The sequence below is a fragment of the Paucidesulfovibrio gracilis DSM 16080 genome, from assembly GCF_900167125.1.
GTDB lineage: Bacteria > Desulfobacterota > Desulfovibrionia > Desulfovibrionales > Desulfovibrionaceae > Paucidesulfovibrio > Paucidesulfovibrio gracilis.
In genome coordinates this window covers 1-48,517 of the sequence record NZ_FUYC01000015.1, presented here as the reverse complement: position 1 = coordinate 48,517, position 48,517 = coordinate 1, and the positions used below count along the sequence as shown (strand labels likewise).

The 48,517-nt window shown below is 58.5% G+C and carries 43 protein-coding genes; 29 read left to right on the top strand and 14 right to left on the bottom strand.

Annotation, left to right across the window (positions count from 1 at the left end; translation table 11 throughout):
- Nucleotides 1–108: 108 nt before the first annotated feature.
- Nucleotides 109–525 carry a secondary thiamine-phosphate synthase enzyme YjbQ gene (locus B5D49_RS12000; RefSeq protein WP_078717952.1) on the bottom strand — a complete coding sequence of 139 codons (417 nt, stop codon included), beginning with the start codon at nucleotides 523–525 and terminating at the stop codon, nucleotides 109–111.
- Nucleotides 526–666: 141 nt separating this feature from the next.
- Here B5D49_RS12000 and B5D49_RS11995 point away from each other — a divergent pair, with 141 nt between their 5' ends.
- Nucleotides 667–933, top strand: coding sequence for a hypothetical protein (locus tag B5D49_RS11995; protein ID WP_078717951.1), 267 nt, complete (start codon nucleotides 667–669; stop codon nucleotides 931–933).
- 94 nt (nucleotides 934–1,027) lie between these two features.
- Here B5D49_RS11995 and B5D49_RS11990 read toward each other — a convergent pair whose 3' ends face one another.
- Nucleotides 1,028–2,644, bottom strand: coding sequence for a PAS domain-containing sensor histidine kinase (locus B5D49_RS11990; protein ID WP_078717950.1), 1,617 nt, complete (start codon nucleotides 2,642–2,644; stop codon nucleotides 1,028–1,030).
- 140 nt (nucleotides 2,645–2,784) lie between these two features.
- Here B5D49_RS11990 and B5D49_RS11985 point away from each other — a divergent pair, with 140 nt between their 5' ends.
- Nucleotides 2,785–4,143, top strand: a complete 1,359-nt coding sequence (locus B5D49_RS11985) for an L-serine ammonia-lyase (RefSeq protein ID WP_078717949.1) — start codon at nucleotides 2,785–2,787, stop codon at nucleotides 4,141–4,143.
- Nucleotides 4,144–4,147: 4 nt separating this feature from the next.
- Here the strand turns inward: B5D49_RS11985 and B5D49_RS11980 are convergent, their stop codons facing one another.
- Together B5D49_RS11980 and B5D49_RS11975 are read right to left on the bottom strand one after the other, a co-directional pair.
- Entirely contained in the window at nucleotides 4,148–5,941 is a 1,794-nt protein-coding gene (locus B5D49_RS11980) for a sensor histidine kinase (RefSeq protein WP_159447221.1), read from the bottom strand.
- 315 nt (nucleotides 5,942–6,256) lie between these two features.
- Nucleotides 6,257–6,646 (bottom strand): winged helix-turn-helix transcriptional regulator, encoded by a 390-nt coding sequence (locus B5D49_RS11975; protein WP_078717947.1) that lies wholly within the window; start codon nucleotides 6,644–6,646, stop codon nucleotides 6,257–6,259.
- A 146-nt stretch (nucleotides 6,647–6,792) separates the two neighbouring features.
- Here B5D49_RS11975 and B5D49_RS11970 point away from each other — a divergent pair, with 146 nt between their 5' ends.
- On the top strand, nucleotides 6,793–7,317 hold the full coding sequence (locus tag B5D49_RS11970; RefSeq protein WP_078717946.1) for a nitroreductase family protein: 525 nt from the start codon (nucleotides 6,793–6,795) through the stop codon (nucleotides 7,315–7,317).
- 53 nt (nucleotides 7,318–7,370) lie between these two features.
- Here the strand turns inward: B5D49_RS11970 and B5D49_RS11965 are convergent, their stop codons facing one another.
- On the bottom strand, nucleotides 7,371–7,958 hold the full coding sequence (locus B5D49_RS11965) for a pentapeptide repeat-containing protein (protein WP_159447220.1): 588 nt from the start codon (nucleotides 7,956–7,958) through the stop codon (nucleotides 7,371–7,373).
- A gap of 320 nt (nucleotides 7,959–8,278) precedes the next feature.
- On the opposite strand from B5D49_RS11965, the gene B5D49_RS11960 reads away from it, so the two are divergent.
- The 6 genes from B5D49_RS11960 (at nucleotide 8,279) to B5D49_RS11935 (ending at nucleotide 11,862) form a co-directional block, all read left to right on the top strand.
- The gene (locus tag B5D49_RS11960) at nucleotides 8,279–8,605 is read left to right on the top strand and encodes a putative quinol monooxygenase (protein ID WP_078717944.1); all 327 of its coding nucleotides are present in this window, start codon (nucleotides 8,279–8,281) and stop codon (nucleotides 8,603–8,605) included.
- Nucleotides 8,602–9,171, top strand: coding sequence for a flavin reductase family protein (locus B5D49_RS11955; protein ID WP_078717943.1), 570 nt, complete (start codon nucleotides 8,602–8,604; stop codon nucleotides 9,169–9,171). Before B5D49_RS11960 ends, B5D49_RS11955 begins: the two co-directional genes overlap by 4 nt.
- 424 nt (nucleotides 9,172–9,595) lie before the next feature.
- Nucleotides 9,596–10,039: a hypothetical protein gene (locus B5D49_RS11950; protein WP_078717942.1), complete on the top strand. Its 444-nt coding sequence runs from the start codon at nucleotides 9,596–9,598 to the stop codon at nucleotides 10,037–10,039.
- 8 nt (nucleotides 10,040–10,047) lie between these two features.
- Nucleotides 10,048–10,926, top strand: a complete 879-nt coding sequence (locus B5D49_RS11945) for a hypothetical protein (RefSeq protein WP_144019472.1) — start codon at nucleotides 10,048–10,050, stop codon at nucleotides 10,924–10,926.
- Between the two features lie 178 nt (nucleotides 10,927–11,104).
- Nucleotides 11,105–11,437, top strand: coding sequence for a hypothetical protein (locus tag B5D49_RS11940; RefSeq protein ID WP_078717940.1), 333 nt, complete (start codon nucleotides 11,105–11,107; stop codon nucleotides 11,435–11,437).
- Entirely contained in the window at nucleotides 11,434–11,862 is a 429-nt protein-coding gene (locus B5D49_RS11935) for a hypothetical protein (protein WP_078717939.1), read from the top strand. Before B5D49_RS11940 ends, B5D49_RS11935 begins: the two co-directional genes overlap by 4 nt.
- A gap of 214 nt (nucleotides 11,863–12,076) precedes the next feature.
- On the opposite strand, the gene uvrA is transcribed toward B5D49_RS11935, so the two are convergent.
- A complete protein-coding gene (uvrA, locus tag B5D49_RS11930; RefSeq protein WP_078717938.1) occupies nucleotides 12,077–14,884 on the bottom strand; it encodes an excinuclease ABC subunit UvrA in 2,808 nt (935 codons plus the stop codon).
- A 341-nt stretch (nucleotides 14,885–15,225) separates the two neighbouring features.
- Between uvrA and B5D49_RS11925 the strand changes: the two genes are divergently transcribed.
- The 14 genes from B5D49_RS11925 to B5D49_RS11860 all read left to right on the top strand — a co-directional run bounded on the left by B5D49_RS11925 (nucleotide 15,226) and on the right by B5D49_RS11860 (nucleotide 28,563).
- Nucleotides 15,226–16,116 (top strand): hypothetical protein, encoded by an 891-nt coding sequence (locus B5D49_RS11925; protein WP_144019470.1) that lies wholly within the window; start codon nucleotides 15,226–15,228, stop codon nucleotides 16,114–16,116.
- A 161-nt stretch (nucleotides 16,117–16,277) separates the two neighbouring features.
- A complete protein-coding gene (locus tag B5D49_RS11920) occupies nucleotides 16,278–17,486 on the top strand; it encodes a pyridoxal phosphate-dependent aminotransferase (RefSeq protein WP_078717936.1) in 1,209 nt (402 codons plus the stop codon).
- Nucleotides 17,487–17,802: 316 nt separating this feature from the next.
- Nucleotides 17,803–18,783, top strand: a complete 981-nt coding sequence (gene pseB, locus B5D49_RS11915) for a UDP-N-acetylglucosamine 4,6-dehydratase (inverting) (protein ID WP_078717935.1) — start codon at nucleotides 17,803–17,805, stop codon at nucleotides 18,781–18,783.
- Nucleotides 18,780–19,898, top strand: coding sequence for a UDP-4-amino-4,6-dideoxy-N-acetyl-beta-L-altrosamine transaminase (gene pseC, locus B5D49_RS11910; protein WP_078717934.1), 1,119 nt, complete (start codon nucleotides 18,780–18,782; stop codon nucleotides 19,896–19,898). The genes pseB and pseC overlap by 4 nt, the downstream gene beginning before the upstream one ends.
- Before the next feature lie 81 nt (nucleotides 19,899–19,979).
- A complete protein-coding gene (locus B5D49_RS11905) occupies nucleotides 19,980–20,999 on the top strand; it encodes an N-acetylneuraminate synthase family protein (protein ID WP_159447219.1) in 1,020 nt (339 codons plus the stop codon).
- A gap of 53 nt (nucleotides 21,000–21,052) precedes the next feature.
- The gene (locus B5D49_RS11900) at nucleotides 21,053–21,868 is read left to right on the top strand and encodes a cytidylyltransferase domain-containing protein (protein WP_078717932.1); all 816 of its coding nucleotides are present in this window, start codon (nucleotides 21,053–21,055) and stop codon (nucleotides 21,866–21,868) included.
- A gap of 4 nt (nucleotides 21,869–21,872) precedes the next feature.
- A complete protein-coding gene (locus B5D49_RS11895; RefSeq protein ID WP_078717931.1) occupies nucleotides 21,873–22,646 on the top strand; it encodes a TIM barrel protein in 774 nt (257 codons plus the stop codon).
- A gap of 9 nt (nucleotides 22,647–22,655) precedes the next feature.
- Nucleotides 22,656–23,585 carry an LbetaH domain-containing protein gene (locus tag B5D49_RS11890; protein WP_078717930.1) on the top strand — a complete coding sequence of 310 codons (930 nt, stop codon included), beginning with the start codon at nucleotides 22,656–22,658 and terminating at the stop codon, nucleotides 23,583–23,585.
- Entirely contained in the window at nucleotides 23,582–24,139 is a 558-nt protein-coding gene (locus tag B5D49_RS11885) for a hypothetical protein (RefSeq protein WP_078717929.1), read from the top strand. Before B5D49_RS11890 ends, B5D49_RS11885 begins: the two co-directional genes overlap by 4 nt.
- Nucleotides 24,140–24,183: 44 nt before the next feature.
- Nucleotides 24,184–24,429 (top strand): acyl carrier protein, encoded by a 246-nt coding sequence (locus B5D49_RS11880; protein WP_078717928.1) that lies wholly within the window; start codon nucleotides 24,184–24,186, stop codon nucleotides 24,427–24,429.
- Nucleotides 24,430–24,459: 30 nt separating this feature from the next.
- Nucleotides 24,460–25,518 (top strand): hypothetical protein, encoded by a 1,059-nt coding sequence (locus tag B5D49_RS11875; protein ID WP_078717927.1) that lies wholly within the window; start codon nucleotides 24,460–24,462, stop codon nucleotides 25,516–25,518.
- 69 nt (nucleotides 25,519–25,587) lie between these two features.
- Entirely contained in the window at nucleotides 25,588–26,319 is a 732-nt protein-coding gene (locus B5D49_RS11870) for a class I SAM-dependent methyltransferase (RefSeq protein ID WP_078717926.1), read from the top strand.
- A gap of 28 nt (nucleotides 26,320–26,347) precedes the next feature.
- Nucleotides 26,348–27,244 carry an aldo/keto reductase gene (locus tag B5D49_RS11865; RefSeq protein ID WP_144019468.1) on the top strand — a complete coding sequence of 299 codons (897 nt, stop codon included), beginning with the start codon at nucleotides 26,348–26,350 and terminating at the stop codon, nucleotides 27,242–27,244.
- A complete protein-coding gene (locus tag B5D49_RS11860) occupies nucleotides 27,244–28,563 on the top strand; it encodes an aminotransferase class III-fold pyridoxal phosphate-dependent enzyme (protein ID WP_200806801.1) in 1,320 nt (439 codons plus the stop codon). Before B5D49_RS11865 ends, B5D49_RS11860 begins: the two co-directional genes overlap by 1 nt.
- A gap of 101 nt (nucleotides 28,564–28,664) precedes the next feature.
- Here the strand turns inward: B5D49_RS11860 and B5D49_RS11855 are convergent, their stop codons facing one another.
- The 3 genes from B5D49_RS11855 to B5D49_RS11845 form a co-directional block, all read right to left on the bottom strand.
- Entirely contained in the window at nucleotides 28,665–29,963 is a 1,299-nt protein-coding gene (locus B5D49_RS11855) for a mechanosensitive ion channel family protein (protein WP_078717923.1), read from the bottom strand.
- Between the two features lie 151 nt (nucleotides 29,964–30,114).
- The gene (locus B5D49_RS11850) at nucleotides 30,115–30,972 is read right to left on the bottom strand and encodes a UbiA-like polyprenyltransferase (RefSeq protein WP_078717922.1); all 858 of its coding nucleotides are present in this window, start codon (nucleotides 30,970–30,972) and stop codon (nucleotides 30,115–30,117) included.
- A 291-nt stretch (nucleotides 30,973–31,263) separates the two neighbouring features.
- Complete coding sequence (locus B5D49_RS11845; protein WP_234990730.1) at nucleotides 31,264–31,728, bottom strand: DMT family transporter; 465 nt, start codon at nucleotides 31,726–31,728, stop codon at nucleotides 31,264–31,266.
- 141 nt (nucleotides 31,729–31,869) lie between these two features.
- Here B5D49_RS11845 and B5D49_RS11840 point away from each other — a divergent pair, with 141 nt between their 5' ends.
- Both B5D49_RS11840 and B5D49_RS11835 read left to right on the top strand, forming a co-directional pair.
- A complete protein-coding gene (locus B5D49_RS11840; RefSeq protein WP_078717921.1) occupies nucleotides 31,870–32,217 on the top strand; it encodes a TraR/DksA family transcriptional regulator in 348 nt (115 codons plus the stop codon).
- A gap of 33 nt (nucleotides 32,218–32,250) precedes the next feature.
- Complete coding sequence (locus tag B5D49_RS11835) at nucleotides 32,251–34,695, top strand: glycosyltransferase (protein ID WP_078717920.1); 2,445 nt, start codon at nucleotides 32,251–32,253, stop codon at nucleotides 34,693–34,695.
- Between the two features lie 208 nt (nucleotides 34,696–34,903).
- On the opposite strand, the gene B5D49_RS11830 is transcribed toward B5D49_RS11835, so the two are convergent.
- From B5D49_RS11830 to B5D49_RS11820, 3 genes are read right to left on the bottom strand one after another with little or no spacing between them, the layout of a single operon-like run.
- On the bottom strand, nucleotides 34,904–37,096 hold the full coding sequence (locus B5D49_RS11830; RefSeq protein ID WP_078717919.1) for a tetrathionate reductase family octaheme c-type cytochrome: 2,193 nt from the start codon (nucleotides 37,094–37,096) through the stop codon (nucleotides 34,904–34,906).
- Entirely contained in the window at nucleotides 37,093–38,259 is a 1,167-nt protein-coding gene (nrfD, locus tag B5D49_RS11825; protein WP_078717918.1) for an NrfD/PsrC family molybdoenzyme membrane anchor subunit, read from the bottom strand. Before nrfD ends, B5D49_RS11830 begins: the two co-directional genes overlap by 4 nt.
- Nucleotides 38,260–38,269: 10 nt before the next feature.
- The gene (locus B5D49_RS11820; protein WP_078717917.1) at nucleotides 38,270–39,169 is read right to left on the bottom strand and encodes a 4Fe-4S dicluster domain-containing protein; all 900 of its coding nucleotides are present in this window, start codon (nucleotides 39,167–39,169) and stop codon (nucleotides 38,270–38,272) included.
- Between the two features lie 216 nt (nucleotides 39,170–39,385).
- On the opposite strand from B5D49_RS11820, the gene B5D49_RS11815 reads away from it, so the two are divergent.
- Together B5D49_RS11815 and B5D49_RS11810 are read left to right on the top strand one after the other, a co-directional pair.
- Nucleotides 39,386–40,069, top strand: a complete 684-nt coding sequence (locus tag B5D49_RS11815) for a Crp/Fnr family transcriptional regulator (RefSeq protein ID WP_078717916.1) — start codon at nucleotides 39,386–39,388, stop codon at nucleotides 40,067–40,069.
- A gap of 412 nt (nucleotides 40,070–40,481) precedes the next feature.
- Nucleotides 40,482–41,945 (top strand): catalase, encoded by a 1,464-nt coding sequence (locus B5D49_RS11810; protein WP_078717915.1) that lies wholly within the window; start codon nucleotides 40,482–40,484, stop codon nucleotides 41,943–41,945.
- Between the two features lie 222 nt (nucleotides 41,946–42,167).
- On the opposite strand, the gene B5D49_RS11805 is transcribed toward B5D49_RS11810, so the two are convergent.
- On the bottom strand, nucleotides 42,168–44,807 hold the full coding sequence (locus B5D49_RS11805) for a cytochrome ubiquinol oxidase subunit I (RefSeq protein WP_078717914.1): 2,640 nt from the start codon (nucleotides 44,805–44,807) through the stop codon (nucleotides 42,168–42,170).
- Nucleotides 44,807–45,856 (bottom strand): hypothetical protein, encoded by a 1,050-nt coding sequence (locus tag B5D49_RS11800; protein ID WP_078717913.1) that lies wholly within the window; start codon nucleotides 45,854–45,856, stop codon nucleotides 44,807–44,809. The genes B5D49_RS11805 and B5D49_RS11800 overlap by 1 nt, the downstream gene beginning before the upstream one ends.
- Nucleotides 45,857–46,172: 316 nt before the next feature.
- Here B5D49_RS11800 and B5D49_RS11795 point away from each other — a divergent pair, with 316 nt between their 5' ends.
- Nucleotides 46,173–46,964 (top strand): type III pantothenate kinase, encoded by a 792-nt coding sequence (locus B5D49_RS11795; protein WP_234990728.1) that lies wholly within the window; start codon nucleotides 46,173–46,175, stop codon nucleotides 46,962–46,964.
- A 115-nt stretch (nucleotides 46,965–47,079) separates the two neighbouring features.
- Entirely contained in the window at nucleotides 47,080–48,291 is a 1,212-nt protein-coding gene (locus B5D49_RS11790) for a mechanosensitive ion channel family protein (RefSeq protein ID WP_078717912.1), read from the top strand.
- Nucleotides 48,292–48,517 lie beyond the last annotated feature (226 nt).

Here is a 48,517-nt window from a genome sequence, read left to right as displayed (position 1 = left end):
CATTTGGGACCAGCTTGGGTGCATCCAAACGGCAATCTGCTTCGTTGCCGCAAAAAGCTCCACTCCCCCTCGCGTCGTCGGTATACGCGTTGGCCGCGACGAACGGTCTCACTCCCCGATGATCTTCACCAGCACACGTTTTGGGCGTCGCCCGTCGAATTCGCCGTAAAAAATTTGTTCCCAGGTGCCGAAATCCAGTTTTCCTTCTGTGATGGCCACCACCACTTCCCGGCCCATGACCTGGCGTTTCATGTGCGCGTCCGCGTTGTCTTCGCCCACGTTGTGCCGATAGCCCGACACAGGCTCGTGCGGGGCGAGCCGCTCCAGCCATTGTTCATAGTCGTGGTGCAGCCCGGATTCGTCGTCGTTGATGAGTACGGACGCGGTGATGTGCATGGCATTCACCAGCATGAGTCCCTCGCGGATGCCGGATTCGGCCAGGGCGTCCCGGCATTGCGGGGTGATGTTGATGAAGGCGCGGCGTGTGGGTACTTGGAATGTCAATTCCGTCCGATGGGATTTCATGCGTCGGCTCCTTGCAATTTGATTTTTGCGGGTAGGTGCGTACCGTGACCATACGGGCCGTGTGGTCCGCCATCAAGTTTGGAGTTATCGTGAATACCCTGCTTTTTGCCGCCTCCAGGTTCACTTGGGCGGTTCTTTTCGTTGTCTGAATCCCTGCCATGTGTCGGTTGCGGTTGGTGCTGCCTGCATGACCAGTGCGATCTTTCGCATCGGCTGCACGGGTATTGCCGCCGTTGTCCGGAGGTGTATTGGAGTGAGGAGCTGGGGCGCTACCTTTGCGCCCTGGTGGGCCATGTTGAGCGGGATCGGGAGGCACGCCGCGCCCTGTTTGTGGGCATGGGGTGCTGCTATCCCGCCAGCCCCTGGCGCGAGGATGTGCGCAACAGGGATGAGGAATTTCCGCCCTGATGCATTGAGCGGTTGCAGGCGGGGGGATCCTGGAATTGGGTTCGGGGAGGACTCGGGGAAACCTTCTGGGGTGTTGTCCAGCGGCGGCCGCCTGTCAGCGGGCGTGTTCGGGCGGACGGGGCAGGGTGATGGTCAGGGTGGTCCCGTCCTTTTCCGAGGTCTGCATGTTCAGTATGCCGTTTTGCACGCGGGTGAGCAGGCGGGCGGAATAGGTGCCCAGGCCCGTTCCGCTTGCCTTGCCGGAGCTGACGTATTTTTCGAAGAACCGATGACGCACCTCTCTGGGAACGGGCAGGGGATTGTGGATGGTCACCTGTGCCGGTTCTCCGGGGAAGAGCGTCACCCGGGTCACTTCCCCCTTGGGGGTTGCGGCCAGGGCGTTGCGCAACAGATTGGAGAGCGTGGAGTGGCAAAGCAGCTCTTCGCCATAAATAAGGTAGGGGCTGGTGCGTTCCGTTTCCAGCTGTTCAGGCTCGAGGTCCGGCCGTTCCACCAGCACCTTTCGCCCCGGGAAACTGCGGGCAATGCCGGTGATGACCCGTTCCAGAACGTCGCGCAGGTTCACCTTGCGCGGGCGCAGGCGGTATGCGCCGGTCTCGATTTTATAGATGTCCAGGGAGAGGTTGATCAGCCGCAGCATGTGGTATCCAGCGTCCTCCATGGCCTGGATCAGTCCGCGTTGATCTTCGGTAAGATTTTTTTGTTCCAGCAGCAGCTGGGGAACGGAGATAATGCCCAGGAGCGGCGCCTTGAGGTCGTGCCGGGTGATGCGGTCCACGTCCTCCCGAAGCTGGCGGAGCTGGTGGTCCCGGGTCATGTCGTGTCCGATGGAGGTGGTGGCCCGCAGGGAACCGTCCGGTCCGAAACGGAAGGAAATGGTCCAGTGGATGTACCGGGTTTCGCCCGAGGCATCCAACACGCGGTTTTCAAATTGTATCCGGCGGGGTTGGTCCGTGATCCACCGGCTATAGGACTCCATGGTGCGGGCGCGGTCGTCAGGGTGTACGTTTTCAAAGGCCAGGGAGCCGACTCGGGCGGTCTCCCCGAACAGGCGCTTGGCCGCACGGCTTAGGAACGTGTAATTGCCGGCGGCGTCCACGCGGGTCACGATGTTGTCTGTGTCTTCCACCATCTGGCGGTAGCGCTCCTCGCTTTCGCGCAGGCGCAGCTGTGCCTGACGGCGGGCCGTGATGTCTTCCTTGAGCGCCAGAAAATGGGTGATCTTGCCGGTGGCGTCCTTGACCGGCGAAATGGTGGCCTTTTCCCAGTACTCCTCACCGTTTTTTTTCAGATTGCAGAATTCCCCGTTCCAGTCGCGGCCCGAAGTGATGGTCTGCCAGAGGATACGGTAAAACGCGGCGGGCTGTTTGTCGGATTTGAGGATGCGCGGATTCTGACCGATGGCTTCTTCGGCGGTGTAGCCGGTGACCTTGGTGAACTGGGGGTTCACGTATTCGATGCAGCCCTGCGTGTCCGTGATGACGACGGAAACCGGGCTTTGTTCCACGGCCCGGGAGAGAATGCGCCGCTCAATGTCTTGCTCCTCGTCGGCAGGGGCATCTGCTGGCGGCGTTTGCTGCGGTTCTTGGGCCGAGGCCTGCTGAAGTTGCCGTTGTAAAAGCCGATCCCGTCCTGAAAACAGGGAACGTCTTGGGAAGCGTTTGTCGTTTCGGGAACGCTTTCGGCTTGTTGCGTGGATAAAGCGACGCATAGAAAGAAAATACCATGGCTTTGTGTTTGAGGAAAGAATAATTTCCAGTCACCACGGCAATGACTGGAAAAGAAGGAGATTCCCAGTTGTGCGGTGGGGCCGGAGCGGGTATCCTGCTCTTGAGGGAGGAGAACCGACATATGCGCCATGTGACCACGTCGCTGTTCGAATTATTTAAGATTGGTCCCGGACCGTCCAGTTCCCATACCATCGCGCCCATGCGGGCGGGGCGGGATTTTTTGCGGCGCTGCCGTGCCTTGCCCCGGGAGGCGCTGCATTTGGCCGAACGGTTTGAGGTGCGTCTTTTGGGATCGCTCTCGGCAACGGGCCAGGGGCATGGAACGGATCGCGCTGTGATCGGTGGGCTGTTGGACTACTGTCCGGAACACTGCCCCGCGGATCTGCTCTCCCGCCTGACCCGGCCCGAGGAGCCGCACCGCGTGGACCTGGGCGGACGGGAAATCCCTCTGCAACCCGGGGATATCGTCTTCGGCGCCATTCACCACGACCATCCGTATGCCAACACCATGATATTTCGTCTCATGGGCGGCGAAAAGATCCTGCTGGAGCAGGAATATTACTCCGTGGGCGGCGGGTTTTTACAATGGAAGGGCTGGGTCGCGCCGGAAACCGGCAACCCTGAACATCCGTATTCCACCATGCTGGATTTACGCCGGGCCTTGCATCGTACCGGACTGCCCCTGCATGAGCTGATTTTGCAAAATGAACAGGCCGTTACCGGCAGCTCCATGCCAGAGGTGGTGGAGGGGTTGGACCGGCTGGTGGACGTCATGCTCGCGGCCGTGGACAACGGCCTGAACACCGAAGGTGTTTTGCCCGGAAGCATCGGCCTGAACCGCAAGGGGCCGACCTTGCTGTTGCGCGCCTGCGAAAAGGGCATCCGCGATCGTTTTCTGCTGGAACTCAACGCCTACGCCGTGGCCGCCGCTGAGGAAAACGCCACCGGGCATTGCGTGGTGACCGCGCCCACGGCCGGAGCTTCCGGCGTGCTGCCCTCCGTGATCAAGGTCATGCTGGATGGCTTCAAACTGCCGCGCATGGCCGTGCGCCGGGGGTTGATGGCCGCCGCTGCCGTGGGATTCCTCTGCAAGCACAACGCCAGCATCGCCGGAGCCGAGGTGGGGTGCCAGGGGGAAGTGGGCGTGGCCTCGAGCATGGCTGCGGCTATGTTGGCCTACGGATTCGGGCATGATTTCCGTGTGGCGGAAAATGCGGCGGAAATCGCCCTGGAGCATCATCTGGGTCTGACCTGCGATCCCGTGGAAGGGCTGGTGCAGATTCCCTGCATTGAGCGCAACGCCATGGGCGCGGTCAAGGCGTACAACGCGTATCTTATTGCGGCCGCGGAACTGCCCGCCCATCATGTGGTGGATTTGGACCGCGCCATTCACGCCATGGCCGAAACGGGCCGGGACATGAACACCAAATACAAGGAAACGTCGCGGGGCGGACTGGCCGTGAGTATGGTCAACTGCTGACTCGTCACGCCTCGCCGAACACAGGGAGCCGAACGGTCACGATGGTGCCGTGCTCTTGGCCCGTGCGCATGGATATCTTGCCTCCGTGGGCTTCGGCAATGAGCTTGGCCGAGTAGGTACCCAGCCCGGTGCCGTCCGTTTTTCCATGGGTGGCGTATTTATCAAAGAACCGATGGCGTACGGCCTTGGGTACGGTTCCCTGGTTGTGGATGGTGATGTTCACGCCGTGACTGTTCCCTACGTGCACTGTTACCGTGCTTTCCCGGGGGGCGGCTTCCACGGCGTTGCGGATCAGGTTGTCCAGCATGGATTGCAGGAGCGGAGCGTCGCCTCGGGTGTCGGGCCGCTTTCTTTTTTCTCCATCCGGATGCATGTGGATGGACAATGACACGGAACGCAGCGTTCGAAGCCGTTTCGTCTGGGTCCGCACCTGTCCTAGCAGCCTCATGACGTTGACCCGCTCCCGCGCCGGGGTGAACTGTCCTTCCTCAATGCGGCGTAAAGCCACGGAGCGTTGCACCAGCTGAAGGACGTCCCGCGCCGATTGTCCCATGGTTTCCAGCATGCTGCGGTGCTTTGCCGGTATTTCCGGTTCCTGGGCGAGCATTTTTAGCGCACTGACCAGGGAGGCGATGGGGGATTTGATGTCATGATGCAGGATGCGCTCCACGTCCTCTCGCATGGCTTCCAGATTTCGTCGCCCGGTCACGTCCCGCATCATACCGAGGAGGCGTTCGGGTCTGCCGTCAGCACGCCGGGTGGCCCGGCAGGTGATTTCCAGATGGCGAACCTCGGCTTCCCCGGGCAGACGCAGGGTGACCTCGAATTCGCACTGGTCGTCCCGCCGCAGGCATTGCAGCAGGTGGCGTTTGTACGTCTCCCAGGCCTTGACGCCGAACAGGCGGCGCAGGTTTTCCGGGTCGGGGTGGAACGTGTCCGGATCTTTGTTCAGCAGGTGATACATTTGCTCGGACCAGAGCGTTTCCCCCGTGTCCGCGGTCCATTCCCAGCTCCCGGCCCCGGCCACGCGTTGGGCCTCGGCCAGACGGTCGCGGCTCCGGGCTAGACGTTCGCGGTGGTTTTCCAATTCGCGGAAGAGCACGCGGTGCGGTTCGGCCACGCCCATACGCACAATGCCGTAATACAGCAGCCAAAACACGGTCACCTTGGTGAGGTGCCCCAGGAGATTGGAAAGGCCGTACACGCTGACGTAAAACGTGAAGAGCATTTCCTGCGCAATGGAGAGGACCAGAGCCGCCATGATGACCTGAAAGAGTACGGGGTCCAGGTGACGACGGCCGCGCAGGAACAACCACCCGCTGATCAGGAAGAGTACGCAGACCAGATATTCGCTGAATATTTTGAATTGGGTGAGAGCGCTGCCCCGGATGAAGCAATCCGGGAACCAGCCCAGGAAGATCGAGCCGAGCAGTCCCGCGGTGACCAGCAGAAATCCAGTCAACAGGGGGAACGGGGCAATGCGGCGGTTCAGGAACAGCCCGGCCAGAACAAAGGCCGCACCTTTGAGATAGCGCCCCGCGATCCAAAGCTGGGTGGGCAGGTTGGGATCGTCCTTTGGAAAGACGCCCATGCCTTTGTACGAGACGGTGTGGACCATGTCGATGGCGCCCACGCAGAGCAGGGCCACGCCCAGGATGAGCAGGTATCCGCTTTGCAACCGCTCGCGGGAGTTCCAGCACATGCCGAACGCGGCCCAGCCGATGGCGATGCTGAATAGTTCGGAGAGGCTATGAAATAAAAGAAAATTGTATTGACTCAAGAGCGTGAGGCCAGCCACGACACCCGCCACCACCAGAACGCGTAACAACAGATTGGCTGTTGGTGTCGAAGTGGATAGATTTGCGGCGGGGTGGACATTCATTCCCGGTCTATACCGTGCGACGGCAATACACACAAGAGCCTTGGTTTTATTTCCGATCCATTTTCGGCAAAAGGTCGTGAAACGCTGACACCGTTCGGCACCCACCTTAGCCCTGAGCCGTTTGCCGAAGTGCGGGGGAATTGAGCAAACAGCAAAGCTGAATGCATATCATTTCCCCGATGCCGTCGGGAACCAGCCACAAGGCCACGGTCATTTCGTTACGCTGCCTGATCAGGACGCCTGGAGGTGGGCCTGCTCTTGTTGGGCGGCCAGGCGTTCGTATTCGCTGCCCCATGCGCACAATTGCCGGAGCACGGGCATGATGGTGCGGCCCATGGGCGTGAGGGAGTATTCCACCTTGGGCGGCACCTGGGGGTAGACCTCGCGGTGAACCATGCCGTCGGCTTCCAACTCGCGTAGTTGCTGGGTGAGCATTTTTTGCGTGATGCCGTTCAGGGCGCGGCGCAGCTCGCTGAATCGGTGCACCCCGTCGCAACCCAGGTGATACAGGATCATGGGCTTCCACTTTCCCCCGATGATTTGCAGGGTCAGTTCAAAGGTGCAGTGGTAACTGCGGTCCCCCAGTTTTTTGAGCGGGCATTGCCCGGTGGGAACGCTCATGGTGGCTCCTGTATGGTTTGGCGTGCGTGTGGCGGTTTCTTTTTTGGTACTATGCTACAATATAGTGCGTACTTGATTCTTTGGATGCAATGGATGAAAAGGTTTCTACTTCGCAATGAAGGGAAACGCAAACAAGGAGAATGAACATGGATGTTTTTGAAGCCATGCATACCCGGCGCAGCATTCGGAAGTATACGGACGAGCCCGTGAGCGACGAGACCGTGCGGGAGCTTTTGGGGGCCGCGATGATGGCTCCGTCGGCAGGCAATGCCCAGGCCTGGCAGTTCGTGGTGATTCGTGATCGCGCCCTGCTGGAGCGAGTCAAGGAATTCAGCCCCTATGCGGGCATGGCCGCGGGTGCTCCCCTGGGCATCCTCGTGTGCGGCGACACATCCCTGGAAAAATATCCGGGCTATTGGGTGCAGGATTGTTCCGCAGCCATGCAGAACCTGCTCTTGGCGGTTCATGCCAAGGGATTGGGGGCGGTCTGGACAGGGGTACACCCCATCGCCGACCGCGAAGCCGGGTTTCGGGCCATGTGCGGCCTGCCGGATAATGTGAAGCCTCTCGGGTTTGCCGTAATCGGCCACCCGGCCCAGGAGCGCCGGAGCGAGGACCGCTTCAATCCCGAGCGCGTGCATTGGGACGGGTACGGCAAGGTCCGGGGTTGAGGCGGCCGGGACCGGTTCCGCCCCGGCTTTGGTGGCTTATGGCGCGATGCCGGTCAGGCCCACTCCTCATCCAGGACAATGTCCAGGTTGGAGAGCAGGGAAACCGCCTCGGGCATGGAAAATATCGTTTTGTGCAGCGTGTTGGTTTCAGCGTTGATGTGATAGTTGCGGGCGGTTTTGAAGTCCGCAAAGCTCAGGTCCGCGTCCGTGAACCGGCAGCCCGCCAGGTCGCAGTCCTCGAACACGGCCCGGGTGAGCCGCGTGTTGAAGAAGGAGGCGTTCAGGAGCGAGCACGACGTAAAGCTGAATTCCGCAAGCCCCAAATCCGCAAAGACGTTGTTCTCCATAGCGCAGCCCTTGTATCGGGCCGTGAAGAATCCGCCTACCGGGGACCAGTTGATCCCCAGAAGCTTGCAGTCCTGAAATTCCGCATTGGCGAAGGTCGTCCCGTCGATTACGGCCAGTGCAAGATTGCATTGCGCAAAGGTGCAATCCTCAAACCGGCAGTTCACCAGACGGCAGGATTGAAAAGAACAGTTCTGAAAGGTGCAGCCGTAAAAGGATGTGTCCTGAAGCGGACCCGTGCAGGTTACCTGGGTAACGGTTTGATCCTCGTATAGATCATGCTTGGAAAAAGGCATGGAAACTCCGCGGTTGGCCGTGGGCGGGGACACTGCGCAGATGCTCTGCTTCGTTGGTTTCAGCGTACCGGAATAAAAGGCTTTGCTCAAGCTGGGAACCATTTGCGGTACCCCGTGTAAACGGGAAAAGCCCGGGCGGGGTCTATGCGGCGGCGCCCTTTCCTATTGCGCTATGGATCCGGTCCGCATGTGCCGCCATGGGAAAGACACCGGATCAGCGTATAGAAAAAAGTATTGTATAATTGTTGTCCTTTTGTGGCTGTCCGTAGTAGTGTCCCTGGACGGCCAACCGTATAACCTCTCGGATTGGGAGACAAAAAATGACATCGTCCCCTGGCGAAATCGTGTTGACCGTGATTTTTTCCCCCCGGCCCGGAGCCGGGGAGTCCCTGATGCGTGCCCTGGAGCGGTTGGGGCGGGCCAGTCGGCGTGACACCGGCTGCCTGGCCTATGATTTTCATGGCGGAAAAGACGGCCGCATCCTGCTTTTAGAGCGCTGGGCCACCAGGGAATTGCTGGAGCTGCACCAGAATCAGCCATTTTTGCAACAGTTTCAGGAAACGGCCGGGCCATTGTTGGCCTCGCCGCCGGAACTGCTGGAATGGAAACCGTTGGACTTGAAAAATGCACCTACGGAGGCACCATGAAAGTTTCACTTGGAGCGGAAGTATTGGCCATGCCCACACCGGTATGGATCGTGGGCAGTTATGGCGAGGACGACAAACCCAATGCCATGACCATTGCCTGGGGCGGGGTCTGCTGCTCCAAACCGCCGTGTGTGGCGGTTTCCCTGCGTAAAGCCACGCATACGTACGGCAATGTCATGCGCCGCAAGGCCTTTACCGTGAGCGTGCCGTCCGAGCAATACGCCAAGGAAGCGGACTATTTCGGCATGGCCTCAGGCAGAGACGTGGACAAGTTCCAGGTCACGGGCCTGACCCCTGAACCGAGCCAGGTTGTGGACGCCCCGTATGTCAAGGAGTTCCCCTTGGTTCTGGAGTGCCGTCTGCTGCACACGCTGGAAATCGGTCTGCACACCCAGTTCGTGGGGGAAATCGTGGACGTGAAGGCGGATCAGGACGTCCTGGTGGACGGTCGCCCCGCACTGGATAAGGTCATGCCCCTGCTCTACGGCACGGGAGGCAAAATGTATTACAAATCCGGGCCGTTTTTGGGCAAGGGCTTCAGCATCGGCCGGGGATACATGGCCTAACAGCCTAAAGTAGTTTTGTACGCTCGGCTAACGCGTTCGCTGTTGGCCGTAGCGTGTTTGAAAAGACAAACGTTTCTTTTTCGTGCGTCGTGTGCGTGCGAAAAAGGAACGTTTTCTTTTGAATTTGGGGGAAACTCCCGGGAGAAGGCTGTTGGAGTGATGGTGTTATCCTTTGCAAGCATTTTTTTGAACCGCCGAACCGTCCTTTTATCCATTTTTTATTAGTGTGTTGTGGAAGAAGAGACCCTTTGCCATGGTCTTTGGTTGTGTCGTTTTTTGGAGCACGTCGGATGGAAACAGCATAGGTAATTTCTATGGGTGGAAATAGAAACTGTTTTGACGGGGTGTACTGCCGATGCTAGAGTAGCGTACTAAGTAAACCGTAGTGTTTGTTATGTAACCAAAGGTTCTTGGAGGGAATGTAATGACTGGAAATGGCTGGAAATGGAAAAAAATGGTGGTGGCCGTCATGACGGCGGCGCTGCTTGCGCTTTGCGCTTCGTCCGCCTTTGCCTATGGCGGTGGGGGCGGCAGCGGGGGGTTGTTCAACATCAACCCCGGTGGTGACGTGGTGGATCCCATGACTAATTTGCTCACCCCGCCGGAATTTGATGATGAATTCAAGCCGTTTGAGTTCACGTATGATCCGATTCAAACAGAAAGCGTTGGTCCCACGGATCCGACCATTCCTGATCTGACCCGCGATGAATTGCTGCGCATTGTGATTATTTCCGGGTATGCGGGCAAGGTGGCATTGCGTCTGGTCACGGGCGAAGGCGTCTTCAACGTGGTCATGCTGGCCAGCGACGTTCGGAATCTGATGAAACATACCGGAGCGTTGCTTTCCGGCGAAGGTCTCGGGGACTAGGGGGCATCATGCGTACAACAATGATTCGTTTTCTGTTGCTGTTGGCCCTGCTGTCCGTTCTGACCACGCTGGGGTGCCAGACCACGGGATCCACCGTGGTGGAAGCAACTCCGGCGCAGATGCGCTCCGCGGGAACCCCCCTGGGGCTGGAAGCCGCGGGCACGGTCTATCGCGTGGCCCTGGCCTCGCAGATCAATGACCTGCGGCACAACGAGCCGGTTCCCCAGGTGAAGTTTGCCGACACCGCGAGCCGGTCCGGACGCGAGAGCAACTTCCGCTACGAAGGCTTCAAGGTGGGAGAAGTGGATTTCTTCACCGCCGAGGAAGTCAACGGCAAGGCCCGGGTCCACAGTGTGGTCAAGCTGCTCGACGAACGGGAGCGCGGCTGCGCCATCCAAAGTCTGCTGGAATATCATGAGGACGGCGACACCGTGGTGCTGGACGAAAGCTTTGCCCGGCCCGTGTTTACCCTCACTCCGCGCGTGGAATTTTACGTTGTCCGCTACGAGCTGTGGGAAAAGCAGGTGGGAACGCGCAGTGCCTCCTGGACGGCGCTGTACGACTTTGCCAAAGCCAATTGTGAGAAAGTGGACGGCACAAGCCTTGTGGAACGGGAATACGTGATCCTGGCTTTTGCCATGGACCGGCTTGCCCCGGATACCGTCATGACCATGGTGGCTTCGCGCTCCCGGGGCGGAACCGACCCGGATCAGTCCCTGATGTCGGCGTCCTATGCCGATTATCTGGGCTGGCGGGTGGCCATCATGGGCGGGACATTCGCCTTTGACCGGGCCAAGAAATTCTACGTCAACGTGATGGTCACGCCCGGAACCGAGGACGGGTCCGAGGCCGAAACCCTGCGGGTGGCCCAGTTCAGCAACAGCTGATTCCGGTTTTCCCATACCATTCCGGACGGAAAGGTACGCCCTTTCCGTCCTTTTTTTTGCCCGTTTGCGGCCGGAGCGTTGATTTGCCGCGTTCCACAGTATGTGAACAGTTTGCGCCATTCGGCAACCAAGACGGTAGCAGCGTTTTCTTTTCCGCTGTTTTCAGCTATGTGGCGGCATGGCCGTTCTTCTTTTTCTCTCCATGCTGGGGGCGCTCTGCCTGTGGCGCATCTCCTGGCCGCAGCCCGGATCGGAATCCACCCATCCCCGACGGCTCCGGCTCTGGGCGGGGGTGGGGGCGCTGTTGCAGCTTCCCATTCTGATCCTGCTTCCCCTGGGCATGGTCCGGGGATTTTTCCCGGGGGGCGCGGCCAAGGTTATGACCCTGGCCATGCTCCTGTTGCCCATGTTTCTCTTCGGCTGGGGGATGCGCCTGTTGCTGCGACGCGATGTAAGCGGCAAAAGCGACTCCGCCTCCGAACCCCCTCAGAAAAGAGGAAACCATTCGTGAGCCGCCGAAAACGGCCTGGTCAACGGTTGGCCTTGCGGCTCTCCACGGCTGTTACCGGAGGCGTGCTGGGTGGGGTGATCGGCGCTGTCCTGGCTTATTATCTTTGCGGCGTGCTCTGGGAACGGAATATGGGCGTGGACGCGGCTTCCTGGCCGGGTTTTCCCTGGTTGAGCCGGTCGGCCATGGCCGGAGCACTGTGCGCCCTGGCCTGCGTTCCCCGTTGGTCCCTGCAAAGCGCTACACTCAAAGGATTGCTCGTTGCCTTGCTCCCGGCCGTAACCATGCTGACGGGCGTGTTGCCGCCGCTGGCCGCAGAGCCTTCACCCATGCCGGACTCCGGATTGCAGTTGGTCGTGACCCTTGCCTGGAGCGTCTGCTGGGGGCTTGCTACTTGCTGGTGGATGAAATGGTGCGGATCAACCTAGCCGGAAGGAACGGAAGAAAAAGAGACGGCCTTCGGCGACCAGGGGGAAAACCTTTCTGAAGAAAGGTTTTTCCCCCTGGACCCCCTTTCCAAAGACTTTTCCTAGCTCCACGCCCCCGGCCGCGCGGAGCGCGAGACCGGTAAATGGGGGTCCAGGGGGCCGCGGGCCTCCTGGTCGCCGAAGGCCTGCCTTTCAGCCGCAGGGCCGCCGAGGGCTACAAAAACTTGCCTGTCACGGAATGCGGATCAGCCTGGATCTGTTCGGGCGAACCCGCGGCCACGATACGTCCACCGCTTTCTCCACCGCCTGGTCCCAGGTCCACCACATGGTCGGCAGCGCGGATCACATCGATATTGTGTTCGATAACGATGACCGTGGCGCCTTTGTCCACAAGCTTGCGCAGTACCTTGATGAGCTTGCCCACTTCGTGCATGTGCAGGCCGGTGGTGGGTTCGTCCAGAATGTACAGCGCCCCGGGCAGGCTTCGTTTGCCCAGTTCCCGGCTGATCTTGATGCGCTGTGCTTCGCCGCCGGAAAGGGTGGTGGCGGGTTGACCGAGCTTGAGGTACTCCAGGCCCACTTCCTCCAGCACGGTGAGCTTGCGCAGCAGCACGGGATGATTTTCGAAGAATGCCTTGGCCTGGCGCACGGTCATGTTCAGCACGTCCGCGATGTTTTTGTCGCGGTATTCCACTTCCAGGGTTTGGGCGTTGTATCGTTTGCCTTTGCAGACGTTGCAGGTCACGTACACATCGGGGAGAAAGTGCATTTCCACCCGGATCTGGCCGTCGCCCCGGCAGTTTTCGCAGCGTCCGCCTTTGACGTTGAAGCTGAACCGGCCCGGCTGATATCCGCGGGTCTTGGAATCCTTGGTGCCGGCAAAGATTTTTCGGATTTCATCAAACACCTTGGTGTAGGTGGCCGGATTGGAGCGCGGGGTTCGGCCGATGGGGGTCTGGTCGATGGACACGATTTTTTCGATTTGTTCCAGCCCGTCGATGCCGGTGATGCGTCCCGGGTTGTCCACCTTGATGCCTTGGGCCAGGGCGATGTGCTTATAGAGGGAATCCATGACCAGGGAGCTTTTGCCAGAGCCGGACACCCCGGTGACGCATACGAGCTGTCCCAGGGGGATTTCCAGGTCCAGATTTTTCAGGTTGTTGGTCTCGGCTCCGCGCAGGGTGAGGCAGCCGGTGGGTTCCACCTTTTTTTCGGGCTGTTCGATACGCATGTCCCCGCGCAGGTATTTACCGGTCAGGGTCTGGCCTTGCAGCAGGGATGGTACATCCCCCTCATGCACCAGTTCCCCGCCGAGCATGCCCGATCCCGGGCCAAGTTCCAGGACATGGTCGGCGTTGCGGATGGTTTCCTCGTCATGTTCCACCACCAGCACGGTATTGCCGCGTCCTTGCAGACTGCGCAACGTGGCCAATAGCCGTTCATTGTCACGGGGGTGCAGGCCAATGGACGGCTCATCCAGCACGTAGGTCACGCCCACCAGCCCGGACCCGAGCTGGGAGGCCAGCCGGATGCGCTGGGCTTCGCCGCCTGAAAGCGTGGACATGTTCCGGCCCAGGGAGATGTAATCCAGGCCGACATTGACCATGAATCCGAGCCGGTGGATCAATTCTTTGAGCAGGGGGTCGGCAATGAGGTTTTCGTGTCCCTCGAAGGTCAGCCCTTTGAGCCATTCCAAGGCGCGGGCAATGGACATGGAAACGAACTCAAAGATGTTTGGCCCGGGTTCGTTCCCGGTTCCGTCGCCGCTGCGGACACGAACGGCCAGGGATTCCGGCCGCAAGCGTGCTCCATTGCAGGCCGGGCAGGGGCGGGATTGCCGGAAACGGGCCAGCTCGTCCCGCCAGATCGGTCCCATTTGCTGGCCCAGTTCCAACTTGGGGATGACCCCTTCCCAATCTGCGGCCTTGTCGCCATAGAACATGGCCTGCCATGCCTCGGGCGTGAATTGGCCCACGGGCGTGTCCAGGGTAAAGCCGTGCTTCTTGCCCACGGCTTTGAGCGCGTCCGCGTGCTTGGCGAAGAGCCGGGCGTTTTTCCAGGGGATGACGGCTCCCTTGTTCAGGGAAAGCCCTTTGTTGGGCGCGAGCAGGTCCGGCTCGAAATAATCCACCGCTCCAATGCCGGAACAGGCTGGGCAAGCGCCTTGGGGGCTGTTGAAGGAAAAGAGTTGCGGGGTGAGCCTGGGCAGGGAAATTTTGCAGTCCGGGCAGGTGGAGAGCGTGGACACGAGCCGGTCGCCGGTGGGGGCATGGCTGCCGCCAACCACGGAAACCGTGAGGGATTCCTCCCCTTTGGTCAGCGCCAGTTCCACGGAATCGGCCAGGCGGGTGCGCATGCCGGGTCGGACCACCAACCGGTCCACCACCAGGTCGATGCTGTGTTTTTTGTTTTTTTCCAGGTCCGGTGCATCGTCCAGTGCAACGACCTCGCCGTTCACGCGCACGCGAACGAAACCTTCTTTTTTCAACTTGGCGAACAAGTCCTTGTGCGTGCCTTTTTGGTGGTCCACCAGCGGCGCCAGGAGCAGAAACTTGGTGCCTTCGGGCAGCGCGAGGATGTTCTCCACGATTTCATCCTGGGTCTGCGCCTGGATGGGCTTGCCGCATTGGGGGCAGTGGAAGCGGCCCAAACGGGCGAAGAACACGCGCAAAAAGTCGTACACCTCGGTGACCGTGCCCACGGTGGAGCGCGGGTTGCGTGTGGACGTCTGTTGCTCCAGGCTGATGGCCGGGGAAAGTCCCTCCACTTTGTCCACCTGGGGTTTGTCCATCTGCGGGAGGAACTGGCGGGCATACGCGGACAAGGATTCCACGTAGCGTCTCTGGCCCTCGGCGTAGACGATGTCAAAGGCCAGGGTGGATTTGCCTGAACCGGACGGTCCGCAGACCACCACAAGCTTGTCGCGGGGGATGTCCAGCGTCAGATCCTTGAGGTTGTGGTGCCTGGCTCCTTCGATATGGATGCAACGCTTGTCAGCGGAATGGGATTCAGTGTTCTTCATCACGCGATGATAATCATTCCCGGAAAGATGGCAAGCGAGGTTCCGTTTTTTTGAAGGGAACTGTTTCTTTTACATTGGGTTGCGTTTTGGTGCGTCACTTTTTCGGCCGGTGGTAAAAGAATACCGCCATTGATCTTGCGCCACACTATGTTTCCGGGTATATTCAGAATAACCCGCTTCTTTTGATTGAATTGGACTCGTTTTGTTTTTCTTTTTATCTCAAGCTATTGGGATGTCCAATACCAAAGGGATGTCCTCCTCTCTTGTCCGGATCCTGCAACTGCCCCCGAGTACCTGCGGTTTTTCTTCACATTCCCCCACTCAGCGCGGGTGAATCGGCAATGGATGCACAATCGACCGGCAATGAGGGGATGAATATGGGCAACTGGTCGAAAACCGCCTATCCGTATGTGGCGTGCTGCGCCGTGGCCGGTGGCACCGGACCGGCCAAGGATGCATGCTTTGCGGTGTATTATCGCCGCAACGGGGTCAAGATCTGCGAAATGGTGGGCCGCGCCTCCCAGGGCTGGACCGCACGCAAGGCCGCGCAATATCTACGGGACATGGTTCGGGAACACAGCGGCCAATGGGTGCGGTCACCGTTTCCGCACGTGGCCTACCGCGTGGTGCGCCGCCATCCCTTTGCCCCGGAACCGGATCGGCAGGTGGCGGTGTATTATCAGGCCGACGGGATCAATATTTGTCGAAAGATGGGCTGGGAGTCCGAAGGGTGGACCGAGCAGCGCGCCTATGAAACCCTTATGGAGCGGGTGCGGATGTTGCGGCTGGCAGGTGCCGGGGATCCGGACGATGCCGCGGACCAGCCGAATGCGGAGCATCCGCACAATGCCGCCCTGGTGCGGCGGCTTCACGGCGTGCTTCAATTGCGACAGGCCAAGGACACGGCCTGGGCGTTTTTCCTGGCTTTGAGCGGAGGCGGGGCATTGGGACCGGCTCTTTTGGAACTGTTGCAAGGGCACGAACCGGGCGGACTGGCACGCTCCGTGTCCTCGGCCATGTTCGGCATGGCCTGGGCCAATTTCTTTTTCGCCTGCTCGCTAACGGGCATGTATTACGCCAACTACGACAGAGAGGAGCGGCAGGCCGCCCGCGAATTGCCGCACCACGACGAACGGTATCGGGAATACGCTCCGGCTCTGCGACGCAGTTTCGCGGGGATGACCGCATCGGAGGCTGTTTTGCTCGTGGGCCTGACCTTGGTGTTGGATTGACCGGACTCACAAAGAAACGCCCCCATCGTCACAAACCAACATCCCCGAGGTTTTGTTCCTTCACCATCGGGCCGGGACCGAAGAATCCAGCTCTTCCGTCCCGGCCAGATTTTGCGTATCCTGCCGCTTCACCCATAAAATTCACAGGAGCGGAAGCGTCAATGCGTATTTTGTCCCAACAAATCAGCACGTACCTGGAACGGGCCTCGTGGATTCGAAAAATGTTCGAGACCGGAGCCAAACTGAAACAGCAATTCGGCGAGGACGCGGTATGCGACTTCAGCCTGGGCAATCCCGACCTGCCCCCGCCGCCCGCCATGGCACAGGCCGTTCGCGAGCTGGCCGATCAAGCCGATCAACCCATGATCTTCGGATACATGCCCAACGCGGGCTACCCCTTTGCGCGGGAGGCTCTGGCAGAGCATCTCGGGCGTGAACAAAACGTGGACCTGCAGGCCGATGATCTGATCATCACCTGCGGTGCGGCCGGAGGACTCAACGCCCTGTACCGGGCCATTCTGGAGCCGGGCGACGAAGTGGTCTGCATTGCCCCTTATTTTGTGGAATACGGTTTTTATGCCGAAAATTCCGGCGCAACGCTCAAGCCCGTGCCTGCCCGCAAAGAGGATTTTGCTCCAGACCTGGACGCGCTGGAAGCCGCCATCTCGGACAAGACACGCGTGCTGCTGGTGAACTCGCCCAACAACCCCACGGGCGCGGTCTACACTGAAGAACAGATGCGCGCCCTGGGCGAACTGCTGGCCCGCAAGTCCGAGGGCCGGGAACGTCCCATCTTCCTGCTGCTGGACGAGCCGTATCGGTTCCTGACGTATGACGGTGTGCAGGCGCCCGCGGCCCTGGGCATGTATCCCTACACCGTGCTGTGCAGCTCTTTTTCCAAGAATTTGGCCCTTGCCGGTGAGCGCGTGGGCTACGTGGCCCTGAATCCGGCCATGCCGGAGAAAGCCGAACTCATGGCCGGGCTGGTGCTCACCAATCGGATTTTGGGATTTGTGAACGCCCCCGCCATCGGGCAACGGTTGATGGTCAAGTCTCTGGGTTCCCAGGTGGATACTTCGGTGTACGCCGAGCGCCGTGCGGCCATGGCCGCTGTGCTGGATCAGGCCGGCATGACCTACGCCATGCCCAAGGGAGCGTTTTACTTCTTCCCGCAGGTGCCGGGCAGCGACGACGACGTGGCCTTTTGCGCGGCATTGCAGGAGGAGCGCATCCTGGCCGTTCCCGGACGGGGATTCGGCATGCCCGGGTTCGTGCGCTTGTCCTTCTGCTGCGACAAGGCCATCATCGACCGAAGCGCTGAAGGCTTCGCCCGTGCGGTACAAAACTTCCGAGCCTCGGCAGGAGCGTAAACCTACGCTCGTCGGAACGGAATCAACCCGGCCTGGCCATGCGGCGACAGAGGGATCCTATTCCCGTCCTGTCGCCGCTGCCCGGGTTGGCCATCCATGCACCCGTGGGCCGGATGATTTGCACTTTACCTCACTTCGTGGAAGGACTATGGATACCTCTCATCCAGGGGATGAGGTCCGACCCGGCGTGTAGCGCTCGTGAACGGCCGTAGCGCCTTGCTGCGGTGGGTCGAAGGGTTGACCGACGACGTATTGTCTCCATTGCCTGGAAGTGCTTCGGCACCTCTGGGCCTAATCATCCAAGGAATACGCCTTCATGTTCGACAACAAGCAAATTTTGATCACGGGCGGCACGGGTTCTTTTGGCAAGGCCATGGTACGCACCATTCTTGAACGCTATAAGCCACGGCGCCTGGTGGTGTTCAGCCGCGACGAACTGAAACAGTTTGAGATGGCCCAGACGTTTTCTCCGGAGCAGCATTCCTGTTTGCGGTATTTCATCGGGGACGTTCGGGACGAGGAACGTCTGCACCGCGCTTTCCATAATATCGACTATGTGATTCACGCCGCAGCCATGAAGCAGGTTCCGGCCGCGGAATACAATCCCTTTGAGTGCATCAAGACCAACATCATCGGCGCCCAGAACATCATCAATGCGGCGCTGGATAACAATGTACAGAAGGTCATCGCCCTTTCCACGGACAAAGCGGCCAATCCGGTCAACCTCTATGGGGCCACCAAGCTCTGCTCCGATAAGCTCTTTATCGCGGCCAACGCCTATCAGGGAACACGTGAAACCACGTTTTCCGTGGTGCGCTACGGCAACGTGGTAGGTAGCCGGGGAAGCGTGGTGCCGTTTTTCGTCAAGAAGCGGGCCGAGGGTGTTCTGCCCATCACGGACCCGCGCATGACCCGGTTTTGGATCACCCTGGATCAGGGCATCGACTTTGTGATCTCCTGCCTGGAAAAGATGGTGGGCGGCGAAACCTTCATCCCCAAGATCCCGTCCATGAAGATCGTGGATTTGGCCAAAGCCATCGCCCCGGAGTGCCGCACAGAAGTCATCGGCATCCGACCTGGGGAAAAGCTGCATGAGGTCATGGTGCCTGAAGACGAGGCCCGCAACACCATTGACATCGGCGATCGCTTCATCATCAAGCCGACCTTCAACAATCTGGCGCCGCGCTACGAAAAATACGAAGGCAAACCGGTTCCCGATGGGTTTGAATACAATTCCCGGGACAACAAGCAGTGGCTTTCGCATGAAGAACTGTGCAAGTTGGCGGGGCTGGAATGATTCCCTACGGGCACCAGAGCGTTGACGAAGAAGATATTCGCGCCGTCACCGAGGTGCTCCGTTCTGACTGGCTGACCTGCGGTGCGCGGGTGGGCGAGTTTGAGTCCAGTGTGGCCGATTTTTGCGGGGCAAAGCATGCCGTGGCCGTTTCCAGCGGCACGGCGGCCCTGCACGCGGCCATGGCCGCTTTGGGTATCGGGCCTGGCGACGAGGTCATCGTCCCGGCCATGACCTTTGCGGCAACGGCCAATGCCGTGCTGTATTGCGGGGCGCAGCCCGTGTTTGCGGACGTGGACCCGGACCGGCTCCTCATTGATCCCGATCAGGCAGCCGAGCTGGTCACTCCGGCCACCAAAGCCATCGTCGGCGTGGATTACGCCGGCCACCCCTGCGACTGGATAGCTTTGCGTCGTTTGGCTGACCGGCATGGACTGCAACTCATTGCAGACAGTTGCCACGCCATCGGCGCGCGCACTGTGGACGGGGTCGCTGCAGGCACCTTCGGAGACATGAACATCTTTTCCTTCCACCCGGTCAAGCATGTGGCTACGGGCGAGGGAGGCATGGTCCTGACGCAGGATGCAACGCTGGCTGAGAACGCCCGGCGTTTTCGGAATCATGGCATCACCACCACGGCACGCCAGCGGGAAAAGGCGCACGCTTGGCAATATGACATGGTGGAATTGGGCTACAACTACCGCATCACTGACATTCAGTGCGCGCTGGGCATTACCCAGATGCACAAACTGCCGGCGTCCCTTGACCGGCGTCGGGAGATTGCGGAACGGTACAACGCACGCTTTCAGGGTACTCCGGTGCGCCCCCTGGGGGCCGAGTCCGGCGTGGAGCACGCGTATCATTTATATGTGGTGCGCGTCGCCGAACGCGACCGGGTCTTCGCGGACTTGCGGCAACAGGGCATCGGTGTGCAGGTCCACTACCGTCCCGTACACCTGCACCCTTACTACCGGGAACGCCTCGGAACAGCGCCCGGTCAATGCCCCGTAGCCGAAGCCGCCGTGAATGAAATCCTTTCCCTGCCCATGTTTCCTGGGCTGGGGGAAGAGGATTTTGCATTCGTGGTCCGGACTCTGCTTGAAACCTGCCCGGCGTGAGATCGTCGAACCCTATCCGGCCTTGGTGGGAGTTACCTCCGAAATTTTCTTGAAACTATCCGACAACGAATGAGAGCGACCATGCTGAAGCAAACGGTATCCATCGCGGGGAAAGAAGTCGGCGCTTCGAATCCGCCCTACGTCATCGCAGAAATCGGCTCAAACCACGACCAGTCCAAGGACAAGGCTTTCCGCATGATCGACCTGGCTGCGGAAGCCGGGGCGCATGCCGCCAAGTTTCAGCTGTTCCAGGCGGACAAGATGTATCCTGCCGAAACGAAGATGCACGACATTTTTCGCTCCATTCAGCTGGACAGCGGCTGGCTTACGGATCTTGCGGCCCGGTGCGATGAGGCTGGTATCCATTTTATGGCCTCTCCCTTTGATGAGCAGTCCGCGGATAAGCTCGAAGCCGCAGGCGTTCCTGCCTACAAGGTTGCCTCTTCGGAAACAGCCAAGCCCGGCTTGCTTTCGCACATTGCCTCATTCGGCAAACCCGTAATCATCTCTACGGGTATGTGCGACCTGGTGGACATTCACGATGCCGTGCAGATTTGTCGCCGGGCCGGGAATGAGAATGTTATTTTGTTGCAGTGCGGCGCCATGTACCCCATTCCGCCGGAACATGTGCATCTGCGTGTCATGGACACGTTTGCTTCACTGTACGGCTGCCCCGTCGGGTTTTCTGATCATACTACCGGCATGGCCGCGGCCGTGGCCGCTGTCGGCCGGGGAGCATCGGTCATTGAAAAGCATATTACGCTGGACAGGAATTCCGACGGACCGGACCATTTCTTCGCCATGCAGCCGGAAGAGCTGGTTACGTATGTTGCCATGATCAACGAGGCCCACACTTGCCTGGGCAGCGCGGAAAAATGCATGCTCCCGTGGGAGCGTGCAAAAAGTCGGCGTGAGGGGCTTTACGCCGCCCGGGACATTCGGAAGGGTGAAGTTTTGCAGCCTGCAGACATTTTGATACAGCGACCGGCCGGGGATATCCGTAAGCGGCATTTCCTTACCCTTGTGGGGTCGTCGGTCCGTAAGGACATCGCCCAAGGGGAGGGGTTCTCTTGGGAAGGATTAAACATAACCGATTCATAGCTTCTACAGCTCCATAGCGACTGATGGAAGCTGGAGAATACGGATAAGAACGCATGTCGGAACGAACGGCGAAAGGGAAAAAAAGTCAGGTGCTCCCGGGAGGGGTTGTTGCGGTGATCCAGGCCCGGATGGGGTCCACGCGGCTCCCCGGAAAGGTGCTCAAGTCCGTGGCTGATCGACCGTTGCTGGGATATTTATTGGAGCGAGTTCGTTTGTCGCGGGTTGATGACCTCATCGTCGCCACCACGGAAAACGCAGAGGATGACGCCGTGGCCGCATTTTGCGCCCAGGAAGGCGTGACTGTTTATCGTGGGTCTGAGCAAGATGTGCTTGACCGGTTTTATCAGGCGGTCAGGCCAACCACTTGTCAATATGTGATGCGTCTTACCGGAGATAACCCGTTGCTGGATCCCGGGGTATGTGATCGGGTGCTTTCGGAAATGGCTGCTTCTTCATGCGATTTTGTCGGGCTGGGTCCAAGTTTTGCCGAGGGGTTGGATTGCTGTGTGTTTCGGCGAACTGTTTTGGAAGAAGCCTGGAAGGAGGCGAGTCTCCCCTCGGAGCGCGAACACGTCACACTTTTTATCCACAACCATCCCGAGCGGTATGATATTCGGCGATTGAAAAATGATTCCGATGACAGCGCCATCCGCATCACCGTGGATGAATCGCGTGATTTTGAAGTTGTCCAAAAGATCATCACGGAACTGTATTCCGATGGCTCGATCCCCACTTTTCAAGAAATCAAGGCGTTTCTTTCGGAAACCGGCCTTCATGCGTTGAATGGCGAGATACCCCGGAACGAAGGACTCACTAAGTCATTACGCGCAGAAGCAGACACAGCCGGTTCGGGTAAGGATTCCAGGTAGGGAAATGCATTTGCGTCCCGGATTGAAACTGTATTCAACAAACACGGACTTGCTTCCAGACGTTCGTCATGCCGCGGATGTTGGTCTTTTTTCTTATGTGGAGCTATATGCCGTTCCAGGATCATATGAAAACTGCGCCGCACACTTTCAGAATTTTCCGCTTCCGGTCACTATTCATGGCCCGCATTTTGGGCATGGCGTTAATATTTCCCATCCTGACTTTTTTTCAAAAAACGTGGAACTGATTCGGGATGCACGTCTTTTTGCCGATTTGTTCGATTCGCCGTGGATTATTTTGCACGGGGGGTTCGGCGGCACAGTGGCAGAAGTTGTTCGGCAGGGGGCATTGTTTGAGGAACCCCGGCTTGTGATTGAAAATGTGCCAAAGGTGGGGCTGGATGACCAGTCCTGTGTTGGGTACACGCCGGAACAAGTGGCCATCATCGCTGAATCGCAGGGGTTTTCCGGGTTTGTCTTGGACGTTGGACATGCGATATATGCGGCAAATGCTCTCAAGACGGACTGGAAACTTTTTTTGCAGCGTTTTTTTCAAATGAATCCAGTTGGATTCCATCTATCCGATGGGGATCTTTCCAGTGTTCAAGACCGGCATGAAGGATTTGGCAATGGCGATTTCCCCCTCGGCGAGATTCTTCAGGCATTGCCGGATAATGCCTGGGTCACGATTGAAACGCCGAAGGATCTTAGTTTCGGCCTCCGCGATTTTCAGCGGGACATGGAGAAGCTCAGGTCAATAGCCGATGGGTCGAGTCTCTAAGGAAAAAGCATGATAGCCGAAATGTTATCCAGACTGTCGGGATACTCCGGCACTTACCAGCTGTATGGTGAATCAGCCTTTGCCGACACTGTTCGCACCGGGTTGCCCTGGAGCGACATGCCGAATGCCGCCTGCTTTGCAGGAAACCGGAAGTATCTGTATCGCGCCCTGGAAAACGATAATATCAGAACCATCTTCCTCTCTTCCCAGGTGGTTGTCGCGGACAAGGCTTTGAAGGAGATTTCGGCATCCCGAGGGGTTGTGCTCTCCTCCAAGGCTGAAGAGTTGTTTTATCTCGTGCACAATGCTCCATTGCACAGGGTCTCAGGTGCCGCGGATGTTTTTGTGGAGCCGTTTGTCCATCCCACTGCCGAGATACACGAAACAGCTGTTTTGGCCAAAAACGTGCACATTGCAGAGCACGTCACTGTCGGTCCGTATGCCGTGCTTCACGACAATACCGTGGTTGGCGCCGGAACCCGCATAGGATCGCATGTCGTCGTGGGGGAGGATGGGCTGTTTCCCCGGATAATTCAGGGCAAAAAAACGCATATCGTCCATTTTGGGGGGGTTCGCATCGGGAAGGATGTGCGAATCCAGGCCCAAAGCACCGTAGCATCTGCCGTTTATCATGGCGGCTTCACTGTTGTTGGCGATGAATGTCATCTTGGATTTGGTGTGTCCATTGGACATGATGCCTGTGTGGGGGATCGATGCACGCTCTCCAGCAAGGCCTTGATCGCCGGAAGAACCCAGGTGAGCAGCGACTGCTGGATTGGAGCCGGGGCGTTGGTCAGTAATTCGCTACATCTCGGAGAAGCGGCATCTGTAAAAATCGGTGCGGTTGTTGTGTCTGATGTTGCGGATGGAAAAGACGTGTCCGGCAATTTCGCCGTTGACCACAAACTCAACATCGCCCGGATGGTCAAGAAAAAATGACAACACAGCAGTTAATTCGAGGGGATCGGGACTATGTGCTCGGCGCAGATATACTGGATGCGATTCTTGCTGAATTTAGCGTCGGTCAGGACTGGAATTTTGATTTTGTTGTTCAGCGGAAATGTAAAAAGCAATTTCGTATTGTCGGTGAACTGACCGATATTCCCGCGGAGTCAGTCGTGGGCCGATACCAGGATTCCTCACACCGTTTGTGGGTGATTGAGGGGCAGGATATGCTTACGGAAAGTGTGGAGGATGACGAAGCAACCTTGCAGAGCTATTTGACATGGAAAGATCAGATGGTTTTTGCTGAAACCTTGCCTGCGTCGTTTTCACTTACACGATATTGTGTGGTTGGATTTAAAACGTTGCTGAATACCCAGGTTTTGAAAGATTCCAAGAATAAATTTTTGTTTACAAGGTTGAAGGTACATAAACAACCAGATTTCCCCTGTGGCATTGAATACAAGCGCTGTATCAACAAACGGTTTTATGAAGGCCGGATTGTTGGTGACGGTGAACAGGTTGGAGAAATTTATTTTTATGCCGAATAGGCTCGGTTCCATTTTTGACATCATTTTTTTTCAGGAGGAGTTCCATGATCTCCAAGGATGATTTTCGCACTGCATTTCATACGGCCGTTGCCGGGGTTCTTTCCACTCCGCAACCTCCTATCAGAGACGACGAAACATTTGCCGAGTACGGATTGGATTCGCTCGACATCATGAACATCCTGCTTTCCACCGAAGAAACTCTCGGCATCGACATCGGCGAGATGGAGGTAACGGACCAGGATTGTTTCGACACCCTGTATGAGCAGTATGCAAAAACAGTTGCAAACTAAATATGAACAGGATGACCACAGAGTGACCGTATGGAATTAGTTCGTGCTGGGGACCAAAATTTTGAGAGTTTTTGGAAGCAGTTTGTTGCTGAATTTGGTTGCCCCTGGCGGTATACGTATGGGTATCTGCAGTATCAGCGGGCCTATTGTGGGAAGCATCTTCTTGATGATTGCTCTTTCATAGTGGTCCGCGACGGAGTGCCACTGGCGTTGGTCCCGTTATTTCTCGTCGACTTCCCTCCTTGCCGTCAGCTCGGTTTCGGGGCGGGATTCGCCCCGTCCCCGTTTGTGCATCCCGAAACCGGGAAAACGCATCAACGCAAAATTCTTTCTCGTTGTTACGAAGAGTTGGAGACGATTGGTCTATCAACGGGCGCGGCCAAAATGCGGATGCTGATCGATCCAGCTACCAATCCGGACAGCAATTACCTCCAACAGCAGGGCTTTCTGGACGTGTCTTTGGCCAGCGCTTTACTGGATCTTCGGCAGGATCCAGACACGTTGCATGCCGGAATTCGGCGTCGATACAAACCCATGATCAACAAAGCGAAACAAAATTTCGTTTATGTTGTGTCGGATTTTTCTTCACCGGACAGAGAGCTTTTTGATGAATATTGTGAAATGCACCACAAAACTGCAGGGCGTATCACTCGCCCTTTACAAAGTTTTGAGGAGCAATATTCGGCATTGTTAAACGATGAAGGGATGTTGCTTGGGATAAAGGATGGAGATTCCTTTGTTGCCATTTCTTATTTCTTTCATAGTGCCTTGAGTTGCTACTACGGCTCCGCTGCGGATGATCCCGATTATGAGGGGGGTATACCGCTGGAGCACTCCATTATTTGGGCTGCAGCAGAGTATTACAAACAACGGGGAATCCCGTTTTTCGAGCTTGGGCTACAGCAGTTTGGGCAACAGTTATACGATTTCCCTTCAAAAAAGGATCTGGGAATTTCTTTTTTCAAACGGGGTTTTGGCGGCAGGATTGTTCCGATGTTTCGGGGAGTCCGCTATTTTGATGTCCGAATTGCTGCTCATGAGATCCGGGAAAATGCAGAAAAGTACATCAATTCTTTGCAATTTGAGTGATCACACCACCAAGTTTGGCGGGAAATCCTGGACGATATTTTTTTGACGGATACGATAAAGGGGAGCTACATGGGCGAAGTTACATTTGAAAATTACGGCAAGTATGCGAAGTGCGTTGAAAACACTACCGCAATCTCCGGTCGTTATTGTATCCAAGCCGATGCGGAACGCCGTATTGTCAATGACCTGATTTCCAAACTCAGTATACAGTCATCAGATTCCCTTCTGGACATCGGTTGCAATATTGGAACAGTTTTTATTCCTCTTTCTTTTCTCGTAGCCCAAGCCACGGCTGTGGATCACCCGGATTGTCTGGCACGGCTCCAAGAACGCTTTAAGGGGGAAAACGTCCGGTATATGGCAGGAAATTTTTTGACTCTCCCTTTCAATGATGAGCGATATGATAAAATTTTGAGCTATAGTGTACTGCATTGCCTGCGTAAGGATGACTTGGTTCCTTTTGTGGAAAAGGCCATTTCCCTCCTGGCCCCCGGAGGGAGGCTGCTCCTGGGCGACATACCCAACACCAGCTTGAAACAACGGTTTTTAGATTCTGACGAAGGGATCCGTTTCCAGGAGGAATGGAATCGCCTTTGTTCCCAAAATGATTCGACGAAGGAATGCAAAGAAGTCGTGGACTGCAAACCGGACCCCGACAATGCACAGTTCGACGACGAAAGTGTCTTGGCGTTGACCGCTTATATTCGAAAGCTTGGTTGCAGTGCCTACATTCTTCCTCAGAATCCCGAACTTCCCTTTGGGCATACTCGCGAAGATATTTTAGTGATCCGGCCTAGATAGTTTTGCCAAGCAGAATCGGTTGTATTTTATGACTACTTTTTCCCGTCTCGTCCTCGGTACCGTTCAACTGGGCTTGCCCTATGGCATTGCCAACACCTCAGGGCGGCCCGACCATGAACAAGCTCTGGCCATAGTGCGTGCCGCCGTGGAAAATGGCGTATTGGAGTTCGACACGGCACAAGGCTACGGAGACAGCGAACGCGTCCTGGGCCGTTGCTTTCAGCAATTAAACTGCGCCGCACGCGTCCGGGTCGTAAGCAAGCCTGATACGAAACTTGATTTGCGCTCGCCCATTGCCGTCCGATCCGCAGTAAACCGTTCGCTGGATGGGCTTCAGATTTCCGCTCTGGAAGGCATGTTGCTCCATCGCGAGGAGTTTCTTGATGATTGGAAGCAGGGGGTGGGGCAAATATTTGCAGACCTCGTAAAAGACGGATTGCTGCGACGCGTGGGCGTTTCGGTGTATTCACCGCAGGCTGCGTTGCGTGCATTACAAACCGAGGGAATCGACATGGTACAGATTCCCGGGAATATTTTTGATCGACGTTTTGAGCGGGCCGGTGTTTACACCCTGGCCGAGCGTCTAGGAAAAACCCTGTATGTTCGGAGCGTATTCCTTCAAGGACTTGTCTTTCATACTCCCACGACTCTGCCGGAACATATGGCCTTTGCAGGCGACAGCGTGCGGCGATTCAATGCGCTGGTCGCCAAGTGGGACTTGACCCCCCAACAATTATCCCTGGGGTATATCCGCGCTGCGGCGCCGAATGCCAAGGTCTTGTTCGGAGCGGAAACAGACGCACAAGTGCTGGACAATCTGGCCTCCTGGTCCACCACGCTTTCGGACGAATGTTTTCAGGACATTCAAGCAACCTTTGATAACGTGCAGGAACGTGTGCTGAATCCCGCACTTTGGAGCGAATGATGAAATTGCAGCAATCCCTTGCCATGCAGGAACGAGCCAAGAAACGCATCCCCGGAATGTGTCAGCTGTTGTCCAAGCGACCGGATATGTTCAGTCTCGGAATTTGGCCCGGCTACTATTCCAGAGCCAAAGGCGTCACGGTATGGGATTTGGATGGCAATGAATATATGGATATGAGCATAGCAGGCATTGGAGCCTGTGTCCTGGGATATGCTGACGACGAAGTCGATGAAGCCGTACGGCGGGCCGTTTCCGGCGGCGTTGCCAGTTCGTTGAATTGCCCTGAGGAGGTCGAACTCGCGGAATTGTTGTGCGAGCTGCATCCCTGGGCGGACATGGTCCGCTATGCCAGAGCAGGAGGCGAGACCATGGGGGTTGCCGTTCGTATCGCCCGGGCGCATACCCGTCGTAACATTGTTGCGTTTTGCGGTTACCATGGCTGGCAGGATTGGTATTTGGCTGCGAATCTCGGCACCGGCAATGAGCTGAACGATCATTTGCTGACGGGGTTGGATCCTGCCGGGGTGCCGGACCATCTGGGCGGCACGGCCCTCCCGTTCCGCTACAACCGTTTGGACGAACTGGAAGCAATCGTCGCTGCTCATGGAGATGATCTGGCGGCAATCGTTATGGAGCCGTTGCGGAATCTGGAAGCGGCCCCCGGGTTCATCGAAGGAGTACGTACCCTCGCCGACAAGGCAGGGGCCGTCTTCATCATGGATGAAATTTCTTCCGGGTTCCGGCTCAATACAGGTGGAGCACATCTGGTCAAGCATTCCGTGGAACCGGACATGGCGGTTTTTGCCAAGGCCATGGGCAACGGATACGCCATTGGAGCGGTTATCGGCCGTGAATCCGTAATGCAGGCCGCGCAAGGCAGTTTTATCAGTTCGACGCATTGGACTGAGCGAATCGGTTTTGCCGCAGCTTTGGCGACCATTGGCAAGCATAGACGCGAGAATGTGCCGGAGCATCTGATTCGCATCGGCGGTCGTGTCATGAAGGGGTGGGAAGCGCTGGGCGAGAAGCACGGTCTGAAGGTGCATGCTGGCGGACTGGAACCCATGGGCCATTTTTCCATTGAACATGAAGCGTTCCCAAAGGTGAAGGCCTATTATGTGCAACTCATGCTGGAGCAGGGCATCCTTGCCTCAAATTTGTTTTATGTGAGTTACGCACATACGGATGAGCATGTGGACCGATATCTTGCGGCGGCGGACAATGCCTTTGCAGCCATTGCCGAGGCAGTGGACAAGAATGATTTGGATGCACGGTTGAAAGGAAAACCATCGCAGACCATGTTCAAGCGGTTGAACTGAGTTCTCCATCGTCATGATGGGACGATGATTTCCTTTTCCAACGAGAATAAGCCCCTTTTTAGCATGAAAAGGGGTTTATTGTTGAACTGTGCAAATGTTGTCTACTTTCCTTCCTCGACTTTCGGCGGCAGGGTACGGACGTGGATGTCGCGTTGCGGGAAGGGGATTTCGATGTTGTGTTCCTTAAACGCATCCCAGATGTTCAGGAGCACTTCGCTCTGCACATTGACCACGCCTTGATCCGCATCACGAATCCAGATGCGGACCTCCAGGTCTACGGAGTTATCGCCGAATCCGGTGAGCCGGCCAGCGGGAGCCGGGTCGGGCAGCACGCGGCGGACCTTGCGGGCGGACTCCTCCATGAGTTGCAAAGCCAGACGCGGATCCGCGTCGTAGGAAATACCCACTGGGATTTTAAGGCGCACATTGGGATCGGTGTGGGTCCAGATGACCACGTCGTTGGTGATCAAATTTTCGTTGGGGATCAGGTATTCCTTGCCGTCACGGGTTTGTACCGAGGTGAAACGGGCGTTCAATGACGTGACCACGCCATAGACCCCGCTCATTTCCAGCGTGTCGCCGGGTTTGATGGATTTTTCAAAGAGCAGGATCACCCCGGAAACCAGGTTGGCGAAAATCTTCTGGAGTCCAAAGCCCACCCCCACGCCGATGGCGCCGGAGAGCACGGCCAGGCTGGTCAGATTGACTCCGGCGCTGGAAAGCGCCAGCACGAACGCCAGGGCAAACAGCGAAAATTTGACGCCCTTGCCGAACAGCACCTGGGCCGATGGCGTCAACTGGGCGTTGCGCCGGAGTTGCTCATCGGAAAAGCGGCTTAGGTTCGCGGCCAGCTGATACAACAGCACGAACAGCAGGACAGCCTTGATGGCCTGGAGCAGGGTGACGCGTGCGTCGCCAAAATTCATGCCCAGTCCGTCCATAAAGGCCAGAAGCGGATCCAAAAGCCCCACCACGTCCAGGGCCACGAGCACCCAGACCGACACCGAGGCCGCGTGTCCCCAGAAGCGGTTCAGGATCAGGCCCGAGGCCAGTCGGATGGCGATCCAGGCCAGGGTCAGGGTGGTGGCTACGTCCAGCAGCCGCGCCGGTTCATCCAGACTGCGGAAGGCCACTCCCGCCACCGTGAGCAGCGCCCCGGCCACGCTGAGCCAGACCACACGCTCCACGGCCCGGAACACCTTGCCGAAAAACGCCTCGGCCCGGAGCTGCTGTTCAAACCGTCGGCGGTAGGCCCGGCGCGCCAATTGTCCCAGAGCCAGGCCAAGGGCCGCGCAGAGCAGCACGGCGCCCAATTGAAAAGCCATATTCCAGGTCAGGACCGTGGTCCGAAACCAGCTTTCCAACAGGCTCCACCATTCGCCCCATTGTTGTGCTTCCATGCGTCTCCCTTTCCCAACGCCGTGGGAACGTGCCGTACCGTATCAAGCTGTTGCGCGAATGCAGTATTGATCGTTGGTATTCGCTGCCAATGTCTCCTTTTTTCGTCCGGCCGGTGCAAACGGCACGCAGCAGTGTTTTCCGGCCGGGAAATCAGAGGTACAGATCCAGCAGCACGCCCGCGAACAGCCCCACGGCAATGACACCGTTGAGCGTGAAAAAGGCCGTGTTCACCCGGCTCATGTCCTCGGCGCTGAGCAACCGATGCTCCCAAAGCAGTACCACGGAAACCGCACCCGCTACCAGAAAATATATGCCGCCCAGTCCGGCTGCCCAGCCGCCTAGCAAAAAGCACAACGCCGCCATGACGTGCGAAAGGGAAGACACCAGCAGCGCAGCATTCAGCCCGAACCGGGCCGGAATGGAGCGCAGTCCCTGTTCCCGGTCGAACGTCTCATCCTGGGCCGCATAGAGCAGATCGAACCCGGCCACCCAGAAGGTAACGCCGCAGAAGAACAGGCTCGCGGGCAGGGTCAGGGTGGGATCATGCGCCAGCCAGCCCGCCACCGGAGCCAGGCCCAGCACCGAACCCAGTGCAAAATGGCACCAATGGGTGAAGCGCTTGGTCAGGCTGTAGAATGCGGACCAGAGCAGCGCGGGAACCGAGAGCATCAGGCAGAGCCAGTTCAGCATGGCGCAGGCCAGCACGAAGACCACAGCGCAACCTGCCGCGAATTTCCAGGCAAAGGCCCGGCTCAGTTCTCCCGTAATCAGAGGGCGGCCGCTGGTACGCGGATTTTTGGCGTCAATATCCATGTCCAGCAAGCGGTTCATGGTCATGGCAAAGGACCGCACCGCAACCATGGCCACGGTCAGGGCCAGGAATTCCCCCACCCCGGGTCGTCCGGCAGAGGCCAGAAACAGGCCCATATAGGCGAAGGGCAGAGCAAACACGGAATGTTCGATCTTGATCATCCGGCAGGTAGCCTTGAAATCATTCCAAAAAGCCATACGTCGTCAACCTTTGTGTTTTTGATTGGATATTGGGAAGAGCGAAACGAGCTGCTTTCCGCGCAAAAATGGCGCGAAGCGTGGAAAATGCGTTTTCGCAACGCCCCGGGGAAAAAGGCGTACGTGTCTGTGTCGGGAGATTGTACTGGGCAGCAAGCAACGCATATGTCGGATTTGCTGAAAAAAAGCGGTGCTGTGCCGGATAAAATGCACGGTGCAAAGTGGATTCCCCAAATGCGAAGGCCCGTGTACTGGGCGGCCGTGACACAGCATTTCGCTAGGGGCCGCCTGTTAAAAGCGTTGTACGATCACCGCGCCGAGCACCAGAAGGCCGACCCCGAACACGCGGATGGGGCTGATTTCACGCACGGCAAAACCGAACGCCCCGAAATGGTCCAGGATCAATCCGCCCATGAGCTGGCTGGCGATGATCCAGGCGAGCATGGCCCCGGCCCCGACCTTTTCGGCCAGCAAAATGGTGGCGGCCACGAAAAACGCGCCGAAAAGTCCGCCGGTCCACATCCACCACGGTCCGCGGGCCGCGAGTACGTCCCGCACTATGGGCCGCGTGAATACGCACCACAACGCCAGCACTACCGTACCCACAGCAAAGGAGACCAGGGCGGACGCGGCGGCGTCGCCAACGGCCTGTTTCAGGCGAACATTGATGCCTGCCTGCATGGGCACCAAAAAGCCCGCCACCATGGCGATGAGAATGTACATGCTTTTCATGCGGCAGTGATACGCCGCTTTCACGCCAAGGTCCATGGCTCTATTTTCGTTCTTTTGTCGGGCAACCGTCGACAAATCGTGACCATTCCGCCACACGCCACCAAAAAAACAGGTGTATAGCTCTTGCAATTTCAATCCCTCAGCCATGCGTGGAGGAATGCAGCCATGACGACGAAGTACAAACAGGAAATTCGACGCCACTTGGAACAGCAATTGAAATTGTTGCAGCAGGAGTCCAACCAGGCAGTCGCTCTGGAGAACTGCGCCGACAGTACGGACTATGCCACCCTCCTGACCCAGCACACCATGGAAATGGCTCTCAGCGCCCGCCGGACCCGCCAGGCAGAGGCCTTGGAGCGGGCGCTCAAGCGGCTGGATCTGGACGACGATTTCGGCATCTGTCTGGAATGCGGCCAGGACATCGGCCTGCCCCGCATCAAGGCCAATCCCGCCACGGAACTGTGCGTCCATTGTCAGGCCGAGGCCGAACGAAGCCTGCCGGCCTGCGCCTGATCCGGCGCACAACATCTCACAAGGGGCTTACCCATGTCCGGCGAATCATCCTTTCGCATTGATCTGCACGTCCACTCCAGGCACTCCACCCGGCCCTCGCAATGGCTCCTGCAAAAAATCGGTTGCCCCGAGAGCTTCACGGAGCCGCGTCTCATCTATGAAGTCTGCAAGGGCATGGGCATGGGGCTGGTCACGATAACGGACCACAACACCCTGGCCGGGAGTCTGGAAATCGCGCATTTGCCGGATGCCTTTGTTTCCGAGGAGATCACCACGTATTTCCCGGAAGATAAATGCAAGTTGCATGTGCTGGCCTACGACATCACCGAGGAGCAACATCAGGACATCACCCGGTTGCGGCCCGATGTGTTCGAGCTGGTGCCCTGGCTGCGGGAACATAACATTCCGCACGTCCTGGCTCATCCGCTCTTTGCCGTGAACGACCGGCTCACCCCGGAACATTTTGAACAATGTCTGTTGCTGTTCAACAATTTTGAGCTGAACGGCACCCGGGACGTCATGCAAAATCAGGTGCTGCGCGACATCGTCGGCTCTCTGAGCCGATACGACCTGGAACGCCTGGCCGATAAACACGGCTTGGAGCCGTACGGCGAAGCACCATGGAAAAAAGGACTCACGGGCGGATCCGATGACCACTCCTCCCTGAACATCGGGCGGTTCCACACCGCGTTCGACGGTCCCGCCACGCTGGAGAACCTCAAGCAACGCATCCGGCTGCGTTCCGGGCGTCCCGAGGGAACTCCGGCCACCCCGCAAACCATGGCCCACAATCTCTACGGCATTGCCTATCAATTCTACAAGCAGCGCATCGGCTCCCACTCTTCGGAAACCCGGCATGTCTGCTTTCGTTTTGCGGACAACGCCCTGGATCCGCGCCACAGCGCCGAGCCGGGCATGTTCGCAGGACTGCGGCGGCTGGTCAGTCGAGGCAAGACCGCCTACTGGAGCCGTTTTGCCCGGGGGCGCAATGCCAAGGACATGATGCTTGCCGAGGCCACGGATTTGATCCTGCACGACAAACGCTTTTCCGATCTCGCCGATGGACAGGTCAAGGACGTGCCGGAGCTGGAAGCCGAATGGTCCCGGTTCGTGAATCGGGCTGCCGGGCGGATTCTGCATCAATTTGCCGAGCGCACCATGCAGACCGTGACCAACGGACAGTTTTTCGATATTTTTCACACCCTTGGTTCCGCAGGATCGTTCTACGCCCTGCTTGCGCCCTATTTCGTGAGCTATGACCTCTTTTCCCGGGAGCGCCGTTTTTGCGACGAGGTGCTCAAGACATTTGACCGCCGTCCAAAACGGCCACGCGCTCAGGGGCTTAAGGTCGCGCATTTCACCGACACGTTCGACGAGGTCAACGGCGTGGCGCGCACCATCCGGCAGCAACTCTCCCTGGTCGGCCGCCACAACAAACAAATGCACGTGGTTACCTGCGGTCAGGGACGCGACGAATGCGGCGTGCGGAGTTTTGAGCCGGTGGGGAGCATGAGCATCCCGGAATACCCGGAAATCAAGCTCTACTATCCGCCCCTGCTGGACATGCTGACCTATTGTTTTGAACAGGACTTCGACTTCATCCTTGCGGCCACGCCCGGCCCGGTGGGTATGGCGGCCCTGGCCGTGTCCAAAATTCTCAAACTGCCCTTCCACGGCACCTACCACACTGCATTTCCGCAATACGTCGGTTCGCTTACGGATGACCAGGTGTTGGAAGATGCGGCCTGGCGGTTCATGGTCTGGTTTTATAACCAGATGAGCGTTGTCTACGCGCCGTCGCACGCCGTGCGGGAGGAACTGGCCGAAAAAGGGATCGATCCGGAAAAAATCATCGTCTACCCCAGAGGCGTGGACACCAAACGATTCCATCCCTCCAAGCGGAACGGATTTTTCTCCAAGCGGGACATGGGGTCCGGCATCAAGTTTCTCTATGTGGGCCGTGTTTCGCGGGAAAAAGATCTGCACGTGCTTTGCCGGGCCTTTCGTACCGTACATGCCCAGCGCCCAGGAACCGAACTCGTCATCGTGGGCGACGGACCGTACCTGGAAGAAATGCGTCGGGAATTGCGCGGCCTTCCGGCCCATTTTACCGGAGTGCTGGAAGGGGAAGAACTGGCCCAGGCTTATGCCAGTGCGGATATTTTCGTGTTTCCCTCGGCCACGGACACCTTCGGCAACGTGGTGCTGGAAGCCCAGGCCTCGGGACTGCCCGCCATTGTATCCGACCTGGGAGGACCGCAGGAAAACATCCGCCCGGACCAAACCGGTATGATCTGCAAAGCCGGCAATCCGGATGCCTTTGCCAGATCCATGCTCGGACTCATCGATTATCCGGAACGTCGGACCTACATGGCGAAAAATGCGCGCCAATCCATGGAACAACGGACGTTTGACGCCACTTTTCTGAAAACATGGGAAATCTTTGGCGAATCCGTGCGCTCCGGGCGGTACTCGTAACCTGTGCGCGGCCCTGCGGAGCTGAGAAGCAATGCTCCGGCGGCCAAAGGGTCCGCGACCCTTTGGGATCCCATTTACTGCCCGCGCCTTGCGCGGTCGGGGGCGTGGGGTTGGAAGGAGTCCATAGATTGGACAGGCGAAGCGCACAAAAAAGCCCGCCGACCCGATAGGCACCGGGTCGGCGGGGGATTGAGGAGAGGCCGGACCGTTATGGGGTGGTGCGGCCAAGAGGGAGCTTGGTAAAGCGTCCGCCGTGCAGGATGGGATCGCCCTTGTAGCCCAGCGCCTTGAAGTCGATGTAGTCGGTGCTGTCTACGAGGTCGGCCACGTCCCGCCCCTGGGAGAGCATGAAGCTGAAGTCGGTTCCCCGGTGGGCCAGCTTCTTGAAGTCCACGTCGCGGTGATCCTGATGGCAGCGGTCGCAGGTCTGTTCACCCTTCAGGCTTTCGTGGCACTGTACGCAGGAGAGCGCCATTTCCTTGGGGGTCACCTCGTGGTGAATGCCCCAATACATATTGGTGCGCACCCACATGTATTCCCCGCTGTAGGGCAGGCCGGCGGCCTTCATGCCTTCGGTGAACGCCTTCTGCCAATCCCGGTTCTTCCAATACGCGGTCGGATCGTCCGGCGTAACAGGGAAGAGGTGCGGCACCAGCAGGTAGCGGTGCTTGGCATCGGCGGGCTGGATGCCGTCCATGACCTTGAAGGGGTAGATCTTGGACGAGGGATCCTTGATGGAGCCGACCGGAGCCGTGATGTCCGTGACGACCATTTGCTTTTTCGCGGCCTTGTCCGGCATGGGATCGCCCGGCCGGATGCCCACGGCGTCCGGATTGATGGCGTCGCCGAGCAGCAGCCGTTCCATGTAGCCGTTGTACCAGGCGTACACGGGCTTTTTGGATTCCTTCCACTCGAATTCGCCCTTTTTCCAGAAGTAGTCGGGCATGCCGTACTTATCCTTCACGGGCGTTCTGTCTTTGTCTCCGGCCAGGGACCAGTCCCACCAGGTCTTGGTGGCGGTGCACTTGGAGTAGGCCGGCGAGTGGCAGGTATTGCAGGCCACGGTGTCGCAATGCTTGTTCAGGTGGTAGTCGAGCATGTCGTCGCCGTAGTGCGGCTTGTCGCTGTGGCAGTCCTCGCAGGTGCGCGAGCCTTCGGCCACGGGCAGGGAGGTGCTGCGTCCCTTGATTTTATGGTTTACGGCTTCGTGGCATTGGGTGCAGGTGAAGTCGTACCCGCCCATGTGGACGTCGCAGTTACGGCTGGGGTAACGCAGCACCGCGCACATGTCCGCGTGCTTCACGGCGTCGCCGCCGCCGCCCTGGAAGTGGCAGTTGCCGCAGGTGTTGCGGTTGGTTTGCCCCACCCGCTGGGCCACGTATTTGAGGTCCACTTCGGGCGCGGGCATCCCGGCCTTGGGCGGCGCTTTGACGTAGCTGTCCGTGGTGTCGTGGCAGACCAGGCAATCCACCCGGGTCATGTCCGTGAAGTCAAAGGTCTCATCCTCCCACCCGTACCCGGCGTGGCAGGAGGTGCAGCGCGGCCAGTTGGAGGGCAGGGCCACGCAGAAGTTGTTCACCGTGTCAGTGGCCTTGCCGCTCATGACCTTTTTTTGCCGGTCCACGGTATAGGGGGACGGACCCTTCCAGAGCCAGTGGGCGCTTTGGATCATGTCCTCTCCGGCCTTTTCGTGGCAGCGCAGGCATTCCGCGGTGACCTGCAGGGCCGTGGGATTGTCGGGCAATTCCACCAGCTCCTTGTGGTCTGGCACGTTGTTGCGATGGCAGCCCACACATTTTTCCGGTCCCTGATTCATGCGTTCGTGGCAGTCCATGCATTGCTGGTGATATGCGGCCTTCAGGCCGAGCCGTTCGGGGTGATCGGGGTCAAAGGACTCCCGGTGGCAGGCGCGGCAGGCCACGGTTTCGGAAAGTCGGTCCTGGCTTGCGTCCGCTCCCTCGGGGCTGACGTGGTGGCACAGGGCGCAATTGCCGTCCAGGCTGGCCGCGTGTTTGGAATGCATGAACCGCACCGGGCCGTACATGTCCTCAAAGGTGTTCACCAACGGGCTGTGCAGCAGGATGTACGGGAATTTGATGTCTTTGACGCCCAGTTCCAGATCCTTGAACCGCAGTTGGCGCAGCTTGGGATCTTCGGTGCGTACGTTGGCCACGAATTCCCGAGGTTCCGCGGCCCGTTGCATGGCTTTGGCCTGGTCGGGTGCCTGCCAGCCCTCGGGTGCCGGATGCCTTGGGGCACGCTGCTTTTCCGTGGGCGCGGCGTCCGGAGTGGGATCGGGGGCCGCAAACCCGTTGACCGCGGGCAGCCCCGCGAGCACGCCGAATGCAGCCACGGCCAGCAGGATTCCCGTAAGGGCAAGAATACGCGTTGCGGGTCTCATGAGGCCACCTCCTCCTGCTTGGGCGCGGAGAGCACCGGGGTCCAGGTCACAAAGACGCGGTAGAGGAACATGATGGTGGCCACGGCACCGGCGGTCACCAGAATTTCAGCCATGGCCGGGAAGTAGGGCGAGGTAGCGGTGTGTGGGGTATAGGCCACGATGAAGACGTTCACCCTGTTGAGCACCACGCCGCCTACGATGAGCAGGGCCGAGAAGAACAGGCCGCGCCGCGATCCGCGTACCGTGGGGAACAGCAGCAAAATCCAGGGCAGGATCACGCCCAGCCCCACTTCGGCCAAAAAGCTGTTGGCCGCTGCAGAGCCGTCAAAGGCCGCGCCCAGCGCGCCCCGGTAGAGCACATCCCAAAGCCGGACCAGCAGGTACGCGCCCAGGGTCACGATGGTGAACCGGGAGAGCGGTCCCAGCACATCCATTTCATTATCCAGACGCAGGGACGTGGTGGCTAGGTTGGTTTCCACGATGACCATGGGATAGCCCACGGCAAAAGCGGAGAGCAGGAACAAGAGCGGCAGGAACGGCGTGTTCCACAGCACGTGCATCTTGGTCTGGGCGATGACCATGAGCGTCCCCAGGCTGGACTGGTGCATGCAGGAGAGCACCACGCCTAGAATGATGAATACCCACATGAAGGCGGAGAGCCGCTTATCCAGCCAGGCCAAAAGCGGCACGCGCTGGCCGAAGCGTTCCGCCAGGATGGGTACCATTTCGATCCAAAGCACCGTGAGGTAGGTCATGACGCACATGGCCACCTCGAACAGCGCGGAATTATAGTTGTGGAAGATCATGGGTTTCCAGATGGCCCAGGAACGGCCGATATCCACCAGGATGGCAAAGGCCACGAAGCTGTAGCCCAGGGCCGCGGTGAGCAGCGCAGGGCGGGTCACGGCTTCGTAGGCGCGCCGTCCAAAGATGTGCGCCAGGGCCGCGGTGGTGAACCCTCCGGCCGCGAGCGCCACACCGGAGCCGACATCCAGGCCGATCCAGATGCCCCAGGGCGTGGCGTTGCTCAGGTTCGTGGCATAGCCCAGGCCGCCGATGAAACGGGCCAGGAGCGCCACAGCTCCAGCGATCATAAAGCCGAGCAGGACCAGAACGCCGGGGGTCCAGAAAGGCCGGTCAATGGGTCGCGGTTGATGCTGCATGACTGCCTCCCTATTCCGCGTCCGCATCGTCATGATTGCGGTGCAACAGCTTCATGGTTACGGCCAGAGTGCCGAACAGCAGGGCCGGGGACCAAAGGTAACTGAACAAGGCGTGTTGGATGCTTTCGGTGCGTTTGGGCATGGGGGCGTCCGGGACTTCCCAAAATCCGAGCCGCTCAAAAGGCTGGCCCGCCAAGTACAACCAGCTTGTGCCGCCCGCCTCATGCTCGCCGTAGACGTGGTCCACGTATCGGGCCGGATCATTGGCGATGCGCTGATGCGCCAGATCAAGCAGGGTGGAGCGTTTGCCGAAGGTGATGGCCTCCGTAGGACAGACCGACGCACACCCCGGTGCCTTGCCCTCCTGAATCCGGTCAAAGCAAAGTGTGCACTTGCGCACCTCGGGCGTGATCGGGTCGTGATAGTCGTAGGCCGGGATTTCAAACGGGCAGGCCACCATACAGTAGCGGCAGCCGATGCAACGGCTTACGTCATAATGCACCGCGCCGTTTTCCTTTTTGGAGAGCGCACCGGTGACGCAGGCCGAGGCGCAGGCCGGATCCTGGCAGTGCATGCATTGCACTTTGACGAAACTGGGTACCAGATTGCCCCTGTCGTCCAGAGGACCGGGATAATATCGGTTTACCACAGTGTAGGAACCGGCAGTGGGACGGCGTTTGGCGTCCAGCACCCGCATGTCCTCAAACGGGGTTTCCGGTTCGGGCAGTTGGTTGACCTCGTTGCAGGCCAGCTCGCATTTGCGGCAACCAATGCAGCGGGTCACATCCGTTAGACATCCGTATGGATCCGGCGGTGCCTTGGATTCCCAGGCGTCGGCCCCGGCCGGGACCAATGCGCCCGTGGCAGCCAGGCCCGCTCCGACAATAAATTGCCGTCGGTTCATGCTCATCATCTCCCTCCTTTCCCACAATTCCATTCAACACCGCGCTATCGCGGGCTTTCCTTTTAGGAATAACTTTGCTTTACTCCTCTTTCGACAAGTTGACATTGATGGGCGTCAAGAAGGTGGACGAAACACGTTATTTTTTACGTTTTGCCGGTGTCAGCGTGGTTTGGCGGAAACCACCGGGTACAGCACAGGCTATTCAACGGGCAGGGAAGAAAAATGAGCGCAGGGGAAGATACGCTTCGGGAGTTGCGAACCATGCCTCTTTTTCAGGGGCTTGCGGAGCGGGACCAAGCCGAATTGGCGGACCAGGCCTTTATCCGCCGGTTCGATCCTGAGGAAATGATTTTTCGCCAAGGGGACGAAGTCACGCGTTTCCATGTGCTCATGGAGGGCGGAGTCAAGTTGTTTCGCAGCACCAGCGAAGGCAAGGAACAGACCCTGTACGTGGTGGATCCGGGGGAACCGTTCTGCCTCTGTACCATCTATAACAACCGTGTTGCCCCGCTCAACGCACGGGCCATCGCCGCCAGCCGGGTCATGAGCCTGCCCGGGGACGTCATGGAAAAGCATTCGCACGGCACGCCGCTCTTGCTGTTGAATATTCTGCGCGTACTCAATACGCGGCTGCTCAGTTCCATGCAGATGATCGAAGACCTGGCCCTGCGGGATGTGCAGCAGCGCACGGCGTCTTTTTTGCGGCATACCCTGCTCGCCCAGGGCGATGACGCGGACCGGGTCAGCCTGCGCGTACCCCGGCACGAAGTGGCCCGCATCCTCGGCACAACCCCGGAGAGCATCTCGCGTGTTTTGGCGCGTATGACGCAGCAGGGCATGATCCGCGCCCAGGGACGGGATATTGCTATTTTGGACCGGGAGGCGCTGGACCGCATGGCCGGATAGCAAGCGGGAAAGGCAGACCTCCGGCTTGCCAACGGGCCAATGGCCTTTGGGGTAGCCTCGAGTTTTGTGTGTGAACCGCGTGTGGAAAACTACTCGACGATCGTATCACCCTTCTTGCGATTTCCCCTTTTATAGACGTGAGCAGTACGTCCTTTGATTTTCGATCTGGCCGAACAACCAGGTTCCTTTTTCGTGTTGGCGTGCCGTCTCAAAAATAATGTGGATGATGTAGACAACACCAATCAAACTTGGTTTACTGCGTATTGTATTGGCTTGTATGTTGCTGGTTTTTGACTAAAATCGAATAGGCTAATTATGTAGAGTTGTTGATATAAAATATGCCAATAAGCAGCAATAGCTACATCATATATTGGATTTCGTTTAGGCGGGGTGACCTGCAAGGAGATCATTGATGAAAGACGGAAAGAAAAAATTGACCAACAACGCCGGGGCTCCGGTTTCTGAAAACCAGAACGTAATGACTGCGGGGCATCGTGGTCCCCAACTGTTGCAGGACGTTTGGTATCTGGAAAAAATGGCGCATTTCGACAGGGAAGTGATTCCTGAACGTCGGATGCACGCCAAAGGTTCTGGTGCCTATGGAACGTTCACAGTAACAAATGACATTACCCAATATACCCGTGCCAGTATTTTTTCTGAAGTTGGCAAAAAGACGGAATTATTTGCTCGTTTTTCAACAGTGGCAGGAGAACGTGGTGCCGCGGACGCTGAACGAGATATCCGTGGATTTGCGCTCAAATTCTACACCGACGAGGGCAACTGGGATTTGGTGGGCAACAATACTCCCGTTTTTTTCCTCCGTGACCCGCTCAAATTTCCTGACCTCAACCATGTTGTTCACCGCGATCCCCGCACCAACCTGCGCAGCCCGGCGAGCAACTGGGACTTCTGGACATCCTTGCCCGAGGCTCTTCACCAAGTGACGATTACGATGAGTGACCGGGGCATCCCGTTTTCTTTCCGTCACATGAACGGATACGGAAGCCACACATATAGTTTTATCAACGCGGACAACGAACGTGTCTGGTGCAAATTTCATTTCAAAACGGAGCAGGGCATCAAATGCCTGACGGATGCAGAGGCTGAGGCGGTGATCGGCAAATGCCGCGAGAGTAATCAACGGGATCTCTATTATTCCATTGAGGACGGGAAATTCCCGCGTTGGACCTTGTCCGTCCAGATTATGACGGAGGAACAGGCTGCCAACCACCCTTATAATCCTTTCGATTTGACAAAGGTGTGGTACAAAAATGACTATCCCCTTATCGAAGTGGGGGTTCTCGAACTCAACAAGAATCCGGAAAACTATTTTGCAGAGGTTGAACAGTCTGCCTTTAATCCTGCCAATGTCGTTCCCGGCATCGGTTTTTCTCCTGATAAAATGCTCCAGGGAAGGCTCTTCTCCTACGGCGACGCCCAGCGCTACAGGCTGGGCGTTAACCACCACCTTATCCCGGTGAACAAAGCCCGTTGTCCCTTCCACAGTTACCATCGGGATGGACAGATGCGCGTGGACGGTAACTACGGTTCCACGATTGGCTATGAGCCGAACAGCTACGGTGAGTGGCAGGAACAACCAGATTACTCTGAGCCGCCTTTGGAGTTGAGTGGTGCCGCAGCCCATTGGGATGCCCGTGAGGACGACAGCGACTACTACACTCAACCGGGCAAGCTTTTTAATCTTATGAGCAAAGAGCAACAAAAAGCGCTGTTTGGCAACACGGCCCGGGCTATGGGCGATGCGCCGGAGATGGTCAAGATTAGACACATCGGCAACTGCTTGAAGGCCGATCCGGCATATGGAGAAGGAGTGGCCAAGGCTCTGGGGATTGATCTGCGTAACGTCACGAAGTAGACGATACGTCACCAACGCACCGAGTGTCGCGCGCAAATTTTTCCACACGTCCTAAAACAAACGCAGGGTGGCAAGAAACCTCTTGTCACCCTGTGCTTTGATAATCAGGCAAACGAAACAAGCACTGAACCAATGTTGCGTTCTTTGTAAAGGATTCAGAACGAAAAACCCCCTGGAAGAACATGTTCTTCCAGGGGGTTGTGGTTTGGTTGGAGTTTGCGGTTACGGCAGTTGGTTTTCGTGGTGCGCCGAGTAGTCCATGGTCACGGTGTGGCAGACGCAGCCGCCTTCGGTGCCCATGGTCCCGGCCACGCCCTGGAACTGGAGCGGCGGGATGTTGTCGCGGTCCGCGCCGTAGATGTTCCGTGCCGGGTAGGTGGCATGGGGGCTGTTGTGGCAACCGGCGCAGGCGATGATGCCCATGTCGTCGTGCCGATTGCGGAAGAGCTTGTCGCCGCCCTCGGTCCAGACGTTGAAGGCATTCAGGCCCGGATTTTCAAAGCCGACATGACAATTCAGGCAATCCGGCTCATTGAGCCATGGAATGCGGGGCTGCACCTGTTCGGCGCTGTCCACCATGCGGGATTCGAGCTGACTGAGCAGCACTGCCGCGCCTTTCTTGTCTTTTTCCGCCTTGAGCAGGGATATGGCGTGGTCTTCAAGCGTGCCGTGGCAGTCGGCGCATTCCGCAAAGTCGGCGTGGCGTCCGCGCAGGCATTGCGTGGGACCGTCGGGCCGGTTGGGGTGGCAGTAGGCGCAGGCTTCGGAGCCGCGGTCCGTAAGGTATTGGGCGTGCAGTCCATGCAGGGCCGCGGGCAGATTCAGCAGTTCGGGATTGCCTTCCGCACCGAGCACTGGATCGGGGTGGCAGCTCTGGCAGAGCACGGGCTTGCCGTCTTCCGCGCTTTGCGCCAGGGAGGTGCCGTTCATGCGGTCATGCACGGTGAGCACGTCGCGTCCGGTTTCTGCGGAAATGCCTGCGAAGTCGTCCACCTTCCAGGGACCGCCGTGGCAGTTTTTGCAGCCCATTTCCGTGGACGTGGGGGCCACGACCTTGGTTTCGGCCAGCAGTTCTCCGGATTCCGCATCATGTGCCTGAATGGTAAAGAGCGGGTACGGCTGGTAGCCGCCCGAGTCCGGGTAGGGAACTACGGGAATGAGTTTGGCTTCAAACCATCCGGCGTGGTCTTCGAGGTCCATTTCCCCTTCCACGCCTTTTCCGGCCAGTCCGATGTTTTTGGGCAGTGGCTCGGGCAATCCAAAGAGGATATGGGCGAAGTCCCAGAATTCCGAATGGGCCGAGGGATTTTCAAATCCCGGTTCCACCTTGTAGCTCAGGCGGACATTGTCTGTGACGAGCATGGGCGGGTCGCCCCGTTGCACGAGTTGCGCAAAGAGGTCGTTGGCCGGGGGCAGCAACACCCAGTTGCTGTCGGAGTCCGAGATGCAGTGCATGCCCAGGTTGTTCCAGGCCAGGAGCACGTATTCATCTCCGCCGTCTTCCGGCGCGTTTTGGTCAAAGGGCGGCACTTCAAAGGGCAGGTCCACCGGTTCAAAGATTTTTTCGCCGGTATCGGCTTTGCCGTGCAGTTCTTCGACGATGTAGGCGGCCAGGGCGTGGCGTTCGTCCAGAGTACCCAGGAAGGGCGGCATGTATTTATTGACCTTGCCCATGCCGTTGAGCAGGGCGTCCATGCCGATATGGGTGAATTTTTCCGTGCGCGGCAGGATGTCGTTCATGGGACCGCCGATGGAGTGACAGCTCGCGCATTGCAGTTGGAAGAGGAATTCACCGGCCTTGACGGGATCCTTTTCCGGATCAAGATCCGCAGGCGCCCATTTGGCCCGGGCCAGCGCCCCGGTTTCATTGATTTCCGCGGCCTCGGCCGAGAGAATCGAGTTGGAATAGATTTCATGGTAGATGAGGTAGGGCTTGCGTCCTGCCTCACGGATGAATTCAAAGGAGCCGCTCAATCCCAGCCCCAGGGCCAGGATGACGAAGGCCACCGGGAAGGAGATGGACCGGGGCATGCGTACGGCCATGACCAGTCCGCCCACCACGACCAGCGGAGCAAAAATCCAGAAGTACTGGAAGAACTCGGAAACCCGGTGCGATTTGGCCAGGATCATGCTTTGCTGGGGTTCGGGCATGGCGACCAGATACCACCAGCCCGAGGCCAGAAAGAGCACGAACGGGGCGATGGTCCACAGCGCGCAGACGCGCACCAGCCGGGTGCGGGCTGCTTCGTCCCGGACGCGGGTGGCCGTGAGGAAGCCGAACAACCCCGCCAGCATGAAGGCAAGGAAGCTGCGGAAGAACAGGGACGGCCAGAACGAGGGGTTGAAGAACCCGTCCCAGAACCGTTCCGTCTGGATCCAGTCGCCAGGGGTGAGCATGAAGCCGATGATGCCGTTGACCAGGAAGAGCGAGAGCCAGGCAAAGATAAAGTACAGCCAGCCCACGGCAATGTGCTGACTGCGGCTGAGCCGTTTCCAGCCGTAATAATAGACCAGCAGGGCCACGATTTCCCCCAGGAAACAGACCCATTCCGACGCCCAGCCGAACACGAAGTGGTGGATGAGCGTGATGGTGGCCTGCGGAGAGAGCAGGGCAATGGTGAACCAGATGCCCACTCCGGTCACCCCGCCGAAGACCATGGTCAGCAGCAGGAAGAATTTGGAGTGTTTTTTGACGTAGTTCAGAATTTCCGGCGAATTATGTTTGTAGGCGTATTGTTCCGTCAGCACCAGGAACAGCCCGCCGCCCACGGCGAACTGGGCCACGAAAACATGGACCGTGGCGATGAGCGCGACCCAGAAGCCGCCGCCCAGGGTGGTGAGTTGCCAAATGGGATATTCCATTATGCGTCTCCTTCGATGTTCGCAGGCTTGACGTAGATCCGCACCATCCAGACCACGCAGGGCAGCCCCACGGCCAGGAAGAACAGGAACAGCAGCAGGGTGGAATATTCACCTGTGATGGGCAGCTGCGAGGAGTCGAACCAGGGAGCCAGGTACGCGGTGCGCACGATGTGCCGCGCCACGGCCATGAGCAGCACCGTGACCACGGTGAGAACCGCCGCGAGCACGGGCCTGCGGGTCAGCCCGGTCCAGACCAGGGCCGCCGCACCCAGAATGCCGAGCGCCAGGACGCCGGTGGCGAGTGCGTCGCCGCCCATGAACAGCATCATGATTTCGCCAGGCAGGGCCATGAGGAACCATACGCCCACGGCCAGGTTGACCACTGTGGCGCGCATGAACCAGAGCATGCCGGTTTTCAGGCGTTCCGCATCCTTCTTGAAATGGGCGCGCAGAGCCACGAACAAACCGCCCACGGCCAGGGACGCCACCATGAAGTGCAGATAACGGGGATACAGGACCGGATCATCCAGATTCAGGAAGCCGGCGCCGCCTGTCTTGAAATAGTCGAACCATTTTTCCGGGCGGAGCATCAGGGTCACGTTGTTGGAGAACATGAATCCGATCCAGAGCATCATGCCCAGGGTGAGCAGCAGGAGCGGGGTTCGCAGCCCGCCAAGCCCGTCGAATTTGAGATTATAGATGTAGAGTCCGTAATACGCGGCCAGGAGCAGGCCGATCACGGCCAGCCAATACCCGGCCATGAGCACGGAACTGGTGTAGTCGAACTGGCCGTACACGGTCTGCAAAAACAGCAGCGGAGCCACGCCCATGTTGATGGTCAGGGCCAGGATGGTGGGCAGTTTTTTGGATAGGGAACGCGAAAGAGGCTCCGTGTTCCGTGCGTGTCCCACAAGGCTGATGACCGCACCGCCCACGACCACGTTCATGAATAGGATGTGCGCCACGAACGTGACGACCAGCAGGACGTCGAACCACGGCCCGGGGATCGGGATGGGGTCCACCACGGGAATCAGTTGCGCCGGATCCATACCACTCTCTCTCCTTGCTTGCTGATGAAATATCACTGCATTTTCGACTGTTGCACGCCGGTTGCCCGAACACCCCTCCCGGTCGGAGCACCGATGATGTCCGCGCTTACGGTTTGTCCGTATCTTTGAACCAATACCTCAGCTTTTGCCGACTGGCAACCAGGATAGGTGATTTTCCACGGTCCTTTGAGGTGCGAGTCCTGGAGCGGCGCAGAGTCATTCCATTCATTTCGGCCAGAGCCGTCAACGGATCAGGCCGGGCTTGCCTTTTCCGCCCGGAACGGTACTCTGCCCGGGCAACGGCAAGGAGAACAACGTGCAACACATCAGTTTGCTGGCGGATCTGGGCAATACCACCATCAAATTCCGGCCCGCCACACCGGACCGGCTGCTGGGAAAAACCCACGCCGCCCCCACGCGCAAGCCGGACCAGTGGGCGGATGCGGCCCGACGCGCCCTGGGCAGCGTGCCTCCGCACGAGGCGGCCCGAGAACCCGGCGCGGCCTTTCCACGACCGCTTCTGCTGGCGGCCGCGTCCGTCGTGCCAGGGAGTGTGGAACATCTGCGCGCCGTGGCCCGGATTTTGGAAACACCCTGCCGGCTGGTGCCGGGGGAACTGCCCCTGGACATCGAAAATCAATATGCCCGTCCCGACGAAGTGGGCGCGGACCGGCTCACCGTGGCCTACGCGGCCCGACGGCTTTCGGACGCATCCCGGCTCATCGTCTTGGATTTCGGGACGGCCACGACCTTTGACTGCGTACGCGACAACGCCTACCTGGGCGGACTGATTTGCCCGGGCGTGCGTTCCTCCATCCGCTCCTTTACCGAGGACACCGCCCAACTGCCCCGGCCCAGCCTGGAGGTGGACCCAACCGGACTGCATATCGGGATAAGCACCATGGATAGTCTGAATCAGGGGGTGGTCTTTGGTTTTGCGGCCATGGCCGAAGGGTTGATCCGCCGTTTGGAAACGGCCCTGGGCGGCCCGGCTCTGGTCCTGGCCACGGGTGGCTATGCCCGGCACATCGCGCCCGTATGCCCGGCCATCACGGACGTGCGGCCGGATCTCGTGCTTGAGGGGCTGCGCCTGGCCCTGCCCGAATAGCCCCTTGCGCTTGCGCTTTTTCCCGGGTTTGGTAGGACGAGGCATGGCGGTTTATTGAAAAACGGCCATTTCTTCCAGCAACGAATCATTTTTCATCCTGCGCGTGGAGAGTACTGTGGAACAATTGCGCCGAATCCTCGCGGACCAGCCCTGGCTGACCGATGTCCTCGCCACTGTTGGCCTGCTCTTCGGGGCATGGCTGGCTTTGTTTCTGGCCCGCAGAGTGGCGGTGCGCGCCGTGCACGCCGTGGTGCGCCGAACCCGCATGCCCTGGGACGACGCCTTACAGCAACACAAGGTGTTCACCACCTTAACCTGGTTTGCGCCGCTGTTGGTGCTCTCGCACCTGGGAGACGTTTTCCCCGCCCAGGCCCAGTGGATCGACCGGGGCGTGAACGCGCTCGGATTGCTGGTGGGCGCTCTGGCGCTTTCCGGCCTGCTCTCCGTGCTCAACCAGCTTTACCAATCCCTGCCGCTCTCCGGACGGCGGCCCATCAAGGGCGCGGTGCAGCTCGTCCGGTTGTTCGTTTTCATCCTCGCGGGCGTGGCCATGCTGGCCTTGCTCATGGGCGAATCCCCCTGGGGGCTGCTCTCCGGCGTCGGCGCATTCACCGCCGTGCTCATGCTCGTGTTTCGCGACACCATTCTTTCCTTTGTGGCCGGCATCCGGCTCATCGGCGAGGATCTGATCCGTAAGGGAGACTGGCTGGAAGTGCCGGAATACGGCGCGGACGGCGATGTGATCGACATTGCCCTGCACACGGTGCTGGTGCAGAACTGGGACAAGACCATCGTCTCCATCCCCACGTTCAAGCTTGTGGACGGCGCTTTCCGCAACTGGCGGGGCATGACCGAATCCGGTGGCCGCCGTATCAAGCGGTCCCTGATTCTCGACCTCTCCTCGGTACGGTTCGTGGATGAGGAAATGCTCGACGCGTTGCGCAAAGTGGAACGGATTCAAGGCTACCTGGAAACAAGAACCACCGAGGTGCAGGCCTGGAATCGTGATCACGGCGTGAACACGGAACATCCGCTCAACGGCCGACGCCTTACCAATTTGGGCTGCTTTCGGGCCTATGCGGAACGATATCTGCGGGAAAATCCGTATTTACGGCAGGATATGATTTTGATGGTGCGGCAATTGGAACCCACGCCCCAGGGGTTGCCCCTGGAAATTTACGCCTTTGCCAGCGATATTGCCTGGGTGCGCTACGAGTCCATTCAGGCCGATATTTTCGATCATCTGTTGGCTGCCCTACCCTGGTTTGAACTGCGGGTCTACCAACGCGAACGCGCCCCGGATCCGCGCGGGAAGGACGTGCTGTAACCCGGCGGCCCCGCAGGACGGAAAGGCATGCCTCCGGCGGCCAAAGGGTCCGCGACCCTTTGGAATCCCATTTACCGGTCTCGCGCTGCGCGCGGCCGGGGGCGTAGGGTGGGATGGCGTCCGGGGAATGGCAAGGCGGAGCAGCGCGGCGGCGTGTCGTTCTGTTGCCGCGATTTCCGGGATGGCTCCGCCCTCCCGAAACTCGCGGCAACGGTGCGCCCCCAAA

What these genes read in the sequence shown, in the direction of transcription:
- B5D49_RS12000 (WP_078717952.1), bottom strand. Translation starts at nt 525, where the DNA reads ATGAAATCCCATCGGACGGAATTGACATTCCAAGTACCCACACGCCGC.
- B5D49_RS11990 (WP_078717950.1), bottom strand. Translation starts at nt 2,644, where the DNA reads ATGCGTCGCTTTATCCACGCAACAAGCCGAAAGCGTTCCCGAAACGAC.
- B5D49_RS11985 (WP_078717949.1), top strand. Translation starts at nt 2,785, where the DNA reads ATGCGCCATGTGACCACGTCGCTGTTCGAATTATTTAAGATTGGTCCC.
- B5D49_RS11975 (WP_078717947.1), bottom strand. Translation starts at nt 6,646, where the DNA reads ATGAGCGTTCCCACCGGGCAATGCCCGCTCAAAAAACTGGGGGACCGC.
- B5D49_RS11970 (WP_078717946.1), top strand. Translation starts at nt 6,793, where the DNA reads ATGGATGTTTTTGAAGCCATGCATACCCGGCGCAGCATTCGGAAGTAT.
- B5D49_RS11965 (WP_159447220.1), bottom strand. Translation starts at nt 7,958, where the DNA reads ATGCCTTTTTCCAAGCATGATCTATACGAGGATCAAACCGTTACCCAG.
- B5D49_RS11960 (WP_078717944.1), top strand. Translation starts at nt 8,279, where the DNA reads ATGACATCGTCCCCTGGCGAAATCGTGTTGACCGTGATTTTTTCCCCC.
- B5D49_RS11955 (WP_078717943.1), top strand. Translation starts at nt 8,602, where the DNA reads ATGAAAGTTTCACTTGGAGCGGAAGTATTGGCCATGCCCACACCGGTA.
- B5D49_RS11950 (WP_078717942.1), top strand. Translation starts at nt 9,596, where the DNA reads ATGACTGGAAATGGCTGGAAATGGAAAAAAATGGTGGTGGCCGTCATG.
- B5D49_RS11945 (WP_144019472.1), top strand. Translation starts at nt 10,048, where the DNA reads ATGCGTACAACAATGATTCGTTTTCTGTTGCTGTTGGCCCTGCTGTCC.
- B5D49_RS11940 (WP_078717940.1), top strand. Translation starts at nt 11,105, where the DNA reads ATGGCCGTTCTTCTTTTTCTCTCCATGCTGGGGGCGCTCTGCCTGTGG.
- uvrA (WP_078717938.1), bottom strand. Translation starts at nt 14,884, where the DNA reads ATGAAGAACACTGAATCCCATTCCGCTGACAAGCGTTGCATCCATATC.
- B5D49_RS11925 (WP_144019470.1), top strand. Translation starts at nt 15,226, where the DNA reads ATGGATGCACAATCGACCGGCAATGAGGGGATGAATATGGGCAACTGG.
- B5D49_RS11920 (WP_078717936.1), top strand. Translation starts at nt 16,278, where the DNA reads ATGCGTATTTTGTCCCAACAAATCAGCACGTACCTGGAACGGGCCTCG.
- pseB (WP_078717935.1), top strand. Translation starts at nt 17,803, where the DNA reads ATGTTCGACAACAAGCAAATTTTGATCACGGGCGGCACGGGTTCTTTT.
- pseC (WP_078717934.1), top strand. Translation starts at nt 18,780, where the DNA reads ATGATTCCCTACGGGCACCAGAGCGTTGACGAAGAAGATATTCGCGCC.
- B5D49_RS11905 (WP_159447219.1), top strand. Translation starts at nt 19,980, where the DNA reads ATGCTGAAGCAAACGGTATCCATCGCGGGGAAAGAAGTCGGCGCTTCG.
- B5D49_RS11900 (WP_078717932.1), top strand. Translation starts at nt 21,053, where the DNA reads ATGTCGGAACGAACGGCGAAAGGGAAAAAAAGTCAGGTGCTCCCGGGA.
- B5D49_RS11895 (WP_078717931.1), top strand. Translation starts at nt 21,873, where the DNA reads ATGCATTTGCGTCCCGGATTGAAACTGTATTCAACAAACACGGACTTG.
- B5D49_RS11890 (WP_078717930.1), top strand. Translation starts at nt 22,656, where the DNA reads ATGATAGCCGAAATGTTATCCAGACTGTCGGGATACTCCGGCACTTAC.
- B5D49_RS11885 (WP_078717929.1), top strand. Translation starts at nt 23,582, where the DNA reads ATGACAACACAGCAGTTAATTCGAGGGGATCGGGACTATGTGCTCGGC.
- B5D49_RS11880 (WP_078717928.1), top strand. Translation starts at nt 24,184, where the DNA reads ATGATCTCCAAGGATGATTTTCGCACTGCATTTCATACGGCCGTTGCC.
- B5D49_RS11875 (WP_078717927.1), top strand. Translation starts at nt 24,460, where the DNA reads ATGGAATTAGTTCGTGCTGGGGACCAAAATTTTGAGAGTTTTTGGAAG.
- B5D49_RS11870 (WP_078717926.1), top strand. Translation starts at nt 25,588, where the DNA reads ATGGGCGAAGTTACATTTGAAAATTACGGCAAGTATGCGAAGTGCGTT.
- B5D49_RS11865 (WP_144019468.1), top strand. Translation starts at nt 26,348, where the DNA reads ATGACTACTTTTTCCCGTCTCGTCCTCGGTACCGTTCAACTGGGCTTG.
- B5D49_RS11860 (WP_200806801.1), top strand. Translation starts at nt 27,244, where the DNA reads ATGAAATTGCAGCAATCCCTTGCCATGCAGGAACGAGCCAAGAAACGC.
- B5D49_RS11855 (WP_078717923.1), bottom strand. Translation starts at nt 29,963, where the DNA reads ATGGAAGCACAACAATGGGGCGAATGGTGGAGCCTGTTGGAAAGCTGG.
- B5D49_RS11850 (WP_078717922.1), bottom strand. Translation starts at nt 30,972, where the DNA reads ATGGCTTTTTGGAATGATTTCAAGGCTACCTGCCGGATGATCAAGATC.
- B5D49_RS11840 (WP_078717921.1), top strand. Translation starts at nt 31,870, where the DNA reads ATGACGACGAAGTACAAACAGGAAATTCGACGCCACTTGGAACAGCAA.
- B5D49_RS11835 (WP_078717920.1), top strand. Translation starts at nt 32,251, where the DNA reads ATGTCCGGCGAATCATCCTTTCGCATTGATCTGCACGTCCACTCCAGG.
- B5D49_RS11830 (WP_078717919.1), bottom strand. Translation starts at nt 37,096, where the DNA reads ATGAGACCCGCAACGCGTATTCTTGCCCTTACGGGAATCCTGCTGGCC.
- nrfD (WP_078717918.1), bottom strand. Translation starts at nt 38,259, where the DNA reads ATGCAGCATCAACCGCGACCCATTGACCGGCCTTTCTGGACCCCCGGC.
- B5D49_RS11820 (WP_078717917.1), bottom strand. Translation starts at nt 39,169, where the DNA reads ATGAGCATGAACCGACGGCAATTTATTGTCGGAGCGGGCCTGGCTGCC.
- B5D49_RS11815 (WP_078717916.1), top strand. Translation starts at nt 39,386, where the DNA reads ATGAGCGCAGGGGAAGATACGCTTCGGGAGTTGCGAACCATGCCTCTT.
- B5D49_RS11810 (WP_078717915.1), top strand. Translation starts at nt 40,482, where the DNA reads ATGAAAGACGGAAAGAAAAAATTGACCAACAACGCCGGGGCTCCGGTT.
- B5D49_RS11805 (WP_078717914.1), bottom strand. Translation starts at nt 44,807, where the DNA reads ATGGAATATCCCATTTGGCAACTCACCACCCTGGGCGGCGGCTTCTGG.
- B5D49_RS11800 (WP_078717913.1), bottom strand. Translation starts at nt 45,856, where the DNA reads ATGGATCCGGCGCAACTGATTCCCGTGGTGGACCCCATCCCGATCCCC.